The sequence below is a fragment of the Kandleria sp. genome, from assembly GCF_017934775.1.
Classification (GTDB): domain Bacteria; phylum Bacillota_I; class Bacilli_A; order Erysipelotrichales; family Coprobacillaceae; genus Kandleria; species Kandleria vitulina.
In genome coordinates this window covers 1-57116 of sequence record NZ_JAGBIX010000084.1, presented here as the reverse complement: position 1 = coordinate 57116, position 57116 = coordinate 1, and the positions used below count along the sequence as shown (strand labels likewise).

General features: G+C 34.8%; 55 protein-coding genes, 1 tRNA gene and 1 other annotated feature. Of the genes, 12 read left to right on the top strand and 44 right to left on the bottom strand.

Going from position 1 to position 57116, the window contains the following annotated elements; genetic code table 11:
• Window positions 1-251: 251 nt before the first annotated feature.
• Together rpmF and J6L95_RS09130 are read right to left on the bottom strand one after the other, a co-directional pair.
• On the bottom strand, window positions 252-428 hold the full coding sequence (gene rpmF / locus J6L95_RS09135) for a 50S ribosomal protein L32 (protein ID WP_029070964.1): 177 nt from the start codon (window positions 426-428) through the stop codon (window positions 252-254).
• Between the two features lie 15 nt (window positions 429-443).
• Window positions 444-974: a YceD family protein gene (locus J6L95_RS09130; RefSeq protein ID WP_236700999.1), complete on the bottom strand. Its 531-nt coding sequence runs from the start codon at window positions 972-974 to the stop codon at window positions 444-446.
• Between the two features lie 128 nt (window positions 975-1102).
• On the opposite strand from J6L95_RS09130, the gene J6L95_RS09125 reads away from it, so the two are divergent.
• Entirely contained in the window at window positions 1103-2233 is a 1131-nt protein-coding gene (locus tag J6L95_RS09125; protein WP_287458904.1) for a nucleotidyltransferase, read from the top strand.
• 45 nt (window positions 2234-2278) lie between these two features.
• Here the strand turns inward: J6L95_RS09125 and J6L95_RS09120 are convergent, their stop codons facing one another.
• The 23 genes from J6L95_RS09120 to J6L95_RS09010 all read right to left on the bottom strand — a co-directional run bounded on the left by J6L95_RS09120 (window position 2279) and on the right by J6L95_RS09010 (window position 23294).
• Window positions 2279-2575 carry a DUF202 domain-containing protein gene (locus J6L95_RS09120; RefSeq protein WP_287458903.1) on the bottom strand — a complete coding sequence of 99 codons (297 nt, stop codon included), beginning with the start codon at window positions 2573-2575 and terminating at the stop codon, window positions 2279-2281.
• Between the two features lie 18 nt (window positions 2576-2593).
• Window positions 2594-3427: a PTS system mannose/fructose/sorbose family transporter subunit IID gene (locus J6L95_RS09115; protein ID WP_202969250.1), complete on the bottom strand. Its 834-nt coding sequence runs from the start codon at window positions 3425-3427 to the stop codon at window positions 2594-2596.
• Window positions 3428-3429: 2 nt separating this feature from the next.
• A complete protein-coding gene (locus J6L95_RS09110; RefSeq protein WP_029070959.1) occupies window positions 3430-4272 on the bottom strand; it encodes a PTS mannose/fructose/sorbose/N-acetylgalactosamine transporter subunit IIC in 843 nt (280 codons plus the stop codon).
• Window positions 4273-4301: 29 nt separating this feature from the next.
• Window positions 4302-4796 carry a PTS sugar transporter subunit IIB gene (locus J6L95_RS09105; protein WP_029070958.1) on the bottom strand — a complete coding sequence of 165 codons (495 nt, stop codon included), beginning with the start codon at window positions 4794-4796 and terminating at the stop codon, window positions 4302-4304.
• Between the two features lie 11 nt (window positions 4797-4807).
• On the bottom strand, window positions 4808-5242 hold the full coding sequence (locus J6L95_RS09100) for a PTS sugar transporter subunit IIA (protein WP_287458901.1): 435 nt from the start codon (window positions 5240-5242) through the stop codon (window positions 4808-4810).
• A 164-nt stretch (window positions 5243-5406) separates the two neighbouring features.
• Window positions 5407-6708 carry an ABC transporter substrate-binding protein gene (locus tag J6L95_RS09095; protein WP_287458900.1) on the bottom strand — a complete coding sequence of 434 codons (1302 nt, stop codon included), beginning with the start codon at window positions 6706-6708 and terminating at the stop codon, window positions 5407-5409.
• Window positions 6701-7375, bottom strand: coding sequence for a response regulator transcription factor (locus J6L95_RS09090; RefSeq protein ID WP_287458899.1), 675 nt, complete (start codon window positions 7373-7375; stop codon window positions 6701-6703). The genes J6L95_RS09095 and J6L95_RS09090 overlap by 8 nt, the downstream gene beginning before the upstream one ends.
• On the bottom strand, window positions 7350-8681 hold the full coding sequence (locus J6L95_RS09085; RefSeq protein ID WP_287458898.1) for a sensor histidine kinase: 1332 nt from the start codon (window positions 8679-8681) through the stop codon (window positions 7350-7352). Before J6L95_RS09085 ends, J6L95_RS09090 begins: the two co-directional genes overlap by 26 nt.
• On the bottom strand, window positions 8681-9637 hold the full coding sequence (locus tag J6L95_RS09080) for a sugar ABC transporter substrate-binding protein (protein WP_287458897.1): 957 nt from the start codon (window positions 9635-9637) through the stop codon (window positions 8681-8683). The genes J6L95_RS09085 and J6L95_RS09080 overlap by 1 nt, the downstream gene beginning before the upstream one ends.
• Before the next feature lie 110 nt (window positions 9638-9747).
• Window positions 9748-10662: a CPBP family intramembrane glutamic endopeptidase gene (locus J6L95_RS09075; RefSeq protein WP_287458896.1), complete on the bottom strand. Its 915-nt coding sequence runs from the start codon at window positions 10660-10662 to the stop codon at window positions 9748-9750.
• Between the two features lie 154 nt (window positions 10663-10816).
• Window positions 10817-13207 (bottom strand): phenylalanine--tRNA ligase subunit beta, encoded by a 2391-nt coding sequence (gene pheT / locus J6L95_RS09070; RefSeq protein WP_287458895.1) that lies wholly within the window; start codon window positions 13205-13207, stop codon window positions 10817-10819.
• A gap of 4 nt (window positions 13208-13211) precedes the next feature.
• Window positions 13212-14246 (bottom strand): phenylalanine--tRNA ligase subunit alpha, encoded by a 1035-nt coding sequence (gene pheS, locus J6L95_RS09065; RefSeq protein ID WP_029072815.1) that lies wholly within the window; start codon window positions 14244-14246, stop codon window positions 13212-13214.
• 35 nt (window positions 14247-14281) lie between these two features.
• Window positions 14282-14479: a binding site (T-box leader), on the bottom strand.
• Between the two features lie 72 nt (window positions 14480-14551).
• A complete protein-coding gene (locus tag J6L95_RS09060) occupies window positions 14552-14887 on the bottom strand; it encodes a diacylglycerol kinase family protein (RefSeq protein ID WP_287458905.1) in 336 nt (111 codons plus the stop codon).
• 14 nt (window positions 14888-14901) lie between these two features.
• Window positions 14902-15174: an acylphosphatase gene (locus J6L95_RS09055; RefSeq protein WP_287458894.1), complete on the bottom strand. Its 273-nt coding sequence runs from the start codon at window positions 15172-15174 to the stop codon at window positions 14902-14904.
• A gap of 1 nt (window position 15175) precedes the next feature.
• Window positions 15176-15901: a TrmH family RNA methyltransferase gene (locus J6L95_RS09050; protein WP_287458893.1), complete on the bottom strand. Its 726-nt coding sequence runs from the start codon at window positions 15899-15901 to the stop codon at window positions 15176-15178.
• Window positions 15898-16554: a M48 family metallopeptidase gene (locus tag J6L95_RS09045; RefSeq protein WP_287458892.1), complete on the bottom strand. Its 657-nt coding sequence runs from the start codon at window positions 16552-16554 to the stop codon at window positions 15898-15900. The genes J6L95_RS09050 and J6L95_RS09045 overlap by 4 nt, the downstream gene beginning before the upstream one ends.
• 39 nt (window positions 16555-16593) lie before the next feature.
• The gene (locus J6L95_RS09040) at window positions 16594-17304 is read right to left on the bottom strand and encodes a putative ABC transporter permease (RefSeq protein ID WP_287458891.1); all 711 of its coding nucleotides are present in this window, start codon (window positions 17302-17304) and stop codon (window positions 16594-16596) included.
• A gap of 74 nt (window positions 17305-17378) precedes the next feature.
• A complete protein-coding gene (locus tag J6L95_RS09035; protein ID WP_029070945.1) occupies window positions 17379-17675 on the bottom strand; it encodes a hypothetical protein in 297 nt (98 codons plus the stop codon).
• Between the two features lie 66 nt (window positions 17676-17741).
• A complete protein-coding gene (locus tag J6L95_RS09030) occupies window positions 17742-17984 on the bottom strand; it encodes a hypothetical protein (protein ID WP_287458890.1) in 243 nt (80 codons plus the stop codon).
• Between the two features lie 43 nt (window positions 17985-18027).
• The gene (locus J6L95_RS09025; protein ID WP_287458889.1) at window positions 18028-19344 is read right to left on the bottom strand and encodes an NCS2 family permease; all 1317 of its coding nucleotides are present in this window, start codon (window positions 19342-19344) and stop codon (window positions 18028-18030) included.
• 111 nt (window positions 19345-19455) lie between these two features.
• A complete protein-coding gene (locus J6L95_RS09020) occupies window positions 19456-21162 on the bottom strand; it encodes a DUF885 family protein (RefSeq protein WP_287458887.1) in 1707 nt (568 codons plus the stop codon).
• Window positions 21163-21205: 43 nt separating this feature from the next.
• The gene (locus J6L95_RS09015) at window positions 21206-21877 is read right to left on the bottom strand and encodes a potassium channel family protein (RefSeq protein ID WP_029070941.1); all 672 of its coding nucleotides are present in this window, start codon (window positions 21875-21877) and stop codon (window positions 21206-21208) included.
• 10 nt (window positions 21878-21887) lie between these two features.
• A complete protein-coding gene (locus J6L95_RS09010; protein ID WP_287458885.1) occupies window positions 21888-23294 on the bottom strand; it encodes a TrkH family potassium uptake protein in 1407 nt (468 codons plus the stop codon).
• Window positions 23295-23408: 114 nt separating this feature from the next.
• Between J6L95_RS09010 and J6L95_RS09005 the strand changes: the two genes are divergently transcribed.
• Window positions 23409-23747, top strand: a complete 339-nt coding sequence (locus J6L95_RS09005) for an Hpt domain-containing protein (RefSeq protein WP_287458884.1) — start codon at window positions 23409-23411, stop codon at window positions 23745-23747.
• A gap of 103 nt (window positions 23748-23850) precedes the next feature.
• Window positions 23851-25398, top strand: coding sequence for an L-lactate permease (locus J6L95_RS09000; RefSeq protein ID WP_287458883.1), 1548 nt, complete (start codon window positions 23851-23853; stop codon window positions 25396-25398).
• A gap of 456 nt (window positions 25399-25854) precedes the next feature.
• Here the strand turns inward: J6L95_RS09000 and J6L95_RS08995 are convergent, their stop codons facing one another.
• Both J6L95_RS08995 and J6L95_RS08990 read right to left on the bottom strand, forming a co-directional pair.
• Complete coding sequence (locus tag J6L95_RS08995) at window positions 25855-27912, bottom strand: hypothetical protein (protein ID WP_287458882.1); 2058 nt, start codon at window positions 27910-27912, stop codon at window positions 25855-25857.
• A 1-nt stretch (window position 27913) separates the two neighbouring features.
• A complete protein-coding gene (locus tag J6L95_RS08990; protein WP_287458881.1) occupies window positions 27914-29995 on the bottom strand; it encodes an efflux RND transporter permease subunit in 2082 nt (693 codons plus the stop codon).
• A gap of 144 nt (window positions 29996-30139) precedes the next feature.
• On the opposite strand from J6L95_RS08990, the gene J6L95_RS08985 reads away from it, so the two are divergent.
• Window positions 30140-30751 carry a TetR/AcrR family transcriptional regulator gene (locus tag J6L95_RS08985; RefSeq protein ID WP_287458880.1) on the top strand — a complete coding sequence of 204 codons (612 nt, stop codon included), beginning with the start codon at window positions 30140-30142 and terminating at the stop codon, window positions 30749-30751.
• 207 nt (window positions 30752-30958) lie between these two features.
• Here J6L95_RS08985 and J6L95_RS08980 read toward each other — a convergent pair whose 3' ends face one another.
• The 4 genes from J6L95_RS08980 to J6L95_RS08965 form a co-directional block, all read right to left on the bottom strand.
• The gene (locus J6L95_RS08980) at window positions 30959-31438 is read right to left on the bottom strand and encodes a hypothetical protein (protein WP_031589721.1); all 480 of its coding nucleotides are present in this window, start codon (window positions 31436-31438) and stop codon (window positions 30959-30961) included.
• A 219-nt stretch (window positions 31439-31657) separates the two neighbouring features.
• Window positions 31658-31734 (bottom strand) — tRNA-Arg (locus J6L95_RS08975).
• A 20-nt stretch (window positions 31735-31754) separates the two neighbouring features.
• Window positions 31755-32414 (bottom strand): phosphatase PAP2 family protein, encoded by a 660-nt coding sequence (locus tag J6L95_RS08970; protein WP_107318268.1) that lies wholly within the window; start codon window positions 32412-32414, stop codon window positions 31755-31757.
• Window positions 32415-32465: 51 nt separating this feature from the next.
• Entirely contained in the window at window positions 32466-33476 is a 1011-nt protein-coding gene (locus J6L95_RS08965) for a glycosyltransferase family 2 protein (RefSeq protein WP_287458879.1), read from the bottom strand.
• A gap of 171 nt (window positions 33477-33647) precedes the next feature.
• On the opposite strand from J6L95_RS08965, the gene J6L95_RS08960 reads away from it, so the two are divergent.
• A complete protein-coding gene (locus J6L95_RS08960; RefSeq protein WP_287458878.1) occupies window positions 33648-34808 on the top strand; it encodes a hypothetical protein in 1161 nt (386 codons plus the stop codon).
• 27 nt (window positions 34809-34835) lie between these two features.
• Here the strand turns inward: J6L95_RS08960 and J6L95_RS08955 are convergent, their stop codons facing one another.
• Window positions 34836-35741 (bottom strand): exonuclease domain-containing protein, encoded by a 906-nt coding sequence (locus tag J6L95_RS08955; protein WP_287458877.1) that lies wholly within the window; start codon window positions 35739-35741, stop codon window positions 34836-34838.
• Window positions 35738-36319, bottom strand: a complete 582-nt coding sequence (locus tag J6L95_RS08950) for a ribonuclease H1 domain-containing protein (RefSeq protein WP_029070930.1) — start codon at window positions 36317-36319, stop codon at window positions 35738-35740. The genes J6L95_RS08955 and J6L95_RS08950 overlap by 4 nt, the downstream gene beginning before the upstream one ends.
• Window positions 36320-36429: 110 nt before the next feature.
• On the opposite strand from J6L95_RS08950, the gene pepT reads away from it, so the two are divergent.
• On the top strand, window positions 36430-37644 hold the full coding sequence (gene pepT, locus J6L95_RS08945) for a peptidase T (RefSeq protein ID WP_029070929.1): 1215 nt from the start codon (window positions 36430-36432) through the stop codon (window positions 37642-37644).
• Window positions 37645-37669: 25 nt separating this feature from the next.
• On the opposite strand, the gene ndk is transcribed toward pepT, so the two are convergent.
• The gene (gene ndk, locus J6L95_RS08940; protein WP_029070928.1) at window positions 37670-38077 is read right to left on the bottom strand and encodes a nucleoside-diphosphate kinase; all 408 of its coding nucleotides are present in this window, start codon (window positions 38075-38077) and stop codon (window positions 37670-37672) included.
• 104 nt (window positions 38078-38181) lie between these two features.
• Between ndk and J6L95_RS08935 the strand changes: the two genes are divergently transcribed.
• Together J6L95_RS08935 and J6L95_RS08930 are read left to right on the top strand one after the other, a co-directional pair.
• Entirely contained in the window at window positions 38182-38643 is a 462-nt protein-coding gene (locus J6L95_RS08935; RefSeq protein ID WP_074686122.1) for a hypothetical protein, read from the top strand.
• Window positions 38643-38987, top strand: a complete 345-nt coding sequence (locus tag J6L95_RS08930; protein WP_287458876.1) for a hypothetical protein — start codon at window positions 38643-38645, stop codon at window positions 38985-38987. Before J6L95_RS08935 ends, J6L95_RS08930 begins: the two co-directional genes overlap by 1 nt.
• On the opposite strand, the gene J6L95_RS08925 is transcribed toward J6L95_RS08930, so the two are convergent.
• Both J6L95_RS08925 and J6L95_RS08920 read right to left on the bottom strand, forming a co-directional pair.
• Window positions 38976-39656 (bottom strand): Pr6Pr family membrane protein, encoded by a 681-nt coding sequence (locus J6L95_RS08925; RefSeq protein ID WP_287458875.1) that lies wholly within the window; start codon window positions 39654-39656, stop codon window positions 38976-38978. The two genes, J6L95_RS08930 and J6L95_RS08925, sit on opposite strands and share 12 nt — an antisense overlap.
• A gap of 64 nt (window positions 39657-39720) precedes the next feature.
• A complete protein-coding gene (locus J6L95_RS08920; protein ID WP_029071074.1) occupies window positions 39721-40719 on the bottom strand; it encodes a LacI family DNA-binding transcriptional regulator in 999 nt (332 codons plus the stop codon).
• A gap of 158 nt (window positions 40720-40877) precedes the next feature.
• On the opposite strand from J6L95_RS08920, the gene J6L95_RS08915 reads away from it, so the two are divergent.
• The 3 genes from J6L95_RS08915 (at window position 40878) to J6L95_RS08905 (ending at window position 45057) form a co-directional block, all read left to right on the top strand.
• Window positions 40878-42362, top strand: coding sequence for a UDP-glucose--hexose-1-phosphate uridylyltransferase (locus J6L95_RS08915; protein WP_287458874.1), 1485 nt, complete (start codon window positions 40878-40880; stop codon window positions 42360-42362).
• Window positions 42359-43630: a galactokinase gene (locus tag J6L95_RS08910; protein ID WP_287458873.1), complete on the top strand. Its 1272-nt coding sequence runs from the start codon at window positions 42359-42361 to the stop codon at window positions 43628-43630. Before J6L95_RS08915 ends, J6L95_RS08910 begins: the two co-directional genes overlap by 4 nt.
• Before the next feature lie 71 nt (window positions 43631-43701).
• Window positions 43702-45057: an MATE family efflux transporter gene (locus J6L95_RS08905; protein WP_287458872.1), complete on the top strand. Its 1356-nt coding sequence runs from the start codon at window positions 43702-43704 to the stop codon at window positions 45055-45057.
• Window positions 45058-45080: 23 nt separating this feature from the next.
• Here the strand turns inward: J6L95_RS08905 and J6L95_RS08900 are convergent, their stop codons facing one another.
• The 5 genes from J6L95_RS08900 to J6L95_RS08880 are packed head-to-tail and all read right to left on the bottom strand — an operon-like array spanning window position 45081 to window position 51359.
• Complete coding sequence (locus J6L95_RS08900) at window positions 45081-46187, bottom strand: ABC transporter ATP-binding protein (RefSeq protein ID WP_031589634.1); 1107 nt, start codon at window positions 46185-46187, stop codon at window positions 45081-45083.
• Window positions 46174-48348 carry an alpha-galactosidase gene (locus tag J6L95_RS08895; RefSeq protein ID WP_287458871.1) on the bottom strand — a complete coding sequence of 725 codons (2175 nt, stop codon included), beginning with the start codon at window positions 48346-48348 and terminating at the stop codon, window positions 46174-46176. The genes J6L95_RS08900 and J6L95_RS08895 overlap by 14 nt, the downstream gene beginning before the upstream one ends.
• 23 nt (window positions 48349-48371) lie before the next feature.
• A complete protein-coding gene (locus J6L95_RS08890; RefSeq protein WP_074686129.1) occupies window positions 48372-49202 on the bottom strand; it encodes a carbohydrate ABC transporter permease in 831 nt (276 codons plus the stop codon).
• Window positions 49202-50074: a carbohydrate ABC transporter permease gene (locus J6L95_RS08885; RefSeq protein WP_287458870.1), complete on the bottom strand. Its 873-nt coding sequence runs from the start codon at window positions 50072-50074 to the stop codon at window positions 49202-49204. The genes J6L95_RS08890 and J6L95_RS08885 overlap by 1 nt, the downstream gene beginning before the upstream one ends.
• A gap of 16 nt (window positions 50075-50090) precedes the next feature.
• Window positions 50091-51359 (bottom strand): ABC transporter substrate-binding protein, encoded by a 1269-nt coding sequence (locus J6L95_RS08880; RefSeq protein WP_287458869.1) that lies wholly within the window; start codon window positions 51357-51359, stop codon window positions 50091-50093.
• A 176-nt stretch (window positions 51360-51535) separates the two neighbouring features.
• Here J6L95_RS08880 and J6L95_RS08875 point away from each other — a divergent pair, with 176 nt between their 5' ends.
• Entirely contained in the window at window positions 51536-52387 is an 852-nt protein-coding gene (locus tag J6L95_RS08875; RefSeq protein ID WP_287458868.1) for an AraC family transcriptional regulator, read from the top strand.
• A 27-nt stretch (window positions 52388-52414) separates the two neighbouring features.
• Here the strand turns inward: J6L95_RS08875 and pflA are convergent, their stop codons facing one another.
• From pflA to J6L95_RS08860, 3 genes are all read right to left on the bottom strand, one after another.
• Complete coding sequence (pflA, locus tag J6L95_RS08870; RefSeq protein ID WP_180364536.1) at window positions 52415-53155, bottom strand: pyruvate formate-lyase-activating protein; 741 nt, start codon at window positions 53153-53155, stop codon at window positions 52415-52417.
• A 51-nt stretch (window positions 53156-53206) separates the two neighbouring features.
• On the bottom strand, window positions 53207-55468 hold the full coding sequence (gene pflB / locus J6L95_RS08865) for a formate C-acetyltransferase (RefSeq protein WP_287458867.1): 2262 nt from the start codon (window positions 55466-55468) through the stop codon (window positions 53207-53209).
• A 310-nt stretch (window positions 55469-55778) separates the two neighbouring features.
• The gene (locus J6L95_RS08860; RefSeq protein WP_287458866.1) at window positions 55779-56948 is read right to left on the bottom strand and encodes a sensor histidine kinase; all 1170 of its coding nucleotides are present in this window, start codon (window positions 56946-56948) and stop codon (window positions 55779-55781) included.
• Between the last annotated feature and the right edge of the window lie 168 nt (window positions 56949-57116).

The following is a 57116-nucleotide window of genomic DNA, read 5'->3' as shown; positions in this document are numbered from 1 at the left end:
TCACTCATCTATTTGACGTGTTTCTGTTCAGTTTTCAATGTTCAGGCCACTCGGCTCTCGCTGAGTGCTCACTTATATTATCATCACCTCTCCTCTTTGTAAAGCATTTTTGTCTAATTTTTTTAAAAAATCTCTCAGATCACCATTTTGGGCTATTTAAAGCGATATTCAGAGCCTATTGCTTGCTTTTTTATTCTTTATTATAAAATAAAAAAAGATGGAGAATCATCTCCACCTTAATTTATGTCATATTACTTTACTTCCATGACTTTCTGGCCATTGTAAGAACCACAATGTTTGCATACTCTGTGTGGTAAAGTGAATTCACCACATTCAGGACAAACGATAACAGTAGGTGCTGTTAATTTGTCATGTGTTCTTCTTTTGTTTCTTCTTGTACTAGATACTCTTCTAAATGGTACTGCCATAAGTATTACCTCCTCTTATTCCTTGTTCTTAAAATAATCTTTTAGCTTTGCTAGCCTTGGATCAATAGGATTGTCTTCTTCATTCGCATGAACATCTGACTCATCAAGGACTTGCCAGCCTTTTCCAGTGCGCGTTAGTTCAGCACCTTCCTTGACAACTCTCATTGGTACTACCATCATGATTTCCTGGAATACCACAGGTGTCAAATCGGCTGTGTCTTTCTTAGCCTCAATGACATCCTCATCTTCGTCAGGCTTGTAAAAGGCAAAGATTTCTGTTTCGTCTAGTTCAAACGGATACTCCACCGGTTCCGATGAAATAGCACAAGGAACAATCATAGTGCCTTCAACGTGAAGTGTTACATATAATCTTTGATCAGCTTCAAAGAAGTGACCGTGACCAGAAACCCTCACACTGTCTTTCAATCCATTGATTTGAGATAAGTTATAGAACATTTCTTTTGGAAATGTAAGACTCTCTTCGAAATCAAATTGTCCATTCTTTTGTTTAATTAGCCAATTAAGACTCCACTTCAAGATTATCACCTCTATAACTCGCATAACACATTATATAGAAGAAGTTTTTGTAAGTCAATGGAAAGATGAACAAATTTCCAATGATAATTTCTTTATTTTTTTATGAGTCATGTTAAACTATTTTTTGAGGTGATTTTATGAAAATATTAGGCATTGTCGCTGAATACAACCCATTCCACAAAGGGCACCTTTATCATTTAAAGAAGGCCCAGGAAATAGTCAAACCAGATCTTACAATAATAGTGATGTCTCCTCAATTTGTACAACGTGGAGAACCAGCAATTATATCTAAATGGATCAGAAGTCGCATAGCTATTGAAAGTGGTGCAGATATCGTTATCGAACTGCCAACAATCTATGCTGTAGAAAGTGCTGACTACTTTGCTAAAGGAGCAATGACCCTCCTTCATGAAATGGGCATTACCGATTTACTCTTCGGAAGCGAAAATGGTGATATTGAACAATTTATTGAAATTGCCAATACTATAGAAAATCATCAGGAACAATACAACACTGCCATCAAAAAAGCTATGGATCAAGGTCTGCGCTATCCTGATGCCTGCAACCGTGCTCTATCTTTATTATTAAATAAAGAAGTAAAAACCCCAAACGATCTGCTTGGCTTAAGCTACGTTAAAGAAATCATTCATAATCATTATGATATAAGGATGCACTGCATCAAGCGTACAAATGATTATCATGAAGAAAAGCTTCAAGAGATTGCCAGCGCAACATCATTAAGAAAAGCGCTGCACGCCCATATCGATGTCTCATCACAATTACCGGGTTATCAATATTATAAAGATGAACATCTCTATAGCTTCTCAGAATTTTTTCCTTATCTAAAATATGCGATCTTATTTAATGAGCAGCTTTCCTCTATTCATCTTGTAGATGAAGGAATTGAAAACCTCTTAAAAGATACAATAAAGAAAACTGATAATATGGAAGATCTCATCAATAGATTAACATCAAAAAGATATACACGTTCTCGTATTTCGCGCATGCTTGTACATATCTTATTAAATAATAAGAAAGAAGACGTTTCCGCCATGATGCAAATTGACTATATCCGCCTCTTAGCTTTCTCTAAAAAGGGACAACTTTATATTAAGGAACAGAAAAAACGAACTGATTTTAAGATCATTGCTAATATTTCTAAACATCAGCATCCCTCATTAACCTTAGAATATAAAGCTGCTACACTTTTATCACTTATATATGGTAACGCTCATACTGAGATTTCTTCGATACCATATCATCAATAACAAAAGGACATTCCTGGGGAAGGAATGTCCTTTTAATAAGGCAACTTAATGAGGAGTATTGGATAAATGAACGCGATTTTCAAATTCATCAATTACCTTATTTACATTTTTACGACCTCTATAAAAACCAAGCCCAAAGGTTAAGGTCGAGAGTACTCCCACAAAGACAAGCAGATAACCGATGATTGCAATAATCAGAGATGCTGAAGCATACATATAAGCAAGCAGCACACCAATTGTCGAGATGAGGAAGGATAAACTGAGCCAGCGCTGTACGTTCTGTAGCATATGTTTCTGATAAGCAATCTCTTCCATATAGGCGTTGTATAATCTCTTGTCCATGTTTGAATCTCCTTATTATTAATATTTTAAACCAGGATTGAAGAATCCACAGAGTACTCCTAAGAATGCGATAACAACTAATAATAACATAACCTTGATAGGTGAAATGTTCTTTTTAGCCATTAACCACCAGCAGAATACGATGAATACACCAGTAAGTAAACCAGGATATACACCATCTAACTGATTCTGTAAATTTAAGTATTCTTTACCATTAGCATTTTTTAATGAAATAGCAGTAGTGATAGGTACCCATGATGCAGCTACCGCACCAATAACCATAGCACCTAAGCATCCAATTGCTTTTCTTAATGAATTTCCAACTGGACCAACTAAGAATTCTACAGCTTTTCCACCTAATTCATAACCTTTATAGTATGCAAACTTCATACCAAAGTAAGCAAGTAAGTTCCATACAACAATGTAGAAGATGGCACCAATTGGGCTACCTCCACTTGAAAGACCCATTGATACACCAAGAAGGATTGGAATCAATGTACCTACGATTAATGAATCACCGATACCAGCTAAAGGACCCATTAACCCTGCACGTAAACCGTTGATAGTTTCGTCATCAACTTCACCAGACTGATTAGCACGTGCTTCTTCTAAACCAGCAGTGATACCAACAACTAATGCCCCAATCTGAGGTTCAGTGTTGAAGAATGCTGTATAAGTATTCATAGAACGTTTCTGATCTTCTTTGTTGTCATAAAGATCTTCAACGATTGGTAACATAGATGCAAGATAACCGAATGTCTGCATATGTTCCTGAGTAAAGCAAGTTAAGTTACCATAATACCAATGATGGAAGGAACGAGATAACGCCTTTTTACTAATTTTCTTTTCCATAATTAAATGTCCTCCTCTTCTTCATCATCGATGGCATCTACAGCAACAGTTTTTCTCTGTTTGATCATTTCTAATTCATAGTAGATAACCGCAAAGATCATTGCGATGACTGTACAAGAAACTAAGTTTAATCCTAAAGATTTTGCAAGAGTAAATCCTACGAAGAATGGGATAAAGTCTGTAGCTTTTTCTACAATCTGTTTTAATAAGATAGCAATCCCGACACATGGTAATAACTGACCAACTGTGAATAGTGTTCTCATTGGAATACCATCCATTGGTAAAGCTGTCTTTAATGCAGTAACGGCATCTGCACCGAAACGGCATAATAATAATGTAGGAATAAATGAGAATAAGAAATGTGAGATCCAAGGTAATCCCCAGTCTACTAAATATACTTTATGGAAATCTTCATTTTCGATAGCCTTCCATCCAATGTGCTGCCATACCAAGTTTAATGTAGCAGTACCATAGAATAATACTGTACCTAATGTACCTACTAGAGTACCCATTGAAGTAGCCATGCTCTTTGCATTGCCAGATAATGGATCAATACCCTGAGATTTAATAGCAACCATTGCAAGTGGAATACCGATATAAGAGATAGCTCGTACATCAGCTGAAACTGTTCCACCAGGTGTTACTAATGCGATGTAAACAACCTGTAATGCTAAACCACAAATAATACCTAATCTTAAATCACCTAAGATAAGACCACACACAAGTCCCCCTACTAAAGGACGCCCTAATGTGTAGTTACCAATAGATGTACCACCTAGACCTGGCATAGATGCTAAACAAGCAAATAGACCAAGCAAAGCAGCCTGTAACCAACTAATTGTCATAATTTTTCTCCCTTTTCTTTAATTTTATGTTAAAAGCCAAATTTTCCTTTGAAGTCATCCCATGTACCAATAGATACATCAGGAACTAAAGAAAACTTCACTTCATAACCAGCTTTACTGATAGCTTCAAAAGCTTCAGCTTCTTCCTGAGTAATAGACTGATTATTTCCTAATTTCACAGCACCAGGTCTATCATTACATGGACCAACAATTACTGTTTTTACATCTCCAGGAACAAATCCTTCATCCACAAGTAATTCTTTCATATCAAGTGGGTTCTTAGTAATTAAGAAATATTTATCTTTACTATTTGTAACCTTTTCTTTAACATCTTTAAAATGTTCTTTAGTCCATACAAAAGTCTTCTTATCAGAAGCACTCTTATATGCCTGTTTTAAAACTGTATTTGATGCTGCTGCATCATTAACTGCGATAAGTCCTGTACAAGGATATTCCTTAGACCATCTTGTTACTGTCTGACCATGAATCATACGGTCATCAATTCTTACGAAACTAATTGCCATTTTTATTCTCCTTAAATATCGTCTTCTTCATCAGCATCTTCTGCTGTTGCTTTAAACTGCTGTAAAGCAGTAGTTGCTTCACTTACAAGTGTTGTTGCCAACGCATCTCCATCAAGTGCATCTTTCATAACTGCGGCAGTTAATGCCATAGGTAAATTCATTCCCCCAACAACTACAGTTGATTCCAATCTGTTCATTTCACCTAAAACATCTAATGCAGTAGTTAATGGTGATCCACCAATAATATCAGCTAACAATACCATTTCATCTTCGGCCTGAATTGGTGAGATTGCTTCTTTGAACACATCTCTAAATTCAGCTGCAGACTTTCCGTTTTCTAAACCAGTCGCAATAACTTGGTCCATCTTGTCTCCTGCAAACATTGCAAGAGAAGATTTTAATCCAGCCGCAAAACCGCCATGACTAACTAATACCAAATATTTCATTATCTCTCTCCTCTCATGTTGTACCTATATTCTATACAAGAATGAAAGCGCTGTAACGTATCAAACGTCATGAAGTGTTGATGATATTTATCATGTTAGTATGTGACATTTGTCATCACGAAAAAATTGATTATTACATCAAAAAAAGCAGTCATTTGACTGCTTTATAATAACTTTTGAATATTCTGATGAATTTGTGATAGATCAGCATCCAAGCTGTTGTTAGCTAATGAAAGGGTTACAAGATAATCTGCTACTTCCATGGCACGAGCATACTTCTTAAACTTAGGATACGCAATTGTCTGCTCCATGATTGTATTAATACGCTGTGCTGTCAGTTCACTTGATCCAAAACCATTTCTCTTAAATAGATTATCAGTAAAAGAATCATTCATGACCTCTCTTACCGGTGAAGCACCCTGTGACTGTTCTAGAATCAATTGCTGAACATCTGGATCACTGCAGATCATTTTCAAAAACTTCCAGGCTGACTGCTTATGATTAGATCGAGATGATAATCCAATTAAAGCTGTTTTCATCTGATAGGCCGCATTGCTAGTAGAAGTAGGCATAGAACGACAGTTCCAGCTGAAGGTAGAATACTTGGCTACACGATAAGGATAAGGCTTATAAGTTCTATATTGTGCCAATGTCATTGGCATAAAGGCTACCTTCCCTTTATCAAAGTCTTCTGAGCTTACTTTTATATTCTTATTAAGGTGTGTGATCTTACTTAACATCGCAAACGCTTTTTTTACCTTTGATGAATTAAAATAAGATTTTGTTCCTTCTTCATTAAATAAAGAAATTCCATATCCCGCGATAACATCTTTCCATGTATAATCACAGACTCCAAATTGATCTAATACTCCATCATGATCTGTATCCTTAGTGATTTTATTGCACATGTCATAGAATTCTTCGATAGTCCAATGATCTGGTATCGTAATTCCTTCTTTTTTTAATATGTCCATATTAACGCACATCATCACTGGATTACTAGAAAACGGCAAAGCGTATACTTCATGATTGACAACGCCAGCATCAATAGCTGAATCAAAGAAGATATTGGTATTAAAACGATCTTCTTTTACAAGTCTATTAAGATTATCAAGTGCACCTGTACTTAATAATAAGTTAAAGTCATCATCTGGTACGACAAATACATCCGGCTGTTTTCCTTGAACAATCAATTCTGATAACCAGGAAGAATAATCAGACTTGGCAATACCAGGTTCATACTTCACCTTAATTGTAGGATTCTCTTTTTCAAAATTCTTGATAATACGATCAAGCAGCTTATAGCTAGTAGGATCAGGCACATCCCAGGGACTTCCTACATACGTTCCTAACGTGATCGTAATGACACGTTCTGGATTATTCCAATAGATAAATGAAGATAAACAAGCTAAAGATATAATCCAGATAACGATCGTTTTCTGATGACTTTTGATCATATTAATCATCAGGAATCTCCTTCATAGTTACACCAGTCTGCACAGCCCATATAGCAAGCTGAGTACGATCTCGTAAAGAGAGCTTAGATAAGATATGAGAAAGATAGTTTCTGACAGTCCCTTCTGATAAGAAGAGCTTAGAGGCAATCTCTTTATTTGATAAGCCATTGCCGATTTGCTGAATGATCTTCCATTCCATTGATGTAAGATCATCACAATTATGTTCATCTACCTGAATTGTATAATTGGACTGTGCCATTTTAGAGAAGAGCTTAAAAACCTTTGTCGCAATATCTGGGTTGATCATAGCTTTCCCACTATGAATAGTCTTGATCGCATGAACAAGTTCTTCCATCGATACCCCTTTAAGAAGATAACCTGAAGCACCATACTTTAAGGCACTGAAGACAAAATCATCATCATCGAATGTTGTTAAGATAATAATCTTGACTGAAGGATATTTCTCCTTGACTTCTTTAGTACAGACAACGCCATCCATACCTGGCATACGTATATCCATAAGAATAACATCGGGCAATTCTTCCTTGATAGCATCGAGGACTTCAAAACCATTTCCTGCTACTCCTGTTAATGATAAATCAGGCTGTGTGGATAATACAATCTGAAGAGATTCTCTAATAAGAGCCTGATCATCTGCTATTAGTACTTTTATCATTTTTATCCTCCCCTTTTACCTTAGGGATCATGGCCATTGTTCTAAATCCCTGATCTCCTATATATTCTACACTCCCGCCAATCATGGCAAGACGTTCTTTCATTTGTTTTAAGCCATAACCATATGTAATATGTTCTGAACCAATACCATCATCCTGAATGATAATATAGTAACACTGTTCTGTATTGAACAGATTGATTTCTACATTTTTAGCATGACCATGTCTTAAAGAATTCGTAATTGACTCCTGAATCATTCTGAAAAGAATATCTTCTTTCGTATTATCGAAGTCAATATAATCCCACTCATAATAAAGTGAAATATTCAATTTAGATAGTTCACGATATTCATCAATCATCTTTATGATTGCATCCTTAAGAGTACGATCTTCCAATGCTCCAGGACGAAGTTTATTAAGTGAACGACGAACATCACCGATTCCTTCACGGATAACACCACTGACTATCTTTAACTGCTGTTTAGTACGATCTACATCACTATCAATAAGTACAATACAGGCATCTACACCTGCTGCAATACCCGTCAATGCATGACCCAAGGTATCATGAATTTCCCTGGCAATTCTCTTTCTTTCCCTGTCTTCCGCTATTTTTTCAGTTAAGGCAACATAGCTGTTTAATTCTGTATTAACTTGGGATACCATATCTAGTTCCTCTTTGATATGACTCTGTTCATCCAAAGATGTAATCAGGTAAGTAATCAAGAATAAAATGAAGAGCACCATATTCAATGAATCAATGAAACTTCTAAAGAAAGAAATAGTCACTCCAGTAGCACGGGGCATAAAGCGAATATAGACATCAAGAGAAGGCATCTTCATGATGGTAGAAATCAATGAATAATTTGAAAGCAGCAACATGCCAAAACTTATTCCTAAAAACCATAGCCAATACTTATTATCTCTTGCATTGTAGATAATATCCGCAAAGACAAACAGTATGATTCCATTATAACAATCATAAAGCAAATAGAGAATTGCCATCATCAATATCATCTCTATGAAGGTAAGAAGATCCTTGCTGACACGATGCTTTTCTTCTAGATCAATTCTAAAATACATCACCAATAACAAGATGCTAAAAGAACCTACTGACGCAAAAAAGGTATAACCCGGTGAACGAGGAATACTGCCGATACTTTCAATAAGTGAATGTGATAACCCATTAACTACAATATATTTTGTAATAAAAAGGAACAAGAACGCATTGTAGATAACTGCCACAAAATTTAAGAGAATCAAAGATTTTCTAAATAATCCTATATGTCTGTCATTAACCGTATCCATTATTGCCACCCCGATAAATCATAATCTGAAATATTATTTTTGCCAACAAGTGATACTGGCACGATAACCTTAGCTGACACATTCTTCTTTTTTATTAGACGATAAGCATTATTGGCAGCTTTCTTCCCCATCATCAGCGGAGACTGTGCCGCTGTATAATAGCGTCCATTTGTATCATTGATCAGTTTCTTCATATCCGGTGAACCATCAACACTATAAACCATGAATGATTGACGACTCTTCGCTTCTTCAATAGCTGCCAACGCGCCTAGTGCACTAGGATCATTCAAGGCCATCAGGACATCAAAATGAGAATGTCTTTCAATCATGGCCTTCATCTTAGGCATCGCAATTTCTGTCTGGCCAGAACAATCTTCTCGATCAATAATCTGATATTCAGGATGATTCTTGATTGTATCAGTAAAGCCTTTAATACGATCGACAGCTGACAAGGCTGCGAGATGTTCTAGCAACAGAATCTTTGCACTCTTAATATTTTTCATCATATCTTTAGCACAAAGCACACCAGCGTTATAGTTATCAGAAAGGATTGTACAATCTACAAACTGTTCTTCTTTTAACTGACTATCTACTACAATGATAGAAATCCCATTTCTCTTTAGCTCTTTTAAATTATTGATGATTCTATCATCATTACCATCAACAGGATTGATAATCAACACGTCAATATGCTGCTGTTTAAAATGATCTAATTGTTCTAATTGCTTTTCAACACTCAATAATGGATCTCTTGTAATAAGAATATCATTATGTTCATCAGTAATCTTTTTTACTTCTTCATGTATAGCATCATAAAACGTATTATTCATTGTCATATACGTCTCCCCTATACGATGCTGATGAGCATGAATAGGATTGTTTACCACAAAGGCATAAAGTCCTGCTGTTATTGCTATTACAAAAGATAAACCTATAAGCCCACTTCTCTTCTTCATGACATTCCCTCTCTTCTTCTCATTATTATACGTCATTTTTTATTATAATCATTATAAAAGATAAAGAAAATGGCTCTATGTTCAAAAAACTAAGGATTTCTCCTTAGTCTTTATTTCCAAATATCAGTTGTATGAGGATTCTTCTTTAAAAAAATAACACCACCTATTACAAGTATAAAAAGCAATGTCACCATAAGTGAACCTTCTACCCCAAAACTTTTCGTATAAGCAATTCCATCTCTTGCACTTGTAAGTTTAAAGATAGAATATCGCATCTTGATACCGCTGTTAGGTAATCCAAAAACAATATTTTGAAGATAATTCCATGTTGTATGAGCGCCCATAGCCATCCAGAGGCTATCAAAATGATAGACCATCAAAGAAAATACGATACCTGCTAAAAGAATATTGATTGCAGATAATATAGTCACACCTGAATTAGAAAAATGAAGCAGTGCAAATAATAAGGCATTCCCCACAATTGCAATAATAGGTTTTTCATATTTCTTTAACAGCTTCTGATACAAATATCCTCTACAAATCAATTCTTCACCAGAAGATTGTACAAAGACACATAATAATACCAAGAAGGCTTGAATAAAATTAAATCCTTGATACTTTATGACTATATCTTTATTCATAAGTGAAACAAGAACACATGCTCCATTTAACACAATACCAACAAATAACCCAATAACAAAGTTCTTTATATTATTACCTTTTACATACGTCCCAATGCTCTTGTATAAGGGTCTATTGTTTTTACGCATAAACCATAATAAACCCATGACCCAAAGACCAATACTTGATAAATAGCTAGCACCCGTTTCAACCCATGCAGGCAATGATGATAAAACGACATCCACATTACTATAATTGGTTACATTTAAGCCAAAGGCCACGTAACTTACTACAATTAAACTCACTATAATGACACCAATAATGCTTCCACAAATAATCTGAAATATTGTTCCTATGGTATATCCCATAAAACTATCTGTTATTTTCTTAAATAAAGTATTCATATTCACCTTTTTCATCAATAATAAACGAGATGTGTGTTCAATAAAAATATATTACAATCTATGTCTTACTTAATACATAATTATATTCTATCAATGTTAATGTTTTCATTCAATTTATTAATTTGTAAAAAAAACTAAGGGTTTCCCCTTAGTTTTACTGTCTTAATTTTGCATGGAATGCTTTTTCTACTGCAGAAAGAACTTTATCCATTGCTTCATTGATTGTCTTTTCATCCAATGTACGTTCTTCATCCTGGAACATCATAGAAATAGCAACTGATTTCTTGCCTTCTTCTACATGTTCACCTTCATAGACATCAAAGATTGTTGTGGATTTAAGAATCTTAGATGCTCTAAAGATTGTTCTTTCAATTTCAGATGCTGGTACATCTTTATCTACCACTAAAGCAATATCACGATCAACTGATGGATACTGTGGCAATGATGTAAACTTGATCTTGCTTGAACGCATTGATAATAATGCAGTTAAGTTAAGTGTAACAACATAAGTATCATTGACTTCATACTTCTTCGCTTTAGCAGGATGAATCTGTCCTACTAAACCAACAATTGTTTTACCAACTTTAATGTAGGCACTTCTACCTGGATGATAATCTTTATTGTCAGCTTCTACTTTTTCTAAAGTATAACGACTTGGTTCAATGTTTAATGCCTTAAATAGTGTTTCAAGAATTCCTTTGACAACATAGAAATCAACAGGTGTCTTTTCACCTAACCAAGGTACATCTACATAATTACCGCTCATCGCAATAGCTAATTCAGAAATTTCTTTATCCTGTGCTGAGTAAGTGTTGGCAATTTCGAAGATGTGTACATCTTTAATAGCATGATCATTATTATATTTGATAACTTCTAGAAGATGAGGAATAAGTGATTTTCTTGTGACACTTCTTTCTTCACCTAATGGCCACATTAATTTAACTTGATCATCAGCATTATGGAAAAGATTGAAATCATTTTCTTTAGATGGTGATGTCAATGTGTAAGTTAATGTTTCATGTAGACCTAAATGAGCAAGCATATGTCTCATTAATTTTTCTTTAGACTGCTTATCTGTCAATAAGCCCTGTGTCATTGACATTTCTGGCAATGTAGAAGGAAGGTTATCATAACCATATAATCTTGCAACTTCTTCAATCAAGTCAGCATCCATTGTAATATCATTACGATATGATGGTACGACTACATCAAAGTTACCTTCATTTAATGTATAAGTGAAACATAGACGATCAAAGACGTTCTTGATTTCTTCTTCTGTAAATGAAGTACCCAATAATCCATTGACTCTTTCTACGCTTACTTCTACATGTTTTTCTTCTTCATTGTATTGTGTAGCAACAGTTTCATAGATGTCTTCTGCTTCAGCATACTGTTTTAATAAATCAGCACAGCGATCTAATACATGTAATGAATTCTTTGTATTGATAGCACCTTTAATGAAATGCTGAGAAGCATCTGTCAACAAGTTAAGACGTCTTGCGCTCTGACGAAGCTGTGGACCATCAAATGTTGCTGCTTCAATAACGATATTCTTTGTATTTTCATCAATCTTAGTTGAGTCAGAACCCATGATACCAGCGATGCATCCTACACCACCATCAGTTGATACGATAACATCTTCTGCTAATAATTCGTAGTCTTCCCCATCTAGCATCTTGTATTTACCAGTAAATCCAGTCTTTACAACAAATTCCTTGTTAGTTAATTTGTCATAATCATACATATGAATAGGCTGACCTGTTTCTACCATGACAAAGTTAGAGATATCAACAATGTTGTTGATTGGCTTAATACCACTTGATAATAAAGCATTCTTTAACCATGCTGGAGATTCTTTTGTAACAACACCTTTAACAAGCTTTGCCCCAAAGAATGTACATAGATCTGTTTCTACATCAACAGTGATATCGCTCTTCTTTTCTTCGTATTTAGTAACTTCAGGTAAAGTAACTTTACGATCTAATACAGCCGCTACTTCATAGGCTAATGAAATCATAGCCATACAGTCACTTCTATTTGGAGTTAAACCAATTTCTAAAATGAAATCATCTAATCCTAAATAAGATAATGCTTCTTCTCCAACTGGAGCATCTTCATCTAAGACATGAATTCCTGCTTTATCTTCATCACTTAATAATCGCTGATCCGCAATCAATTCTGCGATTGAACAGATCATTCCGTTTGATTCTTCTCCTCTGATCTTACCAGCAGAAATCTTTCCACCGTTAAGCTGACATCCTGGTAATGCCACAATGACCTTCTGTCCTGCCTTGACATTAGGTGCACCACAGACAATCTGTGTAACTTCTCCAGGTGCAATTTCAACCTGGCAGATATGAAGATGATCACTATTTGGATGATCAATACATTCTTGTACATAACCAACAACAAGCTTTGTACCTACTGCTAGTTCATGATGTCCTTCTACTTCATGACCAATTCTCGTAATCTTTTCTGCTAATTCTAGAGGATTCTGGTCGTCAACTTTTACATAATTATTTAATACTTTTAAGCTTGCTTCCATTTTACTACCCCTTTCTTGCAAACTGATTCAAGAATCTTAAATCATCATTATAGAAATCTCTAATATTATCAATGCCATACTTTAACATGGCTACACGTTCAAGTCCGATCCCGAATGCAAATCCCTGATATTCTTTTGGATCAAATCCACACATTTCCAATACATGTGGGTTAACCATACCAGCACCAAGAATTTCAATCCATCCAGTACCTTTACACATAGCGCAACCTTTTCCACCACAGTTACCACATGAGATATCTACTTCTACACTTGGTTCAGTGAATGGGAAATAAGATGGTCTTAATCTAATTTCACGTTTTTCACCGAATGTTCTTTTCGCAAAGAATTCAAGTGTTCCTTTTAAATCTCCCATTGTGACGTTCTTGTCAACAACAAGACCTTCACACTGAGCAAACTGATGTGAATGAGTAGCGTCATCATCATCTCTACGATAAGTCTTACCAGGACAAATAATCTTGATTGGACCTTTTCCTTTAGCCTCTAATAAGACATGTGCCTGAACTGGTGAAGTATGTGTTCTCATTAATGTGTTTTCATCAATGTAGAATGTATCCTGCATATCTCTTGCAGGGTGTCCTTTAGGCAAGTTCATCAATTCGAAGTTATAATGATCAGTTTCAACTTCAGGACCTTCAGCGACTGTATAACCCATACCTAAGAATAATTCTTCGATATCTTCCTTTACCATAGTAATAGGATGAAGTGATCCTGTTGGAAGTTTTCTAGCAGGCAATGTCACATCGATATCTTCTCTTTTGATACGTGCATTCATTTCTGCTTCTTCAAGATTTTCTTTCATTGTTTCAATAGCTTTCGCAATTTCCTGCTTAGCTTTATTTGAAACCTGTCCAAAAGACTTTCTTTCTTCAGGTGCCATATCCTTCATGGCTTTCATTGCTTTCTGAAGTGGACCTTTCTTTCCTAAGAATGCCACTCTTAATGCATTAAGTTCTTTAAGATCAGCAGCCTCATTGATTTTCTCAAGAGCTTCTTCTCTGATTTTTCTTAAATCATCCATTCAAGTTCCTCCTATAAAATAAAAAACTCATTCCTAATAGGAACGAGTTGCTCGCGGTACCATCCTAATTCATAGAATATTTCTATGCACTTAATTTCACTGTAACGTAGCGCATACGGCGGGGATTGGCCGCACTCTGAGGTGAATGCAATAGCTTCTGGCAAGAAGATTTCCAGCTTAACTCTTCCTCTCTGTTGCTTTTCACTATCTATGTTCCTCTTCATAGTGTTGTGAATATTATACCTAAAATGTTTTTTAGATACAAGTCATAATCATTAAAAAAAAGCAAGACCAGCTTGCTTTTCTTAAAGTATATAAGGTACAAAAATCGTAAGACCAATGATCGCTGCAGCGATTGCGATAATCAGTACTGCTCCCGCAGCCGCATCCTTCGCAACCTTTGCGAGAGGATGAAATTCCGGTGAGACTAAATCTACAATAGCCTCAATGGCTGTATTGATAATTTCTAGTGAAAGGACACCTGCAAAAAGCAGAATGCAGATAAGCCATTCGGTCTTGGTAATATGAAAGATGAATCCGCATATGATCACAAGGATCATAATAAGAATATGAATTTTCATATTGCGTTCACTTTTGAAGGTATTGTAAATACCTTCAAAGGCGTGAAAAAAGCTTTTCATTATCGACTGTTTCATTAATAGAATCTCACTTTAAATGATTTTTCATGTTTTGATACGGGAATATCTTTTTCTTCAATGTTTTCAATGGAGATAAATGGTTCTTTTGAAAGACGTAATACAAACTGATTAACATCCATTGCCTCTCCTTGCACTTCTGCTTCAACACGACCATCAAACAAATTCTTACACCAGCCAGTCAATCCTAATGAAGCTGCGATTGTCTGACAGCGAAATCTAAAACCAACACCTTGTACGGTTCCACTAAAATAGTAATGTCTTCTAATCATTTTATTCACCTCTGAATTGGTACATGATGACTCCTGCCGCTACACCGACATTGAGTGATTCCATAGTATGAATTGGAATAAAAAGTCTTTCATCACAAAGATCCAGCATTTCCTGTTTCATGCCCTGTCCTTCATTACCCATAATAAAGGCCATCTTTTCTCTTGATGATATTTCATTCATATCACGTGCATCTCTTAGACTGCTGCCGACCACAAAGATACCTTTCTTTTTTAATTCAGGAATAATCACTGAAAGATCAGCTCTGATGATATCCATCATGAAGACAGCCCCCTGAGTTGAACGTAGGGTTTTATCATTATAAAGATCACAGCTATCTTTTGACAAGATAACCTGATCAAATGAAAAAGCAAGCGCTGTTCTTATCATTGTGCCTACATTTCCTGGATCTTGTACTCCATCAAGAATAAGGAATCTTTTTCCTTCTTCATTTAAAATATTCTTTTTCTTGCGACACACTGCCATAAATGGCTGTGGTGTTTTTGTGAAAGAAAGTTTTTCCATGACATTCTCGCTCACATATTCTACTAAAACATCACTCTTGTAGTTTGTATCAGTAGTAATGATAGTCTCTACGACACCAGCCTTTAAGGCTTCCTGTGTCATATGGCGACCATCCACAAGAAATAATTCCTGTGCGTCACGTTCTTTCTTTGTCTTTAGTTTCATCCAGTTCTTAACTGTCTTATTGGTAAGAGATGTAATCATACATGCGTCTCCTTTAATGCATTTTGTCTTATAAGATAATCTGGCATACGCATCGCTAATTCATGATAGAACCTTTTTGAATGATTGGCTTCTATAAAATGAGTAAGTTCATGCATTATGACATAATCTATAAGTTCTTTCTTAAGATGAATAAGCGATAAATTAAATGATACTTTATTCATCTTATAAAAACAGCTACCCCATCTTCCCTTATACTTCTTGATTTCTATTTTTACATGATCCTTTGAAAATAATGGTAAAGAGGCTTCTATCTTCTCATTAAGATATTGATAAAGCAGTTCTTTTGCAAATTGTTCAAATGCTCCCTCTACATTTCTAGAATAAACATAAAGCTTATCATCATGGATGCGACATATCTTTTTACCTAGATCTCTAATGACAAGTTCATACTTTTTACCAAAAATATAGACATAGTGATCTTCTACTGAAAGATATGGTTTATAGCTCTCCATTGATTTTATCAGCTTTTCTTTATTCTTTTGAATCAATGAGTCTATTGTCTCTATAGATGTATAATATGGAGCAGACACAATCAGTTGACCTGCTCTAACTTTTACAATAATAGAACGCATCTTTTTAAATGTAACTGTATAAGGATATTCTTTATTATTTAAGATAATACTCTGTTTCATATCTCTCATTATATAGAAAATACAAAAAAAAGAAAGCCACTAAGGCTTTCGATTTAATAAATTAGGGAAGGCTTCAAGCAGACGCTTATAAGTATGCCCATCAATTGTAGGCAAGCCTTCTTTTTTCTTTTCCATAAGTTCAAATAGCTTTTCTCTAGTAAAGCCACGTTCTTCTAGTTCTACCTGAAGCTTTTCTGCTTCAATACGTAATCTCTCTGTAACTTCTTCTATATGATCTCGAAGTTTTAACATTTCAATGCTTGTCATAGTGAAGTCTAGTATAAAGATTGTCAAGAATACCGTAGAAAGAACAATCAGTGGAATCAGCTCAATGTTTGTTAATTCATCGTAGATAATACCATTACTGAACTTTACTGAAACAACTGAGAATAATCCAAATAGAAGGAAACCAGCAAGACAGATTCGACCATTAAGGTTAAATTTCATTCTAGAGTAGTCCCACCATCTACGGTGAAAGATCTTTTCCATAGCCCATGATGTAATATATTCAAGCAAGCATGCTACAACTGCTCCTTCAATAAAAATAGAATACCATTTTTCTGATGAAGAAAACAGCAAGAAAACAATGATGGCACCTACTCCATAAATAGGTACATAAGGGCCCCTTAAGAATCCTGAATTATGAATTCTTTTTCCTGACAATAATGGTAGAATCAATGATTCCCAAAGCCATCCACAAAAACTATATAAAATAAAAGCTATAATTAAAAAACAATTATCGCGATACATATCTTCTCTCCTTTGTTTATATAATATAGCTTTATTTTATTAATTCAAGAAAAAAAGAATGCTTGCGCATTCTTTTATGACTCAATGGTATATTCTACATTGATATAATGTTCAGGATTACGTTTAGTAACAACTTTCACTTTTCTTGGTGTATGGTCACCGACAATCTTAGACAATTTACGATCCACCAATTCACAAACTTCTTCTGGCATCACGGCTTTACCATCAATAGTTTCTCTAATCCAATTATTCAAGAGCTCATAACTAAAGACGTGTCCAGTATTATAAAGTTTTACATAAATGTCCATTGCATATTTCTTTGATGTGTCATAACAATAGACAGAAGTTGAAAGTGTTAATTCGTTTTTCATAAAAAAGCCTCCTTCTATACTTTTATTATAAATCACAAGAATATAGATGAGGATGAAATCATCAAATTATGAAAAAGAAATTATATCATAATGAATCTCTTCATTATCATCGTTAACATTGTCCACATAAAACGATGAAAAAGCAAGAAACTCATCAGCTTGAAATAATCTTACTTCCCCTTCTCCTTCAAAGAAGCGATATTGAACATGAAAACAGTCATCCATTTTCTCATAGTAGACCATCACTGCTTTCTTATCACATTCATGCAACAGCTTCTCAAAATATTGCATTAAGAATAAATAATCCATTTTTTCCTCCAAAGCAAAAGAAGTCCCGAAGGACTTCTTTTATTTATTTTGGTGCGTATGCAAAGTATACGATGAATAAGATTGAAAGTAACCAAACAATCCAAGAAACATCTTTTGCTTTTCCGCTTGCAATCATACCAGCAGCATAAACAATGAAACCAGCTGCGATACCGTTAGAAATTGAGTATCCTAAGATCATGATGATTACAGTTACAAATGTACTTGCAGCAATAACCATATCATCCCATTCAACACCTTTAAGCTGCTGAGCCATCATAATACCAACTACAACTAATGCTGGAGTAGTAACTGAAGAAGTGATGAATGATAATACTGGTGAGAAGAATGATGCTAATAAGAATAATACACCAGTAGTAACTGCAGTTAAACCTGTACGTCCACCAACACCTACACCTGAAGCTGATTCAACGAATGAAGTGATTGTAGAAGTACCCATAACTGAACCGAAAACTGTACCGATTGAGTCAGCTAATAATGCTTTTTCAACGTTTTCTAATTCACCATTTTCTTTCATAAGATTTGTTTTACCAGCAACCGCAACTAATGTACCAGCTGTATCAAAGAAATCCACGAATAATAATGAGAAGATAGCTGCCCAGCACTGTGGATGAGAGAATAACTCTTTGATACCATCAAAGCAAGCACCTACTAAACTAAAATCAAAGTTGATTGACATAACACCAGTGTAATGTGGCATTTCTTTAATTCCTGTAAATCCCATAACTGTACCAATGACAGCAGTGATTACTAGTCCAACAAAGACTGCAGCAGGAACTCTAAGAATAACTAAAACTAAAGTAATGATGATACCTAATAGTGCAAGAAGAACTTTAGGATCAGAGAATGTACCTAAACCTACAAATGTTGAAGGTGAAGCTACGATAATGCCAGCGTTTTTTAAACCAACAAAGGCAACGAAGAAACCAATACCAGCACCGATTGCTAATTTAAGCTGTACTGGAATAGCATTAATGATCATTTCACGAACTTTAGTCACAGTAATTAAAATGAAAATTAAACCAGAAACAAATACGCATGCAAGAGCACCTTTCCATGATAAGTGCATCTGTGCAACAATTGTGTAAGCGAACAATGCGTTTACACCCATACCTGCAGACAAAGCGACTGGATAATTTGCTAATAATCCCATGATAATACATGCAACACCTGATGCAATTGTAGTTGCTAAGAATACCCCATTCTTAGGCATGCCTGCATCACCAAGAATCTGTGGATTTAGACCTAAGATATAAGCCATTGCTAAGAATGTTGTTAAACCAGCAATAAGCTCAGTTCTTACAGTCGTTCCGTTTTCTTTTAACTTAAAGAACTTTTCCATATATTTGTTTTCCTCCCCTAATCTTAATGAAAACACAATGATTATACATAATAGTTTTAACAATTTCAATCTTTTAAGAAAGAATAAAAAAAGTAACAGGTTACATTCCTGTTACTTTTCCATTGAATCAATTACTGTTGACTCTAACAATGCAATTGGTACATTCCCATTAGCCACCAATGCCTTATTGAAAGCCTTGTTGGTATACTTGTCACCCAATTTTGATTTCATGTTTTTCTGAATATCCTTAATATACATATAACCTAAATAATAAGGACACATCATAAATGGAGAATCAAGCATCTGATTATAAAGGGATGAAACTTCTGTAAATGAGAGGTTCATCTGGTAATCACTCCATAATCTTTTGACATCAGTCTTGCTATAGGAATCATTGTGAATACCAATCATGCTTAAGATAACCAATGCATATTGAAGATGCTGTTCTGCAAGAAGAATATCTTTTACATCACTATCAATATGAGGTGCATACTTATAGGCATAATCCTGAACATATGTCGCATAGCCTTCAGCGTAGCCAAGATAGCTTACTGTATAAAGAATTTCTGGTCTCTTCAACATTCGAGCATAATTGAACTGATACATATGACCTGGGATACTTTCATGGGCAAGTGTAGAATAGGCATCCAATGAATCCTTAGATTGTGTACTGTTTTCATTTACACGAATAATATTTGTTTCCTTGCCATCCAATGTTGGATTGACATAATAAGCCAATGTCGAAGATGAAGCATTGGACTGATCCATCGCAGAGATTTCATAGTTGATGTGATCAAGTTTTTCAAAGTCTTCCTGATAACGCTGCAATAGATCCTGAATAACACTTCTGTATGTTCTTAATCCAGTAGATTTAGAAGCAGTAATCTTATAATAGAGTTCAGCATTTAAATGACTTTGAATATAATCGCTTGACTGTTTAGCTAATGCGATTGCTTTTTCTTTCATTTGAGATAGACTATCATCTACGCCAAGGATACTTTGAACACGTGCTTCAAAGTAGGATTTGCCATTCTTTAATTCTGATAATCCACTCGCATTTTTAGAAGTGTTCTTATACTTAAGCACCGCTTCTTTTACAAGCTTAAAGCCTGGATACAATGATTTCTCATAAGCCTTCTTAACATCTTCACCATATTTTTCTTTCTTTTCATCTGATAATGAGAAAGAGAATGTTCTTTTATTAAATGAAGAGACAAGCCAAGAAGAAGTCATAAGCTTATTTAATGATTGAAGATATTCAGAAGAAACACGTGAACTCATAAAATAGCCTTCTTCACTTTGTTTCTTTAAATAAGCAACTGCCTGTTTACAATAATCAATCCCTGACTCAATAAGTTTTATATAATTCTTAATATCATTCTCATTATCAAAACGGAATTCAAGTAGTGAAGTGGCCATATTTTCAGTGAATGAATTATTTGGATCACAGATATTATCCATATATTCATATTTATCATCGTCCATCTTTACTTGATCTTCATAAGTTCGATGAAGAATCTTGTAGTAAGTTTTATCTGAACCACTTAATGAATCTTTGTAGCTTTCTAATGTCTTTAATCTTTTTTTATAATTAATGTTTTTATCATCAATATTACCAAAGCTGATTTTCTTCACTTTAATGTCATATTTCTCTGGATGTATAAGACTGCTGTGCATTGTTAAATAATCATTTTCCATATCTTCTACAAAAATCTGACGAAGATATTGATGAAATGATACTTTCTTATTTTCTTGTGGCTGACTTGAACATCCTACAATAAGAAATACTGATATTATTAGTAATAGAATCTTTTTCATAATATTCTCCCTTTTATAAAGAAAGCTATGGAATACCCATAGCCTAATTCTTTGTTAAATAATCCCACTGTTCAACTTCTTCTGTTTTTGCGACAACTAGGAAATGGTCACTTGGCTTAACAATATAGTCAGCGGTAAAGTCCATGTTCATTTTTTCATCTGCATCACAGCGTACACCGACGATGTTCATGCCATATTCCTGTCTTACATTTAAAGTCTTTAGATCCTTGCCAATCCAGCTGTTTGGTGTGTGGATTTCAACAATGGAATATTCTTCATCTAATTCTACAATATCTACAATACTTCTTCTTAGTAATGTCTTAGCGACTTTGTTTGCCATATCTTTTTCTACGTTGACAACAACATCGGCACCAACTTTTTCAAGAATGACTTTTTTACGTTTTGTTCTTGCTTTAACGATAATATTAGGAACGCCAAATTCCTTTAGAATCATTGTTGCTAAAACTGATTCTTCAAAATGCTTAGAAATAGATACGACTACAGTATCAAATTCATTGACACCTAATTCTAGCATCTGATCTTTATCTGTTACATCGGCGATAGCAGCTCTTGTAACATTATCTTTAATGCGATCTACACATTGTTCATTGTTATCAATTGCTAATACTTCTACTCCATAGTCTGATAATGTTTCAGCAAGAGTGGAACCAAAGACTCCCAATCCTAAAATCGCAACTTGTTTCTGTTTAGCCATAATTTCCTCCTTAGCCAACAATGACATCCTCATCAGGATATCTGATTTCCTTACTTACGTGTCCCTGTGATTTTCTAGCAAAGAGAATCATCAAGGAAATAGGTCCAATACGACCCATGTACATAAGTACAATAATAACCATCTTACCCACAACAGTTAATGTTGGAGTAACTGATGCACTTAAGCCTACTGTACCAAAGGCAGAGAACACTTCCATAAGAATATCTGCCAGTGCCTTATTGCCTTCTGAAATAGAAAGGATCATTGTTGCTACAATACATGCAGTAAGACCCAAGGCAAAGATTGAAAAGGCACGCAATACAATTCTTTTCTTTACACGACGATTGAAGACGATAACTTCTTCTTGTCCTTTATAGACAGTAATAAGCATCATAACAACAAGGGCAAACGTAACTGTTTTGATCCCCCCAGCAGTTGATGCTGGTGAACCACCAACAAACATCAGCATACACATAAGAATCTTTGTGACTGATCTAAGATGCAGCATGCTGACGGTCGCAAAACCTGCTGTACGTGTTGTCGTTGACTGGAAGAATGATGTACCGATCTTCCATGGCCAAGACATATTCCCAATGGACTGTGGATTATTATATTCTAACAATAAGAACAGTATTGTTCCACTTGCTAGAAGCGTAAATGTCATTATAAAGACAATCTTTGTATGAAGAGTAAGTGCGTGAATATATCTTTTTAAAGAGAAAGTTGTCTTTTTATTCTTCTCTTTTTTAAAGCTATCAATAAGATCTCTCACTACAAGGAAGCCAATACCACCCAGAATGATTTCTGCACATATAATAAAGTTCACTAGTGCGTTATTTTGATAACGAATCAATGAATTGCTGCCCAGAAGATCAAACCCGGCATTACAGAATCCACTTACCGCATGCCATATACCATAATAGATACCTTTTACAATACCAAATTCTGGCACAAAGACAATTGACAGCAATATGGCGGCAATACCTTCTACAATGAATGTATAAGCAAAAATTGTTTTTAAGATAATAGGTAGCTTTCTAAAGCTTTCCTGATTCAATGCTTCAGTAAAGACCATCTTTGATTTTAGTGAGATCTGTCTTCTTGAAACATGAAGCACCAAATATAAAAAGGTAATAAATCCCAATCCACCAATCTGAATAAGGAACATAATGACAATCTGACCGAACAGATTATACGTATCAATAAGTGTAATAGGTGCTAAGCCGGTAACACACACCGCCGATACCGCAATAAAGAGGTTATCGATAATCGGGGCTACCGCACCCTTGTTTGCTATAGGAGAAGAAAGCAGAATAGCTCCAATAATGATGACAGCCAAGAAACTTAGAGCAATCTTTTTTGTTGGTGTCATCGGCGTCTTTTTTCTTTCTCTATGCGCTAATGGATGTATAGTCATAATTATTACTCCTTCTTTTGTGAATTATACACTCTTGTAAGTAAAATTACTACCCTATCAATTTTCTTTTGTCAATAACAATATATTGATATAATGAATTCAGGGGTGATTGATGTGAAAAAAAATGATCTTATCGCAATGGGAATTGACTATGATGATGCTATGAATAGGTTTATGAACAACGAAGAAATGTACATGACATTTCTTAATCGTTTTAAAGATGATCATTCTTACAAATTGATGAGAGAAGCCCTTGATCAAAATGATATCAGTGCTGCCTATGATGCAGCACATGATTTAAAAAGTATCACTGGCAATCTATCGATGAAGAAGCTATATCATCACGTATGCCTTCTCGTAGATGATTTAAAGAAAGGTGACACCAGTCATATTAAGGAGCTTTTGCCTCCAATTATTGATGAATATACAACTGTAATTAACATGTTAAAGTGACTTTCTTATGAAGGTCCTTTTCATTTTCTACTTTTTTTCAATTTGAGATAGACAATATCCTTTCATTGTTTTAAAATGTCCACGTAGAAAGGGGAAACACAATATGAATATGTTTGTATTATTCGCTTTAGCATTACTTCCAATCATTTGGTTAATCATTGCAATGAGCGTATTAAAAATGCCTGGGTACAGAGCTTGTCTAATCGCATTAGTCGTTACAATTGCTCTTGCTATGGGTGTATGGCATATGAGTGCAATCAATGCAGCAACTGCTGCTTTAGAAGGTATCTGTAATGCACTTTGGCCAATTATCATTGTCATTCTTGCTGCTTTGTTTACTTACAACTTAACACTAGAAACTAAGGCAATGGATTCTATTAAAGCTATGTTAGCGAGCGTCTCTACAGATAAGAGAATTTTAATGTTATTGATCGCATTTGGATTCGGTAACTTCATGGAAGGTATGGCTGGTTTCGGTACAGCTGTTGCTATTCCTGCCGGTATCCTTGTCGGTTTAGGATTTGATCCTTTATTATCAGTTGTTACTTGCTTAATTATCAACTCTACTCCTACTGCTTTTGGTTCAGTTGGGGTTCCAACTAACACAATGGCAAACATCACTGGTTTACATGTTGTTGGTATTTCAGCAAAGGTTGCCTTAATTCAGGCAGTTGTTCAGTTCATCATTCCATTTATCGCTGTTATTGTTATCGGTAAAGGAACAAAAGCACTTAAGGGATTAATTCCTTGTATCTTAGTAGCTGATCTTTCATACATCATTCCACAGTATGCAGTTGCTCAGTTCATCGGTCCTGATTTAGCAAATATCATCGGTGCTATTGTATCAATGGTTGCTATTATCGTATTTGCAATGAAAGTTAAGACACCTGCAATTGAAGAATTCCAGGTTGAAACTTCTGGTGATGGTTTAAAAGGTTTAACTCTTGGTTCTGCTTTTAAAGCTTGGTCACCATTTATCTTTATTTTCTTGTTCTTATTATTCACATCTACATTGGTTCCTGCTATTCATGATCCACTAGCATCAATCAATAGTCCAATTCAGTTCTATACTGGTAAAAATCCAGCTACATTAACATTCTACTGGATCAACACTCCAGGTGTATTGATCTTACTTGCTGGTTTCATCGGTGGAGCTATTCAGGGTGCAAGCTTCGCTACAATGCTTAATGTATTAGGTAGAACAGTAAAATCAAATATCAAGACAATCTTGACTATCTGCTCAGTATTAGCTGTTGCTAAAATCATGGGTTATAGTGGTATGACTTCTTCTATCTCTGCTGCATTAGTTGCTATGACTGGTTCTATGTTCCCAATTATTTCACCATTAATTGGTACAATTGGTGGATTTGTTACTGGTTCTGGTACTTCTACTACTGCATTATTCGGTGCTGTACAGGTAGAAACTGCTAAACATATCGGTGCTAATCAATACTGGCTTGCTGCTGGTAACTTAATGGGTGCAGGTCTTGGTAAGATGATCTGTCCTCAGTCAATCGCTATCGGTACTGCTGCTGTAGGATTAAGCGGTGCTGAAAGCAAGATTATGTCTAAGGTTGTTATCTGGACAGTTGCATTTGCAGTAATCGGTGGAATCATCTGTATTGTATTCCCAATGATCGGTATAGTTTAATATTTTAAAGAGAGGTTCGCCTCTCTTTTTTTATATCTTTATAAAAAAATGATGATCTTCCAAACTGTGGAAAATCATCATTTTATTGCTTTCAGTGAATTTCTAGTGCCTGCTCTTTTTTGATTTGTGAAAAAGCCGTAGGGATACAACAATATCTTTAGAAAAAAAGAGTGATGAATCTCCCTGACCAAAGTTTGATTCATCACCCATCATACGACAAAAAATCAATACATGCGATAAATGTAGAAAAGAATATCATCATATAGAAATCATTGAGCAGCTCCGCAAGAAGACAAATAGATTCTAGTATCATCGAAAACAGGAAAAAGCGTATAAAAAGGACTACTATCTATCCTTACCGATTTTTTCTTATCACGCATTTTCCTTAATTAGTAATCACCTGCTACTTGAAATAGAGCAAAAAAAGATGGATCGTTATGATCCATCTTGAGGTGACTAATTGTTTTCAATGACAGTTACAAACTTAGTTTCATACTGTGCATCACTATTAGTAGAAGTAAACTTGTAATCTTTTGCGTAATCAGATAATGTCTTGAACTTATCTTCATCTTTATGAAGATCATCAGCTAACTTAGTGATCTTATCAATACCAGATGTCTTATATTCGGCCATACCTGAAGATAATTTTGCACTTCCATCAACAATCTGAGAGAAAGCATTGTTTAATTTATTTAAGCCATTAGTTAATTTATCATAGTTTTCAGCATATTTATTTAATCCATTGCTGAAAGTCTTAGAACCATTGTAAAGCTTATTGACACCATCATGTAAAGCAGGAAGACCTGTCTTCTTATCAGAAAGTTTTTCTACACTCTTTTCAACTGATTTTAAGATTGTATTAGAACCATTATATAGTTTATTGAAACTATCCTGAGATGAACTTAATGTCTTAATAGCATGATCAGCAAGATAGATCTGATATAATCCAGCATACAATTCCTTGTTGGCATTAAATTTCTTATATCCGCTCTTATCTTTAGCTGCGCTATAGTTAGCACCACATGATTCAAATAAACCTGTTTCTCTATCCTTGTTATAGATTGATAATACAAGATTCTTACCAGCAGACTTATTAGTCTTAACTTCTGCTGCATATTTCTGAAGACTGTTTGTAGCAGTTTCTACATCGTTAAGCTGTTCCTTTAATTCCTTAACTTCTTCAGCCTTGTCACTTAATGCTTTCTGTTTTTCTACAAGCATCTTCTTAGCAGCTGCAGCCTGTTCAGGTGTTGCAGATGTATTTTGAGAAATCTGCTGTACAAATGTTAAATAATCAGTAGTTGCAGTTGTTAATTCCTGAGACTTAGCATTAAGCTTTTTAGAAATTGCACTTACCTGAGATAACACTTCTTTAGTTTTATCAGTTGTTGTATCAGCTAATTCAGCATTGACTGTAGCAGATAATGCTGCTGCCATCTTTTCAATACCAGCACTCTTCTTAGCTTCAAGATTAGACTTTGTATTCTTTAATTCTTTTAAAGCATCATTTAACTGAGTTAATCCATCTTTAAGTTTCTTCATCTGAGAAGGAAGCTTAGATAAATCTTTAGTACCATCATTTAACTGAGAAATACCATCATCGATTTTCTTATAGCCTTCAGTAAGCTTATCAGTACCTTCAGTCTTTAATTTCTTAGAAGCATCTGTTGCTTCTTTCATCTTAGAAGCATATTTCATAGTACCTTCTGCTAATGTTTTAGAACCATCTACTAAGGCATTCGTTGCATCTTTTAATTTATTGACATCTCCATATGAATCATCAATCTTATCAAATACTTTATTTAAATCATCAGCATCCAATAATTTAGGAGTTGCAATACTATAGATCGATTTTAAATTGAAGTTAGTTGTATCATATTCAATAACTACCTTATCTAATTCCTTTAAGGCATCCATCTTATTAAAGCTGTCATATAATCCTGGAGAAGCTAATCCAACAACAAGTTCAGATTCACCGTTGTTTATTACTTTACCAGTATTGACAGTTAAGTTCTTTGTATCAGCAGACTTGAATGTAGAAGAAAGCATAACCATAAATGGTGTATAGACCTTCTCACCTTTGTACTGATGATCCATTGTATTTGTGTAATCAAATTGTAATTTGACATGACCACTTTTACCTTTGATATCTTTAGGATTAACTTTCTTACCATTTAATTCATAAGTTGCCTTTAAAGTGATTGGCATCTCATTTTCAGTCTTACCGGTATAGATAATATCTTTACCCTGTGATGACCAGCTAATGTTCTTGCCATCACGTGTCATTTTTTCATTTCCTGATGTATTAACAATATCACTTAAATCAGAATAATCATTGATTGTTTCTTTATGATTACTTGTAATATGTTCATTGACACTCTGATAAGTTATTTTCCCATCAGCATCAATTTTAGTATAAACAGTCTCATTTTTTTCATAGGCAAATGCAGGAACTGCACTCATCATTGAAACAGCGACTGTTAATGGAATTGCTTTAGCTAATATGCTTTTCATATTAAGCGACCTCCTTATTTTTCTTTAGATTCTTAAATCCTAATGATGAATGAATGATAATTTTATCAAATGCCATCAATAATGATGGAACAATAAGCATAACTGTTACCATTGAAATCAAGGCACCACGTGAAATCATTGAGCAGATAGCAGAAATCATATCCATTTTTGAATAGATCCCTACACCAACTGTAGCCGCAAAGAAACACATGGCTGATACGAAGATAGAGTTAACTGAAGCATCAACTGCTGTAGAAACAGCTTCTACCTTGCTTGCCCCACTCTTTCTTACTTCAAGATATTTCGTACTCATCAAGATAGCGTAGTCAATGGTTGCTCCTAACTGGATAGTACCAATAACAATACTTGCGACAAATGGAATCTTCTGTCCCATTACAAATGGGATTCCCATGTTGATATAAATCGCAAATTCAATAGCTAATACTAATAGTACTGGTAATGACACACTCTTTAATACCAATAACATTAAGATAAATACAATACCTGTAGAAGCAAAGTTAACGTTCTTAAAGTCAACATCAGCGATATTAACCATATCTTTCATAAGTGGACCTTCACCACATACAATCGCATTCTTATCATAAGATTTTGCGATTTCATTGACTTTGGCAATCTGAGCATTCAATTCATCAGTTGCAGTGTCGTACTTAGAACTTAGAAGAACCATCTGATGTTTACCATCATCAATCATGCCCTTTACTTCATTTGAAAGCATATCTTCACTAAATCCCTGTGAAGCTAACTTAGAATAGCTAGTCACCATATCGATTCCTTTAAGATCTTCAAACTTACCAACCATTTCCTGAACATCAGAAGCCTTAAGGTTGCTATCGATCATAATGAAGTAAGGTGAAACAATCTTAAAATCTTTCTTTAATTTATTGTTGGCCTGTACCCCTGGAAGATAATCAGGAAGACCAGCAGTTAAGTTGTAATAACTTTGTGTATGAGATTGACAATAATAAGCCAATGGCATACAGATCACAAATAATACAAGAATAACCTTATATCCCTTAACCACAAGATTCTTAATAAATGATAAGTTAGGCAAAATGCTCTTATGTGCAGTCTTTGTAATTAACTTATCGCATACAAGAACTAATGCTGGGAATAATGTAATAACAGTCAATACTCCAAAGGCAACACCTTTTGCCATTACAAGACCGATATCGGTACCCAATGTCAGTGACATTGTACATAATGCCAAGAAACCGGCAATTGTAGTCGTAGAAGACCCTACAACAGAAATCAAAGTTTCAGCGATAGCTTCTTCCATAGCTTCTAGCTTATTGTCACGATGTTTCTTCCAGTATTCATATTTATGATACAAGAAGATTGAGAAGTCAGTCGTAACCCCAAGCTGAAGTACTGCCGCAATCGCTTTTGTAATATAGGAAATCTGACCTAAGAATAAGTTAGTTCCCATATTGTAAATAATAGCTACACCAATATTTCCCAATAACAATACTGGTACAAAGAATGAATCTAAAGTAAACATCAAGACAATCAAACATAAGATAACCGCAATCACCACATAGATCACAACTTCACTATTGGCAATCTGAGCTGTATCCAAAGTTGTCGCTGACATTCCTGCCACCTTAATGTTATTTTTCAGATCCCTAATTTTCTGAATCGCATTGAGTGTTCTATCATCAGAAGTAGATTCAGTAAAAGTTGTAATGATCAGGTTTTCCTGACCCTTCTTTACTTTCTTCACGATATCATTTGGCAACATTTCTATTGGAATTTCATACCCAATGACATCATAGACACTTCCTACCTTGTTGACAGAATCAACTTTCTTTATTTCCTTCTCAAACTCAAGAATCTGTTTAGGACTCATATTGTCAGTAATAATTACCGCAAATGCACCCTGTCTAAAATCTTTGGACAAGATTTTCTGCCCTTTCATTGTTTCTACATCTTGAGGTAGATAGGATACAAGGTCGTAATTCGTCTTCGTTGAGACATATCCAATTACGGATGGTATGATCAAGATCATGCAGATCGCAATAATCAGCCAACGACCTCTTGTTACTCCTTTACAAAAGGTTTTCATCTATTTCGCCTCCATACAAAATGACCATCAGTCATATATTACACTGTAATGGTAGCACTAAAATGACCGGTGGTCAATTACTTTACTAAAAAAATTGACTTTCGGTCATTTTTAACATATTATAATGAAGAAAGGAGCATTTTCATGGAAACATTAAAAGAAATAAAAAGTAAAATAGAAATAAATAAAGCTGAAAAAAAGACAAGGCTCCTTAACAATGCCTATGAACTTTTTGGGACTAAGGGATTCTCAGATACTTCTATTTCAGATATTGTCAAGAAAGCTGGGGTAGCGAAGGGAACCTTCTATCTGTATTTTAAAAATAAAGAAGATATTAGAAATCAACTTGTTACTGATCAATCACAAAAGCTGTTTACAAATGCGATCAATGCCATGAATAATGAGAAGCTTGATACATTTGATGAAAGACTGATCTTTATTATTGATCATGTTATTGAACAATTAAAAGAAGATGACTGCATTCTTACATTTATCAATCGTGATCTTTCTTTAGGGTTCTATTCAAAAGAAATAGAAAAGATTTTCAATGATAATGCCATGGGTCTTTATCAGATGTTTATCAACGGCATCAAAAAAGAAAACATCGATGTAAAGAATCCTGATATGACATTCTTTATGATTGTAGAGTTAATTGGAGTCACTTGTTATCGCTGCATGGTTCAAAAGATTCCATGTGATATCGATACTTATAAGCCTTATCTTTACGCTGGAGTAAAAGCCCTTATTCATCAATAAAATATCCCTGCCTATTTCTCCATTTTTCACTTGCATTTTGCATAATAATTTGATAATTTACTACATGTACAGTTTAATATATGCAAACTAAAAAGCGCGTGGTTCATCCATGCGCTTTTTAGTATTCTAATGTGTTTATTAATAATCCATATTACTCAATCTACTCACATTAATATCTGACTTGTTCCAATATATTTCTATCATTTATTAAATAATAGAAACAACGTAATAACCTACATTCATTTTTTTATTATAAATATATAATTCATAGCTTGAAGAGTTTTCTATTCTATGATGAATATATTTCGTATCAGAAGATGATTTTAAAGCAGATAATTCATTAATAACATGAGTGTATTTACCTGTATTTTTATTATCTTCCCACTCTGTATTAAAATCTGTATTATAAAAATTATCAATGTCTTCTTTTTCTTTTTTATTAAGCTTATCTACACTTACAAACCCTTTGATATCCTTAGGATTCTTTAATGTAAATCTACAAACATTTGCCATGTCATTTCCAAAGCCCTGTTCACTCACATATATTGATTTATAGCTAAATTCAGAATCCACTTGTAAACTTATTCTCTTCTTATCATCTCTATAATTAGGCTGTGATTTAAACCAATATAAAGCACCAACAAGTAATAGTATAATAACAACAATAGCTAATATTTTTTTCTTCATTTTAAAATGACCAGTTTACCTTTCTTTGATTTTAAATACATTTTCTCTACATATATAATAATACATTTTTTACATAGTACAAATAATTAGACGTATAATCATTTCATATTCAAAAATAATAATCACAAACAAAAAACTCATTAATGGGTCTTGTAAAAGAATCTAAATGACACATTGCATAAAAAAACGGAATTTCCATAAGGAATTCCGGATATTGACTGGCGTCATCAGGCGGAGTCGAACCGCCGACCCTTCGCTTAGGAGGCGAATGCTCTATCCATCTGAGCTATGATGACATTAAGCATTATTGTAATGCTTAACTCTTCTTTTTAGATTGACGATAACGATCGAATGGACCGTATGTCACATAGTAGAATACGATTGCAATAATGATTGCGGCAACAGCATCCATCACTGAGTGCTGTTTCACATACATTGTGGATAAAGTAATCAGGATAGCGCTTAGCCATGCAAATATAAACATGAATTTGCTATTCTTGAATCTTTCTGAATGTGTAAGAATGATAGCACATCCAATAGAGTTATACACATGAATGCTTGGGAAAACATTTGTTGGCTTATCTACCCCGTAGACAAGATGCAAGAAAAATCTCTCAAGAGCATTTCCTGTCAAGATATCAGGACGATAATTAAATGTAGTCGGAAATATCGTAAAGATGATCAGACAGACAGTCATGCCACCAAACATGATTAAACAAAATTTATAAAATTCTTCCTTATTCTCCAGGAATGTGAATAAGCCTGTTCCAAAAACAAATAGGAACCAGTACATATATATAAGAATAAACCCCGGTACAAATGGAATCATGTGATCTAATGTGACATTCATATCAAAGAACCCGCTAGGATTTCTTTGCTGGATTCCAAAATACCATGGAAGATATAGCATAAAATAGACGATAGCTACCCATATATGTTTATGAGTCTTGTAAAAATCATTGATTTTATCTAACATTTTCATCACCGAGAGAAATTCTAACAAAAAAGAGATTGCAATGCAACCTCTTTAATTGAAATCAAATAGCTTCTGAGCAACTGTATATCCTGCAATCAATACTTTATGCCCTGCTTTACCTCTTAGTCTCATCAATGTACCAAGCATAGTTTTACGAACAGCCTTATAGACTTCTGGTCTTGTTTCTTTCATATAATTCCAGAATTCATCTCTCTTCTTAAGATTTTCTTCTGTTCCACTCTTAACAAGAAGGACTGTTGTAACTGTTGAAATGATTGTTAAATAATGAATCATGTATTTTCTTAGTTTTCTTGATTTAAGACTCATTACATCAACTGCATCAATCATGCGTTTATTGACTCTGATCTGCTGATCAATACGTCCAATCATGACCTTTTCGTTGACACTCTGATCTTCTCTACCAATGAAATAGTGGTAAAGATCAACATTTAAATAGTACATTGTATGAACATATGGCAATGGTTCATATACAAATAAATTATCTACATAGAATGTATGTTTTGGAAGAACCAATCCACAGTTCTTTAATACCGCTGTTCTATAAATGATAGAATGCATTAACAAGTTCTGTGATGGCAAGAAATATTTTACATTATACCATCTAAAAATACGATTTTGTGGTAATGCATTTGCATAGCGAATTGGATTTTGTGTATTTGTACTTGGTTTATCATAAACGTAATTGACAATCATCATATCCAATGGCTGATTTTCAAGATTCTTTAATGTATCAATAACTTTCTTTAATGCTTCTTCATCAAACCAGTCATCGCTATCTAAAACCTTAAAATACTTACCTGTGGCATTTTTTATACCTGTGTTGACAGCTTCGCCATGGCCACCGTTTTCCTGATGAATGCAGCGTACAACATCAGGATACTGTTCTTGATATCGATCGCCAATCTTTGCTGTATCATCTTTTGAACCATCATCTACTACAAGAATTTCAATATCTTCTTTGCAGCCTAAAAGACTATCGATGGCATGATGCATATAATCCTGTGAATTATAGCAAGGAATGGCTACAGTTAATAATTTCATAGGAATTAACCCCTCTTTCCACGCATATTTTATCATGTCTTTTCTTTCCTCACAATAACATTATATGAAACCAAAAATTAAATTGAGATTTTCTATTACTATTTGTAGTCAATTTGAAAGAAATGGAGTAAAATAATGGTATTGTTGTATAATTTTTAAAGGAGTTATCAAATGAGTAAAATAACACTGACGTATAAAAGCTATCTTGCGACAGCCTTAAAAGTATTCACGGTTGTCAATCCAGTAGCGGCTTTATTAATTGCTGGTCTTATTCTATTCACTAAGCCAGCTTTCGCTCTTGCAATGCTTTACATTGCTTTAATTGTATTGCTTCTTGTCATCACTTATAAGATCTTCAAGAAAAAGATGGTCACAATAGACTGTGATGAACATGGCATCAAGACAAATGCCCATCTTCATCCTTATGACTCCATTGTTTCTTTTGAAGAAGTCAATGATACAATCATTATCACATTTGATGATCAAAAGACACTTAAGATCAATGAACATGACTATGAACAAAATAATCTATTGGACTTCAATGATTTCATGGCCAGCAAAGGATTTACTATTTCATCAAGACAATCTTATCCCCTTGCATCATTTGATCAGGGAAAAGCACTTGGCTATGTTTCTCTTCTTGTCACATTTATTGGTTTTGCCTACATTATCGGATTATTTAATGGCATCTACAATAATGTAATCATCTGTACATTGTTAAGTCTTGTCTTACCTTTCATTTTAGCAATGTATTACATCTATCTTCTTAAAACAATGCAGTTGAACATCATTGAAGAAAACCGTATGGCTTTCTTGATGGGAATGCTTATTCCGGCAATGATCGGCTGGGCTTTCCTTTTCTTCCAGTACAATATCGGTCCTATCATGCCAATTATTATTTTCTCAATCGTACTGCTTTTAATCATTCTTGTTTACTATCATGTTTCAAATAAAATCAAAGGTATCACTAAAGATATGATCTTTGTGATCTTCTTGATTTTCTATATTCCATTTGTAGGATTATTCATCAATAATGAAGTGACACTTAAGACTACTTCTTCTATTGAAAGTGTGGCAGGTGTCAATGTACAAGAAACAAGATTTGTAAATCTTTACTCTATGACTTATAAGAAATACAATCCTCATCACTCAATGAAGATTGTAGATAACTATCATTTACGTAATGTTTATTCTAAATATGATAGCTACAAGATACGTATCAGCAAAAAAGAGTATCGTGTATTAATTAGAACAAAAAATCCAAAAGTAAAAATTGATACAAAGACCGGATTGTTTGGTATTGAAACATATTCTTATAGAGGACAAAAATAAAACGATGTTTTCAAAAACATCGTTTTTTTAATAGCTTCTGGTTTTTCTATTTAACATACGCATATATTCTTTTTCAGAGATAATCTTAATATCCTGTCCCATTCGTTTAAGCGTTAATGCTTTTTTTACCTTCTTATTGCTTTTGCCATATCTTGTCTTATAGTAGCCAAAGTGTCCAATAACAAGATAATCAGTATGCGTATTGACATCACGATTATAATAACCGTGAACTTTCTTTAGATGCATGCTTAACTGCTCTTTAGGAACACGGGTATTGCCGGTAAAGGCAACACTCTGATTGGTAAAGATATACTTTCTTTTCACATTCATAGGAGCATGTTCTGGAGCAATGATATTACGATAATAGTTCTCCCTCATTTCACCCATTTCAATATGATGGATTTCATGTAATTCTGCCAATGATGAAGCATCTGATTTTAAAATAAGCTTATGCAGAATTTCAGCAGCAGCTTTGGCATCATAGAGGGCATGATGAGGATGATCTATTTGAATATGATAATGACTGCATAAATCTGTGACATTATATTTCTTTAGATCAGGTTCTACAAGATGAGCTAGCACATTTGTGCATGACATCCACATACGAGGAAATGGGATGCGATTCTTTTTAAGTGCTGCTCTAATTGATGACATATCACTTTGTATATCATGGGATACAACAATCTGATTTTCAAAGAAAGGCTTGATATCTTCCCATACTTCCAGAAAAGATTTCTGATTGACTAGCATCTTTGGGGAAATATGATGAACATCATAGCGGTATTTATCAAAAGAAAGATCAGCTGGTCGTATTAATGAATAATATTCCTTATAGACCTTCATATTACGCAGCTGCACAATCCCAATTGAACAGACACTCGCTGGATCCATATTAAGTACTTCAATATCAAATACAGTTATGAATTCGCTCATTTAATACCCACTGCTTTCTTTGCTAAACGGTCAGCTTCGTCATTAAAAGTATCGCCACTATGAGCAAGTACTTTAATGAAATGAATATAGATTTTCTTGCGATAGTCTTTCATTTTCTCTACATAGCGCTTAGTACCTGGCTTATTGGCTTTCCATTCACCATTGGCCCATTTCTCAATGCCCATATAGTCATAGTAGATTGCAATGCTGTCGTAGCCATTTGCAATCGCATATTCCACTGCAACTTCACTACCAAATATTTCTCCGGCTACATTACGCATTGAAACATAGTCTTCATGTTCACCCTTGCCATAGATCTTTTTGATGACACGACCACCTTCGATTAAGACAACACCATAGCCATAGACTTTCTCTTTAATATGGTAGCTTCCATCCACATAGGCAATAAGCTGGCATTCTCTTATTTCCTGATGATCTTCAAGAAAAGCTTCAGCTTCTTCTTTAGTGGGAAATGATTTATAGACTGCGCCTTTAAAGCCTTTGATCTCTGCTTCGCACTCTTTCCATGTTGTATAGACACCCTTATGTCTTCCGTTTTTTACAGCATAATATTTCATTTGTATCCCTCTTTTTCTCTACCATAATAAGTATTATTTCCCTTTTTGTCTAGAAGTTTTATTGAGAAGTGTACCCTTTTTTATTATAATGATATTTAGAGGTATAAAATATGAAGATAGAAAATAGGTTTTTAAAATATGTAAGCTTTGATACACAATCTTCTGAAACATCTGAAACTGCTCCTACTACAAGCAAGCAGATTGAATTCGCAGATTTTTTAGCAGAAGAAATGCGTATCTTAGGTATGAAAGATGTTGAAAGAAATGAGTATGGAATTGTCTATGGTACAATTCCTGCCAATGTAGAAGAGGAAGGAGAAACTATCGGTTTCATTTCCCATATGGATACTTCTCCAGATGCATCAGGTAAAGATGTTAAACCACAGATCATCAGAGATTATGATGGTGGCATCATTAAATTAAATAACACTATGAATCTTGATCCTGAAGAAAATCCAGAATTAAAGACATTGATTCATCATGACTTAATTACAACTGACGGTACAACTTTACTTGGTGCTGATGATAAAGCTGGAATTGCGATTATTATGACAATGGCAGAATATTTATTCCGCCATCCAACTTTCCTTCATCATGATATCAGTATTGCTTTTACACCGGATGAAGAAGTAGGTAGAGGTGTCATCAATTTTGATATCGATCGTTTCGGGGCAGACTATGCCTACACTGTAGATGGTGGTCCAATTGAAGAATACAGCTTTGAAAACTTCAATGCTTACAAGGCTACTGTTTCTATTAAAGGAAAATCATATCATCCAGGTGATGCTAAAAACAAAATGATCAACGCATTAACACTTGGTCGTGATTTTGATATTCTCCTTGGTGATGTCAATAGACCAGAACATACAGAAGGACATGACGGCTTCTATCATCTTCATAATATGGAAGGTGATGTAAGCAATGCGACTCTTTCATATATCATCAGAGAGCACAGCAAAGAAAAGATGGAAGAACTGCTTGCTCATATGAACGATGCTGCTGCGTATATCAATAATAAATACGGAGATGAATACATCAAGATTGAAACTGTAAAACAGTATGAAAATATGAAAGACATCATCGCTAAAAGACCAGAAATTGTCACTCAGGTTTCTGATGCAATGATTGATATTGGATTATCACCAGTAATCGCACCAATTCGTGGCGGTACTGATGGTGCTATGCTTTCAGCGAAAGGACTTCCTACTCCTAACCTTGGAACAGGAGGATACAACTATCATGGTCCTTATGAATACGCAAGTCTTACATCAATGAAAAAAGGTGTAGAATTGTTGCTAGCTATTATTAGAAATAGTCGTAAATAAAAAGATCACAAACGTGATCTTTTTATTATGCATTTTCACCAAAGAAACGCTTAATTTCAATTTCTGCATTTTCAGGTGAATCTGATCCATGAATAAGATTACGAGCATTAGATGTTGCATAATCTCCTCTGATTGTACCTGGCTGAGCATCACCGAATTTAGTAGGCCCCATTAAAAGACGCATACCTTTAATGACATTTTCACCTTCTACAATCATTGCTAAGCTTGGTCCAGATGTCATATATTCAAGTGTTGGTTCATACCAAGGCTTACCTACACAATGAGCATAATGTTCTTCACATAGTTTCTCATCAAACCAAACAAACTTCGCATTCGTAATTCGATACCCTCTTCTCTCAATTCTAGAGATAATTTCACCTGTTAAGCCTCTTGTCATACAATCAGGCTTTAACATAATATAAGTACGTTCCATTTTCCTATCACCTCAATCTTCATTATATCAAATTAAACTATATAACCAAATATCTATTTACATATATCAAAAAAATAAGTGTATAATACTTGAAGAGGTGCAATATGAAACAAGATATCATTCAATCATTAACATCATTTCTTACTGATGTTTCTATTCATTATCAGAAAAAAGACAATATTATACATTTCCCTTTCTACATAGAAGGTAAAATCAATGAAGGTGCCACCTTCATTCATGTATCTGAAGAAAGCTATATCGTAGAGACAGGTCTACCTATTGAAGTTCATCCTGAAGCCTTTGATCTGCTTACAGAATTCTTTATTAAAATCAATGAGAAAAGTGAATATGGCTATTTTCAATTAAATGAAGAAACCCATCTTATTTCCTACATCATCAAGGTGAATGTTCACAATACTTCCCTTCCAAGAAAAGTCATCGAACATTCTCTATTGTTGCCAATAGAAATATATGGTGCCTACGGATTCGCAAATGCGATTTACTATCTATTAAGCAATATACTGACTGTGGATGAAGCTCTTGATTTTGTGAGGAGGGATCACTAATGAAAACTGTTCTTATAGATTATCTTAATGCTCATCATCTTCCATTTAAAGACTACAATGATCATCTCATTGTCATATATGAAGACAAATATATTCATTCTCTTTCATTAGAATATAAAGAAAACGGCTTAACCATGAATGTTCCTATAGAAAAAGACGTACAGGATGTACGTCTTATCATGAAGAAGAATCTCTTCACAACATTAGGTCACTTTAATTATAGCTATGAACATAAGAAACTGTTTTATCAAGTATCCTATGATTTAAGTGAAAGAGTGCTATCTAACGAGATGATTGATGATCTCTTTCTTTCATTAAAAGATATTCAACTATTAGACGCATAATGATTCATTATGCGTTTTTACATAGATAAAATGCATCAGGTAACTTAATAAGATAAAGACAACACTTAAAATCATCACCCATCTTAATACACCTAAGTATCCTAGATGTTTTACATCAAGGAAGAAGTAAGGATAAACAACATAGGACTGAGGTATTTTCCCATGATAGAGATTTGTTAAATAGCTTCCTCTTGCAAGAATTGACACAATATAAAGATAAGGATAAGTGACACAAAGAAGAGGAACATAGCTCTTTACTTGTTTTCTTTTAGAAAATAACAATAAATCAAGAATAAAGAGAATTGGTCCAAAGAGATGAAGAATAGAGTTATGTAGATTAGATATCCAATATGTTAAAGTGAATGGACTAGAAAGTAAAACATTATAGACAAGGGATGTAATAAGTATCCAGATGGCTGCTAGAAAATGTAATGGGATAAGATCGTTCGATGTCCCATTTGTTTTCTTGTTTTTTATATCCTTGTAAGTATTTCTTACATGAAAGGCCATAATGATCCAAGTTATAATATTTGATTGTGTTGTATAGTAGACCAGAAATTCATTACGTGGCTGTTTTGTCCATGTCATAAAATCAAGAAGAAGTCCTGCTCCTACCAAAATGATAAATACTATTCTATATGACAGCTGAAATTTTTTATTTAATATCATATTTTGAACCTCCAACTTTGATATTCTTGCATATTCTTCTCCTTGAAGCAAGAAAAAAGCTGGATTATTGTTCCAGCTTATTCATATCGGTAGATTCTCTTTCAAGTAAAGTACAAGGCAGAATGACTTTAAGTGGAAGATGTGTCTTTGTTTCTAAGAGCCCCTTAAGCATCATTCCTGCATACTGTCCCATTTCATATGCCGGTGCATGAACAGTTGTTAAAGATGGACTCGTATAGGATGCTTCATCGATATCATCATAACCAACGACTGAAATATCTTCAGGAATTTTTATATGATGTTCATTTAATGCTCTAAGTGCCCCTATCGCAATCGGATCACTCGCACAGACAAGAGCTGTTGGCAGTGTTCCTTTTTGTATTAATGTGTTAACCATAGTATACCCATCTTCTCTTGTATAAGAAGAAAGCAGTGTATAGTCCTCATAGTCGATCTGGTGTTCTTTCGCATAGTGGATAAATGTAGAATAACGTAAATCAGGATATAATGTTCCATCACTTAAATATTCTTTTCCACCAATAAAACCGATTTTCTTGTGACGTAATGATACGAGATAATCCATCAGATCATTTGTCGCTTTTGCAAAATCAAGTGAAATAGTAGAGAACTGATAATCCGTACAGCTCATATCGACAAATAGTGAAGGATGCATATTTTCAATGATATTCATTTCTTCCTTCGCAAACTTACCAATACAGATAATACCATCCACATCTTTAAGCTTGCTTATATAATCATGATCATTCTTAAATACACGCGTAATCTTCATCTGATGTTCCTGACAATAGTTTTCTACCCCAGTTCTAATCATCAGATAATAAGGATCATTAGCTTCCTGTTCTAATGAATACCACTGCAATATCGCAATAGTATGCGCAATAACCTTTTTTCTCTTTTTAACATAATGCAGCTCTTCAGCTGCCTGCAATATATTGTTTCTTGTCTCTTCTGGTAAGACAAGAGTGGGATCATTATTAAGACAACGTGAAACTGCTGCCTGTGAAACACCTGCTTTTAATGCTATATCTTTTAACGTAGCCACTATGGATCACTCCTTTTTTCTTATTATAAAGTAATCAGTAAATTTTTACTAGATTTATTACTTAAACTTTTAACTGAAATAATTAGTAAATAATTACTAAAATAGTTGAATTAAAATTTTACTGGGACTATAATGAAGATGAAAAGGAGATATTTATTATGAATAAAGAGATTTGTCAATTAATAAATTACGCTTTAAAAAAACAACTTATTTATGAAGAAGATATTGATTATTGTATCAACCAACTGCTTGACTTGTTTCATTTAGATGAATTCACTAAAATAGAAACAGAAGATGCTCCACTAGAAGAGATTCTAGAAGCAATGCTTGAATACGCTGTCGCTCATGATCTATGTAAAGATGATATTACTAGTAAAGATTTATTTGATACACGTATTATGGATAAAGTCATGCCTCGACCTCATGAAGTCATTCAAGATTTCAATAATCGCTATGCCCATTCACCACATGATGCAACAGATTATTTCTATAATCTGTCCATCTCTTCAAACTATATTCGCATGAATCGTGTCAATAAGAATATCAAGTTTAAAAGAGATACTAAGTATGGTCCTCTAGCAATCACAATCAATCTTTCAAAACCAGAAAAAGATCCTAAAGAGATTGCTAAAGCACGTCTATTAAAATCTTCTGGTTATCCACAATGTCTTTTATGTAAAGAAAATGTGGGATTTGCTGGAGATTTACGTCGCCCTGCAAGAGAAAATCATCGTATTATCCCATTAAACTTATCTAATGATCGCTATTATCTGCAGTATTCACCTTATGTCTATTACAATGAACACTGTATTGTCTTTAATGAAGAACATATCCCAATGAAGATTGATCATCAAACATTTACACATTTATTGGACTTCATTGAACAGTTCCCACACTATATGCTTGGATCAAATGCGGATCTCCCAATTGTTGGTGGTTCCATCTTAACGCATGATCATTATCAGGGCGGTGCTTATCATTTCCCAATTGAAGATGCTAAAGTGATCACTAATTACCAAATTGAAGGCTGCCATGTAGAACTCCTTCATTGGCCATTATCTACAATAAGACTTACCTCCCCATCGAAGGATCGACTTGTTCAATTAGCTGATCACATTCTTGAAGACTGGATTGATTATGATGATACATCTCGTCATATCATTTCCCACACTGAAGATACAAGACACAATACTATTACCCCAATTGCCCGTAGAGCCGGCAATGATTATCAGATGGATCTTGTACTACGTAACAACCGTACAACTGCTGATTATCCTTTAGGTATCTTCCATCCTCATCAAGAAAATCATCATATTAAAAAAGAAAACATCGGCTTAATTGAAGTCATGGGATTAGCTATTCTTCCTGCCCGTTTAAAAGAAGAAATGTCATTATTAAAAGATTGTCTTTTGAAAAAGAAAACAATCGATGATTATGAATGTCTGCTTAAACATAAAGAATGGTTTAATGAACTTTCTAAAAAAGATATTACCGAAGACAATGTTGATGAAATCATTAAACAAGGATTAGCTGATGTCTTCACATCAGTACTAGAAGATGCTGGTGTCTACAAGATGGATGAAGATGGCATTAAAGGATTTAAAAAATTTGTTAACTACACATTAAAAGGAGAAATTCTATGAACACACAAGAATTTATGACAAAACTAGAAAATCATCAATTAGATGGTATTCTTAATGATCTCTATGAAGACGAAAGTCTACTTGAATACCAATACACTCGTTATAAGAAAGCAATTGAAACATTCAATAAACTATACGGTGAAGGTGATTTTGAAATATACACTGCTGCTGGAAGAAGTGAAGTAGGCGGAAATCATACTGACCACCAGCATGGTCGTGTCCTAGCTGCTTCTATCAATCTTGATGCAATCGGAATTGTTCGTAAAAGAGAAAATATCATCAAAGTAGTATCTGATGACTATGATATTCCTGAAATCGATATTCGCGATCTTTCTTTTGTAGAAGAAGAAAAAGGAACATCCATTGCACTTATTAAAGGTGTCGTCGCTAGATTAAAACAGTTAGGTTATGCAATCGGTGGATTTGATGCCTACATTACAAGCGATGTCCTTATTGGAGCAGGACTTTCCTCTTCAGCTGCTTTTGAAGATATCATCGGTACTATCATTGATGGATTGTACAATGATATGAAAATTGATATGGTCACAATTGCCAAAGTGGGTCAGTACGCTGAAAATGTCTACTTTGGAAAACCTTGTGGTCTGATGGATCAGTGCGCATGTGCGGTTGGTGGTCTTATTACCATTGATTTCAAGGATAAGGACAAGCCGGACGTCCGTCATATTGACGTGGACTTTAGCTCTTTTGACTATAGCTTATGCATCGTTGATGCAAAGGGTTCTCATGCAAACCTTACTGATGAATATGCCGCTGTTCCTCGTGAGATGAAGGATGTTGCGAAATTCTTCAATAAGGAAGTTCTAAGAGAAGTTAATGAAGAAGAATTCTTGGATCATATTAATGAAATCAGAGAAAAGCTAGGTGATCGTGCTGTTTTACGTGCTTATCATTTCTTTAAGGAGAATAAGCGTGTACTAGATGAAGTTGAAGCATTAGAAAATGACTTTCCTGCTTTCTTGAAACTTGTGAAAGCATCAGGTGATTCAAGCTATAAGGTACTGCAGAATGTCTATGCCTCTTCTGATCCTGAACATCAGAGTGTAGCTTTAGCATTAACTTTAAGTGAAGACCTACTTCAGGATAATGGCGTATGCCGTGTTCATGGTGGTGGATTTGCTGGTACAATTCAGGCTTTTGTCAAAAATGACTTTGTTAAAGAGTATAAGAAAGGCATTGAGAAGTATTTTGGTGAAGGCAGCTGTCATGTATTAAAAATCAGAAAGTATGGCGGTAAGAAGATTTTATAAGAGTCAGATATTTATCTGGCTCTCTTTTTTTATTTATGTATAATATGTTATGAATGTTTTGGAGGTTTTTTATGCGTTTACGTACAAAGGAAATAAATATGTTAGAAGGACCACTTCTACCTAAAATAGTCAGCTATGCGATTCCGTTGGCTTGTGCTAGTATTCTTCAGCAGCTTTTTAACTCTGCCGATTTAGCTATTATTGGACGCTTTGAAAATTCAATTGCGATGGCCGCCGTAGGCGCCAACAGTTCTCTTATTTCACTATTGATCAGTTTGTTTAGTGGGCTGTCCCTTGGCTCTAATGTCACCATTGCTTCTTTTATTGGGATGGGACGCAAGAAGGATGTCAATCAGGCGATTCATACAACCATTGCCCTGTCTTTAATAAGCGGTCTTATTCTTTGTATTGCCGGAGAAATCATTGCGCCGATGATACTAAGTCTCATGTCCACTCCTGACAGTGTCTTAAAGCTTGCGGTTGTATACTTACGTATACTGTTTCTCGCATTGCCTTTTCTATTGATTTATGACTTTGGTGCCTCCATCTTACGTGCAAAAGGTGACTCTACTCGTCCATTGTATGTTCTTTTTCTCTCAGGCATCATTAATATTGTATTTAATCTTATCTTCGTTGGACCACTTCATATGAGTGTTGCCGGAGTAGCATTAGGAACATTATTTGCGAATATGTTCTCTGCAGCTATGGTCATTGCTTTTCTTCTTTATGAAGATGATCCTTATCGTTTACATCTTGATCAACTTAAAATAGAGAAAAAGTATTTAACAAAAATTATCTCCATTGGAGCCCCTGCTGGAATACAGGGAATGGTGTTCTCTTTCGCAAATGTGATTATTCAAAGTGGAATCAACAGCTTTGGACCTGATGCAATTGCTGGAAATACAGCCGCATTAAACTTTGAAACAATGGGATATTATGTTGTGAATGCCTTTGGACAGGCGGCTACAACCTTCACAAGTCAGAATTATTCCGCTAACCTCATCACTCGCTGTAAGAAGATCTACCGCATCACCATGAGTGTTGGCATGTGCGCAACCTTGCTCTTCAGCACCATCTTCTGGTTTGCACGCTACCCACTGATGTCCCTTTTCACATCCTCTCCTGCCGTTATGCATTATGGATTTATACGTCTGTTTTATATTGATAATCTAGAACTGCTGACAGGCACCTATGAAATATCTGGTGGCTGTTTAAGAGGAATGCGTCATTCATTAGAACCAGCTATCATCACTATGATTGGTTCATGTCTTTTTAGAATCATTTGGGTTTCGACAATATTTAGAACACATCATACACTCTCAGTGTTGATGATTGTCTACCCTATCTCATGGATCATCTGTGGTGTATGTGTGCATATCGCCTACTTTAAGATAAGAACAAGACTATTTAGAGAAATAAATATGTAAAAAGCCAGCATTGCTGGCTTTTTTTATGAAATAGCTTGTTTTGTTTCTTTATCAAATAAATGAATTTTATTCTTATCAATGGCCATTGAAATCTGATCACCATCTTTGTAGTCAAAACGAGATGGTGTTTTAATAATCATATCTGCACCCTGATAATTGAAATATAAGTTCATTTCTGAACCAGTGTTTTCTACAATATCCAATGTAGAAGTGAATACTGAATCAGGATAAGTATCTACCATGATTTTTTCAATATGAAGATCTTCAGGTCTGATTCCTAAGATGATCTTTTTGCCGACATGGCTTTCAAATTCTTTAGTAACTTTACCTGCTGGGATTGCGAAATGAAGGTCTTCATTCTTAATGTAATATGTATCCCCCTTCTTTTCTAAAGTAACGTCAATCAAGTTCATTTTTGGTGAACCGATAAATGTCGCTACAAACAAGTTGGCAGGATGATCATAGATATGTGCTGGTGTATCGAACTGCTGAATGATACCTTTGTCTAATACAACGATGCGATCAGCCATTGTCATGGCTTCTGTCTGATCATGTGTAACATAGACAAATGTTGTATCAAGCTGTTTATGGAGCTTAGAAATCTGGGCACGCATTTCTGTTCTTAATTTTGCATCAAGGTTGGATAATGGTTCATCAAGAAGGAATACTTCTGGATTACGGACCATTGCTCTTCCTAAGGCGACTCTTTGTCTTTGACCACCTGATAATGCACGTGGCTTACGATCAAGGTATTCAGTCAATCCTAGGATTTCAGCGGCATGCTTTACTTTCTGATCAATTTCTTTTTTTGGTGTTTTCTTTAATGTCAATGCATAAGCCATATTCTTATAGACAGTCATATGTGGATAAAGCGCATATGTCTGGAATACCATGGCGATATCACGATCTTTTGGCTGAAGTTCATTAACCACACGATCACCGATATATAATTCACCTGAAGTAATGCTTTCTAGACCAGCAATCATACGCAATGTTGTGGATTTACCACATCCTGATGGTCCAACAAGCACTACAAATTCTTTGTCTTTGATATCTAAATTTAAATCTGGTACAACTGTAACATTATTATCATATGTTTTAGTTACATGCTGGAAACTAATTTTTGCCATTTTCTTTCTCTCCCTTTATTTTTGTTAAATGTATTGTAAAAGACTGATAATCCCCCACTTCAACAATAAGCGGCAGCCCTTGTGTTTTTAAAATGTTTGCATCATAGATTTGTCCTTTTTCATCTTGATAATAGGCATCATCTTCAAGACCTTCTATCTTGATGAAGTAGGCATAACGACTTGCTTGATTCTTGATTCTTACTGCAAAGATTAAGGCTTCATCTTCATTAATAAATGCATAGGCTCCTATGTCATCATGAAGAGGATCACTTAAACGATAGTAAAGACCTTCATGAATAAGAGAAGCGTAGGATTTAAATGTAGCTACCTGCTCCTTAATCACTTTTCTTTCCTCATCACTACATTTTGTAATATCTAACTCATAACCAAATGTTCCACTCATAGCGACCACTCCACGTGTATCTAATGAAGTTATACGTCCTGTCTGGTGATTAGGAACAGCGGATACATGTGATCCAAAAGTACTGATTGGATAGATGAATGAAGACCCATATTGAATGGATAAACGATCAATTGCATCAGTGTTATCTGATAGCCAGATCTGTGGTGTGTAATAAAGCATTCCTGCATCAAAGCGTCCACCTCCGCCACTGCATCCTTCTATAAGCAGTTTTGGATATCGCTTAATTAAACGTTCAAGGAAACTATAGAGTCCTAGCACATAATCGTAGGTCACTTTTCCTTGTGGCGTAGTACTTGAATAAATATCAGAAATACTGCGATTAAAATCCCATTTTATATAATCGATGGATGCGTGATCCAAGATATCGCACACTTGTTTAAAAATAGCATCTACGACTTCTTTTCTTGAAAAATCAAGAACCAGCTGTTCTCTTGCACGAATATATTTTCGATGGGGAACCTTTAATGCATAATCAGGATGTTTTCTATAGAGATCACTATCTTCACTGATACATTCTGGTTCAAACCAGATTCCAAACTTTAAGCCGAGATCATGTATTCTTGAAGATAAAGACGCAAGAGATTCTCCTAGTTTTCCTTCATTGACATACCAATCACCTAAAGCTGCATTATCACTTTCACGTTGACCAAACCAGCCATCATCCATGACAACCATTTCTATATCACATGACTTGGCTGCTTTTGCTAATTGATAGATGGATTCTCCATTAAAGTTAAAATAGGATGCTTCCCAGCTATTGATAAGAATTGGCTTGATGCCAACCATTGGATCATGAATCAGATATTTTCTCATCCCCTGATGAAGATTTTGAGATAAGCGAGATAACCCTGATGATGAATAGCTCATCATCACTTCAGGAGCATAGAAGATGTCTTCATGTTCTACTGGATAAGAGAAATAGTCTGGAGATAACCCCATAACCATTCTTTTTTGACCATATTGATCAGCTTCAATCATTGCTTCAAAATTACCGCTGTAGACGAAGTTCATGCTATAGGCATTACCGGACATCTCATTAGTATTTGAATCACAAAGAATCAATGCGGGATTGTACTGATGACTTGAAGCTCCTCTTTTTGAAGATATCTTATAGATGCCATGATTCACTTTCTGGCGATTGGGAATTCTTTCCATTGTATGTCGTCCATAGAAGCTGATTACATCATAGTCACCTGAAACAAAATCAAGATTGGCAGATTTGATATTTTCAATCGTTACTGTTTCTCCATGATTAATGATACGAACACTTCTTGTTATAATATCAACATCTTCATAGACACTATAGGATAAGATTACTTCTAAATGAAGAAGGGAGTCTTCTAAAGTCACTTCCAATGATTCCACATTCTCACTCATTGAAGGCAATCCTTTTAGTTTTGTCTTATTATCGATGATTTCAGCTTTGACAAAACGTAGATCACATCCATAAATACCTTCTTTTGTACGTATTGTTAATGAGGAAGTACGATAATCTCCATTACCATCAAATGGAAATTCCTGGGGTAGGACATCTAATGAGTAAGTACGGTCCTTATTGGCATCATATGGATTGCCACTAAAGCCGCGATCTTTTTTTACAAGTAGATATTCTGGTGCATGTTCTGCTTTTTTTCCATAGTAGAGATGAAGCAGATAGCCGTAGCTATCAACTTGCATCATATAGGTTGAATTGTTTGTATGAAGAGTGAATGTTTTTTCATGAATCACAATAGACATATTGAAAACTCCTTTATAATCAATTATTTAACAGCGCCGTTTACAACACCGTTTAAGATATGTTTCTGAGCGAAGACATAGAAAATTAACATCGGCAATAATGCCAACAAGTAAGATGCAAAGGCTAAGTTATAGTTTGTTCCAAACTGTGTCTGGAATGTCAACTGTGCCAATGGCAATGTATTAGCTCCTGATCCTGACATGATAACCAATGGTGTCATAACATCATTCCATGTTCCAAGTGCAGTTAATACTGCTACTGTCGCATGCATTGGTTTCATGATTGGAAAGATGATAGTCCAGTATGTTGACCAAGTAGAACCACCATCAACCTTTGCGGCTTCTTCTAATGCTTCTGGAATATTAGTTAAGTACCCGCTATAAAGCATGACGTTGATTGGCATAAAGAATACCAGGTAGCAGAGAATAACGCCGACAATGTTGGCAATATGTAAATCTGCGGTCTGCTTTACTAATGGCATCATCAATATTGCAAAAGGAACAAACATCCCTGATACAATATAAAGATAAGCGCGGTTAAACCATTTATGACGTTTTTTCATTCTTCCAATCGCATAGCCCAACATCGAATGGAGAAGAATTGACAAAATTACAGTTGTACCTGTAATAAGAATAGAATTCATTAATGTATGCCAGAAATCAGTGACTTCCATCGCTTTAGCGAAGTTTGAGAAGCTCCATGTTTTTGGCAAGGCAAGAATAGAGGATAGCGTATTGCCCATTTCACTAGGTTGTTTAAAAGCAATGATAATTGTTAAATAGAGAGGAAATAACACTGTGATCAGACCAATAAACAACAATATTGTAACGGGCCAATTATATTTCTTTTTCATTATAGCTGTTCCTCCTTTTTACCCATGAATTTAAGCTGGAAGACAGAAATCAGTACGATTACTATAAAGAACAGTACAGCGTTAGCACTCTGGAAACCAAACTGTCCTCCGGCCATTCCGTTATTATAGATAAGATAGGAAATAGATTCAGTTGATTGTGCTGGACCACCTTTTGTTAATGCCATAATCTGATCAAATACCATCAAGGCATTCTTCATTGTCAATACCAGATTGATAGTGATAAATGGCAAGATCAATGGTAAAGTAAGTGTCTTGAATTTTGTCCATCCTGATGAACCATCAATAGCACCAGCTTCATACACATCTTCTGGAACAGTCTGAAGTCCAGCAATATAGATAATTGTCTGCATTGCAATGGCCTGCCATGCACATACAATAACAATGGCTATCCATGCCCATCTTTCAGAAGCAAGAATGGATGTCCCACTTCCTAATAACATCTTTTGGAATGCTGGCATGATATAAGTAAAGAAGTAATTGAAAATATAGCCAACAACCAATGCTCCTAAAATATTTGGTACAAAATACATGGCACGAAGTCCACTCTTGAACTTAATTTTTGAATTAAGTCCCATTGCTAAAACTAACGAGATGACATTCACAACAATTGTTACACATACAGCCACTCCAAATGTGAATAAGTATGAATGACCTACTCGTGCATCAGTAAATAAATCTACATAATTTCTTAGTCCTACATTCTGATATGTTCCATAGCCACGGAAGTTTGTGAAACTATACATAAAACCTCTAATTAAAGGCAATGTGTTAAATAAGAAGAATAATGCCACAAGTGGAATTGTCATCCAGATGTATGTACGATCAAAATCAAGTTTACTTTTTTTCTTCATAACATTTCTTCCTTTCCTAGCTTTTATGAGTCTTGTTATACTCTTCAACTTTACGAATAATATCCCTGTTATAACGTTTCCAGTCTTTATCCCACTTTGTTAAGAAGGCTTTCTTATTGCCACTTAAAAGATAACTTTGAAGCAACGCATCACAGCCCATTGTAGCAGGATAATGATGATCAGGATAATCTACCATCTTTCCACTGTCGATCCAAGGGACCATATCCGCAAACTGTTTTGGTAAAGTAAAGTTTCCATTACGACATGGCAATGACATCTGTGCATTGATATATTTCTGAAGATTTTCTTCTTTTAAAAGATAATCCAATACGATGTAAGCAGCTTTTTTATTTTTGCATGCTTTAGTTACACTGAACATTAAATCAATACCTGAGTTAAGATTGTTCTTACTTGCATCATTGTTGCCAGGCATTACAAATGAACCAATATCCATATTTGGATTAGAAGATAAAACCTGTGGAATCGCATAGGATCCAATAGTAAACATAGCTGATTGCCCTTTTGCAAAAGCTGTACAGGCATCATTGTATCCGTAGGCAGCAACATCTTTTTCACCATACTTCAACAGTTCCTTAAACTTTTCAGCAGTTTCACTGTATTCTTTTGTAAAGGTTGTCTTGCCTGCGTTTACCTGTTGATAAACTGTTGGAGAAGCAAGACTTACAGCCAATGCATTCCAAGGTGCTAATGTTGTCCAAGTATCCTTATAACCGAAGTAGAAAGGTAGCACCCCATCTTTTTGCATCTGTTTACACAATGACATAAGTTCATCCCAAGTCTTTGGTACCTTATAGCCATGTTCTTTAAAGATCTTTTTGCTATAAAGGATTCCTGACGCATTTGCTGCGTAAGGAACACCGTAAGTTCCTTTTGTTGGAACATATTCAAGCTCATCTAAAATTGTCAGATATGACTTCTTGATATTCTTTAATCCTGAAAAATCAGAAACATCAGCTAACACATCCGCATCGACGAATTCTGAGAAGGTCGCATCTCCCCCTATTCCAAGAATATCTGGATAATCTTCTCTGATAAATCGTGTTTTCATTACTGTAACAGCATCATTTGGTGATGAAATCTTTAATTCAATATCACCATGACTAGCATTAAATTCTTTAGCAACCTGCTGAAAGTAGGTTGCAGCTTCCTGCTTATAGGAAACAATTTCGATAATGGTCTTCTTATTAGTTGTTGTCTGACATCCTACAACCGTGAAACAGACCATCATCGCAAGAAAAATACGAAAGATTTTTTTAAGTTTCATATTGCCCTCCCTCCTTTAAATAAACAGCTGTTTTGTTTTGGCAATATAATTGTAACATCTCATTTTGCGTCATTGAATATCATGAAAGCGCTCTTTATATATCAATATGTGATTTTTTTGTAGAATATTGTTATATTAGAACGTTTAATGATATAATCTTATTCGAGGTGATGATAATGAACGATTGGCAATTTTCAATATTTCCTAATGAAACATTTATTGACTTGACCCTCTATCAATATGGTGGAGAGGTATGCAAGCCATCTCATCTTTTTGGGCCTGCTACAAGAAATCACTATCTGTTTCACTATATTCTTAAAGGAAAAGGTACTCTTTATGCCCATAATGATAAAGGAGCAAATATCAGCTATCATCTAAAAGCTGGAGATGGCTTTATGATTTTCCCTGATCAGATTACAACCTATATTGCGGATGCAAATGATCCTTGGGAATATATGTGGATTGAATTTGACGGTCTTCGTGTAAAAGAAGCATTAGATTCAATCGGATTGACTATTTCTTCTCCTATCTATCATTATCTTTATGAAGATACACATAAGGAAATGGTAAAACATATGATGCATATTGCTTCAAGCAAAAATGCCACGCCTTTCCATCTAATAGGTCATTTATATCTTGTTCTTGATAATCTCATGCGTTCAATAAAAATCACCGAGAAACATTCTGGCAATCGTCTCATTGATTACTATATGCATGAAACCATGGTCTTTATTGAACAAAACTACATGTCGAATATTTCCATTGAAGATATTGCCAACAATATTAATCTTAATAGGTCATACTTCGGAAAAATATTCAAGCGTGAAACAGGGAAGACACCACAGTCCTTCCTGCTTAACTACCGCATGATCAAAGCCTGTGAATACCTAAAAAAAACAAAGATGCATATCGCTGATATATCTCAGTCAGTCGGATATGACAATCAGCTGCACTTTTCTCGTGCATTTAAAAATATATATGGCTTATCGCCAATGCAATGGCGAAAAGCCAATAGAGAGAATACATAAAAAAAGACATGATCAAAATCATGTCTTTTATTTATAGTCTTCTACATGTAGACGTTTATGGGCATTTTCTACACGTTCAGCAGTTGGTGGCTGAATGCCTTCAAGCTGATAATCTATGCCTAGTTCTTCCCATTTAAATACACCTAATGTGTGATAAGGAAGTACTTCTACTTTTTCTACGTTGTTTAATGTTTTAATGAATTCATTGAGCTGATCAAGATCTTCATCATAATCAGAACGCTCTGGAACGAGCACGTGTCTTATCCAGACTGGCTTATTGATATCGCTTAAGTATCTTGCCATATCCAAGATATTCTCATTGGATTTTGTCGTAAGGACACGGTGTCTTTCATCATTGATTTCCTTGATATCAACAAGAAGAAGATCAGTGTAGTTCATAAGTTCTTCAAACTTCTTGAACCATTCTCCTTCTCTCGTAAAGCAGCCACCGCTTGTATCAATACAAGTATTGACTCCTTGTGCTTTTGCTTTTTTAAAGAGTTCAAGCAGGAAATCAATCTGCAATAACGGTTCACCTCCAGAGATAGTGATACCTCCATTTGTGCCCCAATAGTTCTTATAGCGTAAAGCCTGTCTTAATATCTGATCTGCACTCATTTCTTCATATTTATTAGAACCCCATGTATCGGGATTATGACAGAATTGGCATCTTAAAGGACAACCATGAAGAAATACCATAAATCTTACACCTGGTCCATCTGCAGATCCAAAACTTTCTATTGAATGTACTCTACCTTTAATACTCATAATTACACCTCTAGAAAAACGCCTTGAGCATTCAAGGCGTTTTCATATTTCTTATAAATGTTTATGGCATGTTCTTGAAATAACATCTAACTGCTGTTCTTTTGTTAAATCAATGAACTTAACCGCATATCCTGATACACGAATTGTGAAGTTTGCATATTCTTCTTTTTCAGGATGATTCATTGCATCAATTAATTTTTCAGTACCAAATACGTTAACATTCAAGTGATGTGCACCCTGTTTGAAGTAACCATCTAATACAGATACAAGGTTGTATTTTCTTTCTTCTGGTTCATTACCTAATGCACTTGGGTTGATTGTCTGTGTATTTGAGATACCGTCTAATGCGTAAGCATATGGAATCTTAGCTACTGAGTTAAGTGAAGCAAGCAATCCATTCTGTTCTGCACCATATGCTGGGTTAGCACCTGGAGATAATGGTTCACCAGCTTTTCTTCCATCAGGAAGTGCTCCTGTTGCTTTACCATATACGACATTAGAAGTAATAGTTAAGATTGAAGTAGTTGGTTCTGAATCTCTGTATGTATGATGTTTCTTGATCTTAGTCATAAATTCTTTCAATAGCCATACAGCGATATCATCTGCTCTGTCATCATCATTACCATAACGAGGGAATTCTCCTTCAGTTTCGTAATCAACAACATAGCCTTCTTCATTTCTTACAGTCTTAACTTTTGCATACTTGATTGCAGATAATGAATCTACTACATGAGAGAATCCTGCAATACCAGTTGCGAATGTACGTCTTAAATCAGTATCGATCAATGCCATTTCAGCTGCTTCATAATAATATTTATCATGCATGTACTGAATTAAGTTAAGTGTATTAACATAAAGTCCTGCTAACCATTCCATCATGTCATCAAATTTTTCCATGACTTCATCATAGTCAAGATACTCAGAAGTAATTGGACGATATTTTGGTCCAACCTGTTCAAATGTCTTTTCATCAACACCACCGTTGATAGCGTAAGTCAAGCACTTAGCTAAGTTAGCACGAGCGCCGAAGAACTGCATTTCCTTACCTGTTTCAGTTGCTGAAACACAGCAGCAAATTGAATAATCATCGCCCCAGAATGGTCTCATGACTTCATCATTTTCATACTGGATTGAAGATGTTTCAATAGAAACCTTAGAAGCATATGCTCTAAACTTAGTTGGTAAGTTTACAGTATACAATACAGTTAAGTTAGGTTCTGGTGAAGGACCCATGTTTTCTAATGTATGTAAGAAACGATAACATGTCTTAGTCACTAATGAACGACCATCGTTGCTCATACCACCTACTTCAAGAGTAGCCCAAACTGGATCTCCTGAGAATAATTCATTGTATGAAGGAATACGCGCAAATTTAACCATTCTGAATTTCATTACTAAATGGTCAATTAATTCCTGAGCCTGCTTTTCAGTGATTAAACCTTCCATTAAGTCTCTCTGGATATAGATATCCAAGAAAGTAGAAACTCTACCAACTGACATAGCTGCACCATTTTGAGTCTTGATAGCAGCTAAGTAACCGAAGTATAGCCACTGTACTGCTTCTTTAGCATTAGATGCTGGTCTAGAAATATCAAAACCATATACAGCAGCCATTTCTTTCATGCCCTGTAATGCTTTGATCTGTTCTGCGATTTCTTCTCTTAATCTAACAACATCTTCTGTCATTTCACCATCACCGCAGTTTAGGTGATCCTGTTTTTTCTTTTCAATTAAGAAATCAATACCATATAAAGCAACACGACGATAATCCCCGACGATACGTCCACGTCCATAAGTGTCTGGTAACCCAGTGATCACATGGCTGTGTCTTGCTTTCTTGATTTCTGGTGTATATACATCAAAGACAGCCTGGTTATGTGTCTTATGATACTTTGTAAAAATTTCATGTAATTTTTCACTTGGCTGATATCCATAAGTTGTACAAGCCTGTTCAGCCATACGAATACCACCATAAGGCATAAATGCTCTCTTTAAAGGTTTATCAGTCTGAAGACCTACAACCTGTTCAAGATCTTTCATGCTTTCATCAATATAACCTGGACCATAAGCAGTTAAACCTGAAACAATTTCTGTTTCCATATCAAGAACGCCGCCTTTAGCACGTTCTTGTTTCTGCAACTCCTGTAATCTCCCCCAAAGCTTTTTAGTTGCTTCAGTTGGTCCTTCTAGGAACGATTCATCACCTGTGTATTCAGTGTAGTTTTTCTGAATAAAATCACGTACGTTGATTTCATCTTTCCATGCGTTACCAAAAAAACCATTCCATTCTTTTTCGAAACGTTCTGCACTCATTTCTATGTTCCTCCTATTTGTAGACATATAGACGTAAATATTCAATGTATCATCATTTTATGAAACGCCTTACATTTTTCTTTCCGATATTGAATATAACATTATTTTCCCTGATTGTCCATCCAAATGCAAGCCTTTTATTAGGAATGATTCTTAACAATGCGTTTTGAAATTTTAATTATTTAGGATAACCGATAATACATATGTTAGAATTTCTCTTTTCCGATAATTTTTAAGATGAAAACGGTACCATATGTAAAAAATTTCTTTTTTTAAAAAATTTCTTTTATCTATTAAAATATATTTTTTATCATAATATGACCTCAAAAGATATTTTCTTTTTCCTATAGTGAACCTTGATCTTTCCACCTACTCCTTCAATTATCGATTTAGCCATCGATAAGCCTATTCCATATCCTTCCTGATGATGAGAAGTGTCTTCACGATAAAATCTATCAAAGAATGTTTCAGGGTCTACTGATAAATCATGATAGTCATTTTCTACTTTAAAGATCACATTACGTCCTTTCTTTTTAAGACTTACATCAATATGGCCACCATCATCACAATACTTAATCGCATTGTCTAATAGAATATGGACAACTTCCTTAAATGAAGACAGATCTGTTTTTACCCTCATGTTTTCACTAATATCATAGCGCAGTGTTTTTTCTTGCTTATTGGCAAGTGGGATAAAGTCTTCTACACTCTGCTTAACTATTGATGTACTATCTACATCCTCTAATACAAAATGCTGATTTTCCTGAAATCTTGCCATAGAAATCAGATTACTGATGAGTTTATTTAAACGTTCAATCTGTTCATGAGTGGACTTGCTCCATTCATTTTCTCCACTCATCATTTCCATCACTTCATTGTTGGCAGAGATAATAGCCAACGGTGTCTTTAATTCATGAGAGGCATTCGTAATAAATTCTTTCTGTTTCTCATAGTTTTTAATAAATGGTCTCATAAGAAGACCTGAGAACATGTAAAAGATGATCACAAAGATAAAAAATACTGATATCCCAATCACAATTGACATATTGACCTGATGCTTGGCTTTATCTAACTGGTTGGTAATATCCATAAAAACAGCGGTAACCTGTTTACCTTCACTAATACGATACAAGAACGCATTGCCATAGATATAGACAACCCCTTGACTCTTGCCTTCATCTCTTTTCTGCATCGTAAGCTTTAGCGCCTGATCTTTAGAAATAGAATGCACAGCTGATGTGTTAACATCCTGGGTATTTTCTGCAACTGTTACTGTAAAGTACCTAATAGCATAGCGTGATTCATTATGCTCTTCATAGCTTATCTTGCCCCCATTATCTTTGATTTCATCGATGATTTCATAAGAGTCCTTATAGATTTTAGCGTAATTAACACAATTCAAGGTCACAAGCACTAACGTAATAACAACCAATAGACTTAAGATTGCGACACTCATGAATCGACGATAGAGCTTTTTCATGACTATCCCTCCTTCAACTTGTAATATCCATCCTAGTATAATCTAATTGACTTATCCATGAGTTACTTTTAAGACTCCCTGGAGTCATTAAAGCTGATAAGCGTTTAGATTATATTCCTTTCTTTATTTCCTTTATAATAGAAGTATTGAATATGTGTACTTTAGGTT

Excerpts from the sequence above, each read along its gene's own strand:
- rpmF (WP_029070964.1), bottom strand. The coding sequence starts at position 428 with ATGGCAGTACCATTTAGAAGAGTATCTAGTACAAGAAGAAACAAAAGA.
- J6L95_RS09125 (WP_287458904.1), top strand. The coding sequence starts at position 1,103 with ATGAAAATATTAGGCATTGTCGCTGAATACAACCCATTCCACAAAGGG.
- J6L95_RS09120 (WP_287458903.1), bottom strand. The coding sequence starts at position 2,575 with ATGGACAAGAGATTATACAACGCCTATATGGAAGAGATTGCTTATCAG.
- J6L95_RS09115 (WP_202969250.1), bottom strand. The coding sequence starts at position 3,427 with ATGGAAAAGAAAATTAGTAAAAAGGCGTTATCTCGTTCCTTCCATCAT.
- J6L95_RS09110 (WP_029070959.1), bottom strand. The coding sequence starts at position 4,272 with ATGACAATTAGTTGGTTACAGGCTGCTTTGCTTGGTCTATTTGCTTGT.
- J6L95_RS09105 (WP_029070958.1), bottom strand. The coding sequence starts at position 4,796 with ATGGCAATTAGTTTCGTAAGAATTGATGACCGTATGATTCATGGTCAG.
- J6L95_RS09100 (WP_287458901.1), bottom strand. The coding sequence starts at position 5,242 with ATGAAATATTTGGTATTAGTTAGTCATGGCGGTTTTGCGGCTGGATTA.
- J6L95_RS09095 (WP_287458900.1), bottom strand. The coding sequence starts at position 6,708 with ATGATTAATATGATCAAAAGTCATCAGAAAACGATCGTTATCTGGATT.
- J6L95_RS09090 (WP_287458899.1), bottom strand. The coding sequence starts at position 7,375 with ATGATAAAAGTACTAATAGCAGATGATCAGGCTCTTATTAGAGAATCT.
- J6L95_RS09085 (WP_287458898.1), bottom strand. The coding sequence starts at position 8,681 with ATGGATACGGTTAATGACAGACATATAGGATTATTTAGAAAATCTTTG.
- J6L95_RS09080 (WP_287458897.1), bottom strand. The coding sequence starts at position 9,637 with ATGAAGAAGAGAAGTGGGCTTATAGGTTTATCTTTTGTAATAGCAATA.
- J6L95_RS09075 (WP_287458896.1), bottom strand. The coding sequence starts at position 10,662 with ATGAATACTTTATTTAAGAAAATAACAGATAGTTTTATGGGATATACC.
- pheT (WP_287458895.1), bottom strand. The coding sequence starts at position 13,207 with ATGGAAGCAAGCTTAAAAGTATTAAATAATTATGTAAAAGTTGACGAC.
- pheS (WP_029072815.1), bottom strand. The coding sequence starts at position 14,246 with ATGGATGATTTAAGAAAAATCAGAGAAGAAGCTCTTGAGAAAATCAAT.
- J6L95_RS09060 (WP_287458905.1), bottom strand. The coding sequence starts at position 14,887 with ATGAAAAGCTTTTTTCACGCCTTTGAAGGTATTTACAATACCTTCAAA.
- J6L95_RS09055 (WP_287458894.1), bottom strand. The coding sequence starts at position 15,174 with ATGATTAGAAGACATTACTATTTTAGTGGAACCGTACAAGGTGTTGGT.
- J6L95_RS09050 (WP_287458893.1), bottom strand. The coding sequence starts at position 15,901 with ATGATTACATCTCTTACCAATAAGACAGTTAAGAACTGGATGAAACTA.
- J6L95_RS09045 (WP_287458892.1), bottom strand. The coding sequence starts at position 16,554 with ATGAAACAGAGTATTATCTTAAATAATAAAGAATATCCTTATACAGTT.
- J6L95_RS09040 (WP_287458891.1), bottom strand. The coding sequence starts at position 17,304 with ATGTATCGCGATAATTGTTTTTTAATTATAGCTTTTATTTTATATAGT.
- J6L95_RS09035 (WP_029070945.1), bottom strand. The coding sequence starts at position 17,675 with ATGAAAAACGAATTAACACTTTCAACTTCTGTCTATTGTTATGACACA.
- J6L95_RS09030 (WP_287458890.1), bottom strand. The coding sequence starts at position 17,984 with ATGGATTATTTATTCTTAATGCAATATTTTGAGAAGCTGTTGCATGAA.
- J6L95_RS09025 (WP_287458889.1), bottom strand. The coding sequence starts at position 19,344 with ATGGAAAAGTTCTTTAAGTTAAAAGAAAACGGAACGACTGTAAGAACT.
- J6L95_RS09020 (WP_287458887.1), bottom strand. The coding sequence starts at position 21,162 with ATGAAAAAGATTCTATTACTAATAATATCAGTATTTCTTATTGTAGGA.
- J6L95_RS09015 (WP_029070941.1), bottom strand. The coding sequence starts at position 21,877 with ATGGCTAAACAGAAACAAGTTGCGATTTTAGGATTGGGAGTCTTTGGT.
- J6L95_RS09010 (WP_287458885.1), bottom strand. The coding sequence starts at position 23,294 with ATGACTATACATCCATTAGCGCATAGAGAAAGAAAAAAGACGCCGATG.
- J6L95_RS09000 (WP_287458883.1), top strand. The coding sequence starts at position 23,851 with ATGAATATGTTTGTATTATTCGCTTTAGCATTACTTCCAATCATTTGG.
- J6L95_RS08995 (WP_287458882.1), bottom strand. The coding sequence starts at position 27,912 with ATGAAAAGCATATTAGCTAAAGCAATTCCATTAACAGTCGCTGTTTCA.
- J6L95_RS08990 (WP_287458881.1), bottom strand. The coding sequence starts at position 29,995 with ATGAAAACCTTTTGTAAAGGAGTAACAAGAGGTCGTTGGCTGATTATT.
- J6L95_RS08985 (WP_287458880.1), top strand. The coding sequence starts at position 30,140 with ATGGAAACATTAAAAGAAATAAAAAGTAAAATAGAAATAAATAAAGCT.
- J6L95_RS08980 (WP_031589721.1), bottom strand. The coding sequence starts at position 31,438 with ATGAAGAAAAAAATATTAGCTATTGTTGTTATTATACTATTACTTGTT.
- J6L95_RS08970 (WP_107318268.1), bottom strand. The coding sequence starts at position 32,414 with ATGTTAGATAAAATCAATGATTTTTACAAGACTCATAAACATATATGG.
- J6L95_RS08965 (WP_287458879.1), bottom strand. The coding sequence starts at position 33,476 with ATGAAATTATTAACTGTAGCCATTCCTTGCTATAATTCACAGGATTAT.
- J6L95_RS08960 (WP_287458878.1), top strand. The coding sequence starts at position 33,648 with ATGAGTAAAATAACACTGACGTATAAAAGCTATCTTGCGACAGCCTTA.
- J6L95_RS08955 (WP_287458877.1), bottom strand. The coding sequence starts at position 35,741 with ATGAGCGAATTCATAACTGTATTTGATATTGAAGTACTTAATATGGAT.
- J6L95_RS08950 (WP_029070930.1), bottom strand. The coding sequence starts at position 36,319 with ATGAAATATTATGCTGTAAAAAACGGAAGACATAAGGGTGTCTATACA.
- pepT (WP_029070929.1), top strand. The coding sequence starts at position 36,430 with ATGAAGATAGAAAATAGGTTTTTAAAATATGTAAGCTTTGATACACAA.
- ndk (WP_029070928.1), bottom strand. The coding sequence starts at position 38,077 with ATGGAACGTACTTATATTATGTTAAAGCCTGATTGTATGACAAGAGGC.
- J6L95_RS08935 (WP_074686122.1), top strand. The coding sequence starts at position 38,182 with ATGAAACAAGATATCATTCAATCATTAACATCATTTCTTACTGATGTT.
- J6L95_RS08930 (WP_287458876.1), top strand. The coding sequence starts at position 38,643 with ATGAAAACTGTTCTTATAGATTATCTTAATGCTCATCATCTTCCATTT.
- J6L95_RS08925 (WP_287458875.1), bottom strand. The coding sequence starts at position 39,656 with ATGATATTAAATAAAAAATTTCAGCTGTCATATAGAATAGTATTTATC.
- J6L95_RS08915 (WP_287458874.1), top strand. The coding sequence starts at position 40,878 with ATGAATAAAGAGATTTGTCAATTAATAAATTACGCTTTAAAAAAACAA.
- J6L95_RS08910 (WP_287458873.1), top strand. The coding sequence starts at position 42,359 with ATGAACACACAAGAATTTATGACAAAACTAGAAAATCATCAATTAGAT.
- J6L95_RS08905 (WP_287458872.1), top strand. The coding sequence starts at position 43,702 with ATGCGTTTACGTACAAAGGAAATAAATATGTTAGAAGGACCACTTCTA.
- J6L95_RS08900 (WP_031589634.1), bottom strand. The coding sequence starts at position 46,187 with ATGGCAAAAATTAGTTTCCAGCATGTAACTAAAACATATGATAATAAT.
- J6L95_RS08895 (WP_287458871.1), bottom strand. The coding sequence starts at position 48,348 with ATGTCTATTGTGATTCATGAAAAAACATTCACTCTTCATACAAACAAT.
- J6L95_RS08890 (WP_074686129.1), bottom strand. The coding sequence starts at position 49,202 with ATGAAAAAGAAATATAATTGGCCCGTTACAATATTGTTGTTTATTGGT.
- J6L95_RS08885 (WP_287458870.1), bottom strand. The coding sequence starts at position 50,074 with ATGAAGAAAAAAAGTAAACTTGATTTTGATCGTACATACATCTGGATG.
- J6L95_RS08880 (WP_287458869.1), bottom strand. The coding sequence starts at position 51,359 with ATGAAACTTAAAAAAATCTTTCGTATTTTTCTTGCGATGATGGTCTGT.
- J6L95_RS08875 (WP_287458868.1), top strand. The coding sequence starts at position 51,536 with ATGAACGATTGGCAATTTTCAATATTTCCTAATGAAACATTTATTGAC.
- pflA (WP_180364536.1), bottom strand. The coding sequence starts at position 53,155 with ATGAGTATTAAAGGTAGAGTACATTCAATAGAAAGTTTTGGATCTGCA.
- pflB (WP_287458867.1), bottom strand. The coding sequence starts at position 55,468 with ATGAGTGCAGAACGTTTCGAAAAAGAATGGAATGGTTTTTTTGGTAAC.
- J6L95_RS08860 (WP_287458866.1), bottom strand. The coding sequence starts at position 56,948 with ATGAAAAAGCTCTATCGTCGATTCATGAGTGTCGCAATCTTAAGTCTA.